This is a genomic window from Calditrichota bacterium, assembly GCA_013151735.1.
GTDB lineage: Bacteria > Zhuqueibacterota > JdFR-76 > JdFR-76 > BMS3Abin05 > BMS3Abin05.
In genome coordinates this window covers 1-57,671 of the sequence record JAADHR010000049.1, presented here as the reverse complement: position 1 = coordinate 57,671, position 57,671 = coordinate 1, and the positions used below count along the sequence as shown (strand labels likewise).

The window sequence follows — 57,671 nt, the reverse complement described above, 5'->3', positions numbered from 1 at the left end:
TGAATTTCAACCCCGATTTGGCCGGCAGCCGAGGTGGAAAAATTCAAATAGAGCTTCCTTCCTTGAAACGTAAAAGGCTTTGTAACCATCTCGCCACCCGCGTACGGGGCATTCACCGAGACAAAGCCGTCCAGGCGCAGGGTGTAGCGGTGGAGATTGGCCGTTGGTTGAGCGTAATTCTGACCCACGTAAATGGACAGCTCCGTGGGGCCCGTTTGCACCACATTCAGCGCCGGGTAATTGGTGCGGGACACCCAGTTTTGCAGGCCGATTCCCGGGCGGATAAACCCCTCCATGAAGGTGCGGTTGTAGCGGTTGCCGCCGCGGGTGGACATGAGGACAGCATCCGAGCAATCCTTAAAATACTTGGGATTAACTCCCAGCGCCCTGGCCTGTTCGGCCGTGAGCACCTGCCGGTGAGGCATGAAACGCGCGGCAACGGAGATGTAAATATGCGGCGCCCGAAAATAGGGAGCGGTTTGATTCGTGTAGATGTTTTCCCGCGGGGTGTTCCCAAAACTCATTTCCACCGGTTTTGACCAGTGAATAAAATCCTCGGATGTGCTGCGGCTGACCGTGCGGAACCCTTTGTACGTGCCCTGAGTCCAGGTTCGAAAATAACACACATACTTCTTTTCCCACTCCGACCAGAATGAGACATTCTGAGAATCGAAAGCGCCCTGTATCAGGACTGGTTTTTCCCGGAGTTTTTTCCAGTGAATGCCGTCGGGCGAGACAAACGCCACCAGACCGCTTTTCTTGGTCCCGCCCAGACCCTTGTAGCGCCGGGCAGGGTTTACATCCGACCGGGTATCCAAAAACGGACAGAAATTGTGGGTGATGGGCGCCACATTGGCCAGAACCACGTTATTGTCCCGTGTACCCATGATTTCATAAAGGCCGAGATCGGGCTTGGTCCAGTGAATGCCGTCGCGGGATTCCGCATAGCAGGTGACCGCCACATTGGATGTTTCCCCTTTGGCGGTCGGAAGTCCACGGTAGTACAGCCGGTAGCGGGGGCCGTCTTTAATGACCGTGATGTATCCGCAAAAGGGGCCTTCCCAGGGTTTGTCAAACCGGAGCACTTCTCCGGCATCGTGCGGGTGATGGAGCTGCAGATGGGTACCGTTCATTTGGGCAATCAGCAGGGAATCCACAAACAGCTCCCGCCGGGAATCCAATTTTATGGCTGTAGGTGAAGATTGTGCCAGTAAAAGAGGGGCAAAAATTATAGAAATCAACCACACAACAATTAATTTTCGGGTGATCATTAAACCTCCAAAATTGTTTTTTATGATTTGTAGGGGCAATTCGTGAATTGCCCCGTAATTGCAACCATTATTTTTCCTGCCAGCCCATTTGCCTGCGCTGCCAGTCCCGCAATGTCCGCCAGCCGATGAGTTTCACGCCCTGTTCCTGAATGAACTGCAGCATGCGCGGATCGGTAAAAATGTCGTGGTCGGCGGTACGGCGATCCCAGGAGGTGGTGACCGCTTTCATCTCATCCGTGGGAAGTCCGCAGTGAATAATAATTTCCGTTACTCCAGGTTTCAGGTTTTTAATGATGGTCTTGTAATACTCAAACCGTTTGGGGACAGGCACGTCGTAGGAATCAGCCTCCAGATAATCCAGAATGGCAAATCCCTGGTCGCGGTAGTGCTGCACCATTTTCCGGTACATTTCATATTTTTTGGGAGATTTTTCAACCTCGACCGCGTGGAGCGGCAGTCGGAACGGAAGCCCGAACTCCCGTGCCAGCTCCATGGTTCCCTGCAGGATGTCCGTGCGGCCGGTTTCCAGACCATAGTGGGCGCCCATGTGGGAATCGATGTGGGTTACATCCACGCCAAAGGCCAGCGCTCGCTCGATTTGTGCCCGGGTCTCTTGCAGGGCTTCCGTCCCCTTGGCATGGGTTTCCACCGAGCGGGTGTCCTGCCAGAAATATCCCTGGGAATCGAGTAGAGAAGGAATAAGTGACTTGGATAAAACGCCCGGCCAGCGGTAGAATTCCCATTCCGAAGTAAGCGTCAGGTGCACCCCGGCATCCACGTTCGGATGCTGCTTGCAGTAATTCGCCGCTTCCGGAAACCAGGGACAGGGCACCATAATGGTGGCTGACGTCACGATTCCCTTTTTTAGGGCGTCAATGGTGGCCACATTTTCCGTGTGACACATGCCGAAATCATCTGCATTAATAATAAGCAGACGTGCGTCGGCCGGATAGCCCATTTGCTGGGCCAAAGTCTGATTGGTTTGAGCGAGGCCCGATTGGGGAACCGTTAAAATCAAAACCAGAACAACACCTGCCATTCCAATAGAAAACCGGTTCATTTTTCCCTCCGCCTAATATTAAATGATTGAAAGTTCTTTCAAAATACGAAATTCAAACCGGAAAAACAACCGGAAAAATGGAAGAACATTCGGGAAAAAGAACTTGATTTTCCGGCTGTTTTTCCGTAAACTGTTTGTGAATCTGCATGCAGAGTAACGTACAGACGCAGGCTTCACGCCTCGAACCGCGCGGGGCTTTTAAAACAATCTCTACTGCATTTGAATAAAATACACAGACCATGAAACTGCATTTTAAAAAATACGGCCGGGGGGGAACACCCCTGCTCATTTTACACGGACTGTTAGGCTCGCTGGATAACTGGCACACCCTCGCTCAAAAGCTGTCAGAGACGGGCACGGTTTTCACACTGGACCTGCGGAATCACGGGCACTCTCCGCACAGCGAGGTTTTTACTTACGAGGCCATGGCGGCGGATGTGCTGGAATTCATGGACGACCAGAAAATCCCTTCCGCCGTTTTGCTTGGGCATTCCATGGGCGGAAAGGTCGCCATGTGGGTTGCAGGCCAACACCCGGAACGGGTAAAAAAACTGATTTCTGCCGATATGGGTGTGAAACGCTACTCCGGTGGACACGACGAAATTCTGGACGCCTTGCGTGAGTTTCCCATCAGCCAAATTACCTCGCGCAAAGAGGCCGACGCGCTCCTGGCACAAAAGATTTCAGACCCTGCCGTTCGGCAGTTCCTGCTGAAAAATCTGTCCAGAAAACGAGAAGGCGGATTTACGTGGCGAATCAATTTGCCGGTTATTCTGCAGAATTACGAGAATCTGCTTCTTCCTTTGCCCGATTCCCTGCGGTTCGAAAAACCGGTTCTTTTCATTCGGGGTGAGCGTTCTCCCTACATCCGGGAGGACGATTTTCCACACATTCGGCGGCATTTTCCACTGGCCGAAATTCGCACCATTCCCCACGCGGGGCACTGGCTTCACGCCGAGGCACCGACGGAATTCCTGAAAATTGTAAAGGAGTTCCTTGTGTCGTAGCCACCTTCCCCATGAGAAGTCCGGGGCACCTTCAAAGGTGCCGGGGACTCTTTTATGATGATTAAAACCGGTACCGGTTGGTAATCGGCATGCGGCGGTCCTTGCCAAAAGCCCGCGGCGTAATTTTGATCCCCGGCGGACTCTGGCGGCGTTTGTACTCGTTGCGATCAACCATCTGGACAATACGAAAAACAACTTCCTTCGGATACCCCTTTGCCACAATCTCAGAGGGACTCATTTCCTGTTCCACAAACATCTCCAAAATCGGATCCAAAATGCTGTAAGGAGGCAGGCTGTCTTCGTCCTTTTGGTTGGGCCGGAGCTCTGCCGAAGGAGGCTTTACCAAAACATTTTTCGGAATCAGCAAACGTCCTGCCTTCCGATTTCGATATTTCGACAGCTCGTACACCAGCAGCTTAGGAACGTCCTTGATCACGGCAAATCCCCCGGCGGTATCTCCGTAAAGCGTGCTGTACCCCACACTGGTTTCACTTTTATTGCCGGTCGTGAGAACCAGCCAGCCGAATTTATTGGAAAGTGCCATCAACAGGTTCCCGCGAATGCGCGCCTGAATGTTTTCCTCTGTAATGTCGGGACGGCTGTCTTTAAACACCTCTTTCAGGGTGTCAAGATAGGTATCAAAGATGGATTTTATCGGAATGATCATGAAGCGGATCCCCAAATTTTGAGCCAGTTGTTCCGCGTCCGTGATGCTGGATTTTGAGGAATAAATGGAGGGCATGCCCACGCCAATCACGTTTTCCGGGCCCAGGGCATCCACGGCAAGGGTGGCCACCAGCGAGGAGTCAATGCCCCCGCTCAGCCCGATGACCACTTTTTTAAATCCGTTTTTTCGAACATAATCACGGGTTCCAAGCGTCAGCGCCTGATAGATTTCCTCCATCTTCCTGACTGACCGAATATTTCGCCGGGGAAGAGGGTTCCGGGGATGCTCGGAAATCTCCGGCAGCCGGACCAGTTCAATCGGGAAAAAGGCCTGTGTTTTGAACTTCTTGTGCATAAAAAGCGGGTCTTCGTGCCTCCGGCGCCGGAGCTGCCCCACATCCAGATCCGTTACGATCAAATCTTCTTCAAACTGTTTTCCCTGCGCCAGAATTTTGCCTTCATCTGAAAACACCACACTCATTCCGTCGAAGATCAATTCGTCCTGCCCCCCAATCAGATTGGTGTATACAATGTAGGAATAGGTATCGATGGCCCGGTGCTTGAGCATTTCCTTTCGCTCATTTCCTTTTCCCACATGATACGGGGAGGCGGAGATATTCAGAATAATCTCCGCATCTCCGGGAAAGGCCTGCGTTTCCGTAACGCCTTCCGGGATCCAGATGTCTTCACAGATGCTCATGCCAAACATCACATCATTTCTTTCAAATACAAGCACATTCCGACCCGGTTGAAAATAGCGCTTTTCATCGAAGACGCCGTAGTTTGGAAGCTGAATTTTGTGGTAAATCGCTTCCACCTTCCCCCGGTGCAAAATACCTGCTGCATTAAAAACCTGCCCGTCTTCCCGATCGGCAAACCCTACGACGGTTGTAATAGAACCGACCCGGGACGCAATCTCATAAAAAACCCGGAGATTATCCTCAATGAATTTTGGGCGCAAAAGTAAATCTTCCGGAGGATAGCCCGTAAGCGCCAATTCCGGGAAAATAACAATATCCGCATCCGCCGCCTCAGCCTTTTTTATCCATTCCAGAATTTTGTCCCGATTTCCGGAAAGATCGCCAACGATTGTATTGAGTTGTGCCTGAGCAATTCGCACCGTTTCTGCCATTTTAAAAGCCCTCATTTCAAATGTATTCGTACTTTGGCGGCTAAAATTCAATCCGATTCAATCCGATTCAATTTCGATTTCAACGCAGTAACAATTGTTTCGGCAACAGAAGAAATCGACATAAATTCCGTATTTAATACCAAATCGTAAAATAGGGGATTATCCGCATCCTTGTGAAAATGCTGGCGAATGTAGGCCAGCCTCTGATTATCCTTTTCTTCAATGTAGCGGCGGGCTTCCTTCCTTGAAAATCCCCGTTCGTGCATGATCTGCACCAATCGCATCTCGTAGGGAGCTGCAATTTTCACCCGAAGGCCCTTCTTTGGATCCAAAATAAAATTGGCCCCCCGGCCCAAAATAATGGCCTGTCCGTGTTCAGCAATTACAAAAAGCACGTTCATAAGGTGATTCAAATAGTGATCGGGATTCAGGGCATCGGAATCAATAATGGTTTGTACCCAAGTTTTGATTTCATGCTGTTTCTTTTCGTCAAAAGACTCAATCACACTCTTGCGAATGTGGGAAGTGGCTGCAATGTAATCCACAATCTCCTTATCGAAAACCTGCCATCCCAGAATCTCGGCCAGCTTTTGTGCAATTTCGTTGCCTTTACTCCCAACCTCACGGGAAATGGTAATGTAAGCCTTTTGCCAGGGTTCGCCTGTTTCCGCTTCCTTGCCGTATTTTTCCTGGATTCTCCGACGCACCTCCCAAAGACCAATTTGTTTTGAAACCAGGTGCTCCAGAGGAACATCGTGCGCAATTCGTTTCATGACGCACCTCCTTCCTCGCTTTTTGGCCGGACTTCAATAAGTAACCCTTCTTCCACGCAAAAGGAAAGGAATGAATGGATAGTTTCATCAGAAAGAAACGTGATTTCGGGCAGGACGCCCGATGCTCAGTTGTTACCCAGGAAATTCAATACAGGTCTGTCGTCAAAAAGATTGGGGATAATCCAGACATCCTTTCCCTTTTTTAGAAAAATTGTCTTTTTGGAATTCATCATGGCCAATACTATTTTTTTATTTGATTTCACAATCATGGTGGCATTGAAAATATTTCCGAAACATTCCACCAGTTGGTAAAATCCGGCTCTTTTACCGGGGTGAATCACAAACAGTTCGAAACGAATGTTTTTGGCTTTGTACCTTGCGGTTACGCCCGTCGTGCCCCGTTCAAAGTGAAAGCAGTGCAGTCTCCCCAGCGGCCATCGAACCCGCATCGAAAGCGGCCCGGCAATCAGCATTTCGGAAACCGGCTGCAACCCCTTTGCAGGAAGGGCAGAAAAGGGATCGGCTCCCGGGGCTTCCGCAGGGATTTTTTTCAGAATCGACACGGCAAATTTCCTCAGCGCCCGGGCGGTTTCAGGACTTCCGTCCATATTCGTGATGGCCACAAAAAAGCGTCCCTTCTGAAAAAGAATATCGTATTTTGAAACCTCATTCGGAATCTCCAGTGTCGAATCCGGCGGGTAATGGCGCCTGAAGGAAAAAATCCCCAATGCCGCTTCCGGCGAAGTCATCCGGAAGATTTCTACCTGGAGTTCACCCTTTTTGTTCGTGTAGGCCTGAACCCCCACAGACGAAAACCCATATTCAAGGTAGATGTCTGCTCCGCCGTCCAGATAATCCTGCAAATGGGCCGCGTCGTAGGTTTGAAAAGAGCCGTCCTTTTGCCATGGGAGAATTTCTTCCTGAAGAGGCAGAAAACGGCTTATCTTTTTCTCGTTTGCCCTCCCCTCCGATTGCAAAAGGAGCAAACACAGGATAATGCCCAAGTAACTCATGGACCGAAATCTTGCAGATTCCATGTCTCTTGTTTTCCTTGCTTAAATGCCCATGTTGCTGAGTGTAACCAAAATTTCCTCCAAAGCCGCCGAGAGGCGTGGATGTTTGGCTTCATATTCGGCAATCAAAGCTTCCACCCGGTCCGCCAACTTGTGAAATTTTTCTGAATCCTCTGGATGATCGAGTTGATCTTCCAGTTCACCCAGCAGGTGTTCCATTTTATCTCTGGTGACGGCATTTCCCGCATCAATCCGATCAATTTCCGCACGAAGGTTTTTTATTGATTTTCGCAGTCTTTCGTCAGACATTTTCTTCTGTCTCCTCCCTTTAGTCTCCCAAAACCAGTTTTCTTCTCCGTTACAACGAAGCGTATTGAAAGCAAAAGAACATCGTGTTTTTTTAGCCCTCTTCCGGAGTTTCAATTATAAATTAACTCATTTAAACGGAAAAAACACATAAATTTTTCGTTTTGTGGTAAAAAACTGCTTTCAGGGTGGGATTTCTACGCCGAAACACATTTTAAAGAAAGAGTTTTTTGCTGACGGCTCGCCGGTAACCGGTCACAAGGATATCGCCGCTTCGTTTGACATCGACTCTTAAATGGGGATTATTATCGAGCCCGGGCCTTTTCGGTCCCGGGCACATTCGGTTCCTTCCAAATTATTCAGCTACAATCGATCCGGCCACGACATTGGAAACCAGGCTTCTCAACTGGACGACGCTTCCCCTGTCTTTCGGGTGCACACGGTTCGTAAGCAAGATGACCACGGTTTGCGTGGGGGGATCAATCACCACAGATGTTCCGGTATAACCGGTATGCCCGAAGGATTCTGCGGAGAACAAATCTCCTTTATTAGACGAATAATCTGACGCCAGATCCCAGCCCAGACCTCTGCCCGAGAATTTGGTTTTGGGGTAAATATGCGTCATTTTTTCCACGGTAAGAGGGCTAAGGATGCGTACACCCTGATATGCGCCCTTATTCAACAGCATTTCCGCAAAAACAAACAAATCTCTGGCGTTGGAAAAAAGTCCGGCATTCCCGGACACGCCGCCCTGCAGCCGTGCCAGAGGATCGTGTACCACACCGTGCAGGGGTTTGCCATCGATCACCTCCGTGGGAACCACATCGTTCAGAAGGGCCTTGGGAGGATTGTACATGGTGTGGGCCATTCCCAACGGGCCGAAAATATATTTGTGTGAAAAATCCGCCACATTCATCCCGGATACTTTCCAGATAATATCTGCCAGCGTAATGTACCCCAAACAGCTGTAGTGAAAGGCTTCGCCGGGAGCACTGATTTTCGGCAAATGAGCAATATACGTCACCAAAGAATCCGTTGGTGTGGGGGTACCGTAAATGCGCCCCACAATCGTCGGGCTGGTATAGGGCGTCAGGCCCGATGTGTGGGTGAGTAAGTGGTAGAGACGGGCATCCGGGGCATATTCATCATTTAAATCCAAATAACGGGAAAAACCGGGGATGTACCGCTTGACCTTATCCAGGAGACGGATTTTCCCCATTTCCACCAGTTTCATAATGGAGGTAGCCGTGGCAATCGGCTTTGTAACCGACGCCATATCAAACATCATATTCGTTTTCATCGGAATTTTTTTCGGCACCACTTCAGCATGGCCGTAGGCCTTCAAGTAAACGACTTTCCCTTTTCGGGCTACTAACAGCACCGCACCGGGAATGGTTTTTCGATCAATTTCCCGCTGAATGACGGCATCCACCTGTTGGAGCTTTTGCGCAGACATCCCCACAAGCGCCGGGTTTGATCTCGGAACGTCCTGGGCGAAGGAGAGTGTTAGCCCTCCCACCAAAAAAATAAGTAGCAGAAAAAGCTTTTTCATCACACACCTCTTTTATTTTTTTCGCTTCGTAAACCGATGCGACTTAAAAACGCCGCCGAATCCAATCGCCAACAAAACAAGCGCCGAGATCAAATTTGTAATTTTCCCGTGCGTCGTGGGTGTGAAAAATATGGCAATTAAAACCGTAAAACCAAAAACAACCAGAAATGCGCCGATCACGAGAAAGGCATCAATTTCTTCCCGTTTGCCTTCTTCAATTCTTTCCTTATCGCTCAGGTCAGACATCTTTTTCTCCCATTAAAATCGAATGTACAAATACCCGTAAAGAATAATAATGGCTGTTGCCCATAATTTTAAATTTCTGTACCATTTTCGGTCGGGGGCGCCCTTAAAAATATAATCATTTGGAAGGATCCAAACCAGAATAAAAATAACCACAAAAAGTGCCAATACGATCACCTTTGCCCAAACCGAAGACACATTCATTAAAAAATTAAAATTTAGCATAGTTCTTTCTCCAAAAATAATTATTTTCAAAGAATGAGAAGCATTACAAACGGTCCCGAATGGATTTTTGAATCGAGTCGTCTTTGGTTACCAGACCGTAAACCAGGCCGTGGAGTTTCTCCAGGGGCTCGGGACGCGAAAAAAGACTGACAACGACCGTTACAATGGCTGCACCCAAAAATGACCACCAGGAAATATACAAAAAGGGATCATCAATTGTGAAAAGGGTCCCTTTGAAAACAAACATGGCCATGGATAAAATGACCCCCACAATCAAACCCCAAAAACCACCCCATTGCGTGGTACGGCTCCAGAGCATTCCCAACAATAAAATGGCCAGAGTCGGACCCTGAAAAAACGAAAGCAGTGTTTGCACGTAAACATACATTCCCGGGAAAAGCTTATTCAAGGGAGCTGTTACCACGCCAATAATCAGAAACACAACGGTAAAGACCCGTCCCATTCGAAGCAGATGCCGGTCGTCGGCATCCTTTTTAATGAATTTCTGATACACATCCTTCGTCCAGAGGGTGGCGGCAGAATTCAGGTAAGAATCTACACTGGACATGAGGGCCGCAAAAAACGCGGCAAAAACCAACCCTGTAAGACCCGGCGGAAGCAGGTGCTTGATCAGCGTCGGAAAGGCTTCATCGCCATCGGCCAGCCCGGGAAAAAGCGGCAGGGCAATCAGTCCGGGCAAAACAATCAGGATGGGAATAAACATCTTGAAAAAGGAGCCCCACAAAACGCCGGCTTTCGCATTCCACTCATCCCTGGCGCCAAGCGTCCGCTGAACAATTGCCTGATTCCCGATAAAATAAGCCGGTGCCAGGACAAAGGTCAGGCCAAACAGAATCCCCGTCCAGGGGTAAGGTGTATTGACATTGGTTGGAAGAAACAGTTTAAAATGATTCGAATACTGGGGACCCATCGCCAGAATTTTTTCGGTCAGCCCGGACCATCCTCCCAGCTGCCAGAGTCCCAGAATAATAACGGCGAATCCCCCCACGAACATAATAATCATTTGAACCACATCCGTCATCACCACGGCAGACAGCCCTCCGGAGACGGTGTAAAACCCGACCACCACGGCGGTCACCACCAGAGACACGCCGATTGACCATCCCATTAACGTATTCAACAGAACAGCCGAGGCCCAGAAAATAATTCCCAGGTCGAATGCCATAAACAGCACCCAAATGAATGCCTCAATGGTGCGTACCGAATCGTTGAAGCGTTTTCCCAGATACTCCGGGATGGTGTACACTCCGGCCCGCCAGTAATAGGGAATAAAAATAAACGCCGCCAGCATCATGGCGGGCATGGAACCGATCCAGTCGAAATTGGCCACGACAATTCCATAACGGTAGGCCTGTCCGGTAGCGCCGACGAAATCGATTGCACCAATATCAGAAACCACTATCGACATGCCAATCGCCCAAAAAGGAAGCATTTTACCCCCGAGAAAATAATCCTGGGAAGAATTCACATATTTCTTGAAAAAAGCGCCCAAAAAGAGCATACCTCCCAGATACAGCAACACAATAAAAAAATCAATTCCGGAAAGATGCATGAAGAGTTCCTTTTCGTTCAGTTCGTTTTCTGTTCTGATTTTTTATTTGCAGAGGATGAAGATGTATTTGATTCCGTGTGATGCGTGCGTTTGGGTGCCCGTATGCGATTTTTTGAGAAGGTCACCGCGTCCCGCTGAAGCAATTTTAGCCGGACAATGGTTGCCCCCCAGCCTCCCCGTTCCGGAGGCGCATCAAAATAATCAATAACGGCCGAATGGGCATCCAACATTCTTCGAACAACCCATTTCAGTTTGCTCCTGCCCTTTCCATGAATGATCTTGACTTCCTCAAGCTTCAGGCCGATGGCATTTTCAATAAAGGCATCGACAATTTCGGGCACCTCTTCCGGGAAAAACCCGTGTAAATCCAAAACATCTGTTACTTCAATCTGATCGGGGAGAACAACGATTTCCTCTTCTTCCGACACTTTTTTTCTTCGTTTCCAGAATTTAAACACCACGTACTCAGCTTCCTTGTTTCGTGCAGAATTTTGTCATTTAATTTAACGGATTTTATCTTAAGAATCAAGTTGAAAATGACCCGCAGCTCCTCTTTACATGTTCTTATTTCATTGACTATGGGGAAAAAACTCAAAAAAGGAAAAATAAAAAAGGGCGATTCAGCGAATCACCCCCGTTTTCTCTCAAATGGCTCTTTCAGAATTAATCCTCAAAATATTCGGCCAAATCCGCCCGGGCCAGGCCGGTGTCCCGTGCAACACGGGCAACGGCCCGTGCAACTTCCCGGTGCACGTTTTTATCCAGAGGACTGGGAACGAGCGTGCCTTCCGGTGCAAGACGAGCGATGGTTTCAGCCGCGGCAACGTACATGTCCGTGGTCAGGCGGGGAATATCTGCATCCACGGCGCCCCTTAAGATCCCCGGAAAGCCCAGAACATTGTTAACCACTTTCCCGTCAGCGGCAAATTTTGCACCGGCTGCCAGGGCATCTTCCGGTTCAATTTCCGGCGTGGGGTTCGAAAGCGCCAGGATAATCTGGCCTTTTCGAATCATTTCCTTCTTGATCAGTCCCGGAACCCCTGTGGTTGAAATGACAATATCAGCCTTTTGCATGATCTCCTCCAGTGTGGAAGGGGTGCCACCCACCCTTTTTAATCGGTCTCGGGCATCTTCGGAAAGATCGGCTCCCAGAACCGGATTTCCGGTGTAGTGCATCAGCATTTTTGCAATGGATAATCCCGCTGCCCCCAATCCAATCTGACCAATTCGGGATTTTTTCAGATCAATTCCGGCTAATTTGGAAGCATTCATCAGTGTCGCGGTCACCACCACACCGGTGCCGTGCTGGTCATCGTGCATCACGGGAATGTCCAGTCGGCGAATCAATTCTTCTTCGATCTCAAAACAGCGGGGTGCTGAAATATCTTCTAACTGAATAGCCCCAAATGTGGGCGCAATATGGGTAATCGTATCAATAATTTGCTGGGTATCTTTGGTATCCAGCAAAATGGGGAACCCGGAAAGTCCCACAAAGGTTTCCATTAGGCTGGCTTTTCCTTCCATGACAGGCATTCCCGCTTTGGGCCCAATGTCACCCAGTCCCAAAATGGCTGTGCCATCGGTTACAATCGCTACCAGATGTTTGATGGCTGTAAAGCGACGGGCCAGGCTTTCGTCCTCTTTGATTTTCAGGCACACGCTGGCCACACCGGGTGTGTACACACGCCGCAGATCACGCAGGGTTTCAATTTTGTACCGGCTTTTAACGGCGATTTTTCCGCCCTGGTGCATTTCCAGAACTTCGTCCCGAACCTCCAGAAGCTCCACATCCGGAACCCTTTGGACAACATCCAAAAGCCGGTTTAAGTGGGCTTCGTCTTCAGCAAAAAGCACGATATCCCGATCGACATGGTAGGTTAAAAAATGAACCGTCGAAATTTCACCCACAAATCCGTCTTCGTCGCCGATTGCCTTCAACAGATTTCCAATGACTCCCGGTTTTTGTGCATTGCGAACCCGAATTGTCCGCATAACCTTGTTTTCCCACCACATGGTGTCATTCTCCTAAAATTTTGTGGCACAAAAAAACCTGTTTTTTGCTTGCCACGTGTTCCACATCTTTGAGAAATCCGATAAATAATACCATTTTTGTTTGAAAGTTTCAAGGGAAAAATCCTTGATTCTTAAGTAATTCATTTGTATTATTTAGTGCTTGAAAAAATTTCTAAAACTGAGGGTTTTGTTTGAAAACACTTAAAAAATAAATGGAGGAAAACATGACGGTAAATCTGCAGGACTTAGAACCCAGACTGCTCTGGAAGCATTTTGACGAGATTCGAAAAATTCCCCGGTGTTCCGGGCATGAAAAAGCAGCAGCTGATTATGTGATTTCCGTGGCCAAAACCCTCGGTTACACATACAAGCAGGATTCGGTGGGCAACGTGGTAATACGGGTTCCCGCCACCCCGGGGCACGAAAAGGCTCCCACAGTGATTTTGCAAGGTCATCTGGACATGGTGTGTGAAAAAAATTCGGACGTGGATTTCGACTTTTCCAAAGACCCCATTCAGCTCCGGATAGACGGTGACTGGCTGACGGCACAGGGCACAACCCTGGGTGCAGACAACGGCGTGGGCGTGGCTGCGGCTCTGGCCGTGCTCGAAGACACCACCCTTGTCCACGGCCCCCTGGAACTCTTGTTTACAATTGATGAAGAAACCGGGCTCACCGGCGCATCGCAGATCGGGGAGGGTATGCTCACCGGAAAAACCCTGCTTAACCTCGACTCCGAGGACGACGGGGTGTTTTTCATCGGCTGTGCCGGCGGCGAAAACACCCATGCCAAATTCAAGAAAGAGCTTCAGGCGGCTGAACCCGCCGGCGAAATCCTGAAAATTACAATAAAAGGGCTGAAAGGCGGACATTCCGGTCTGGACATTAATCTGCACCGCGGCAATGCCATCTTATTCGTGGCCCGCATGCTGTGGACGGCCGCGCGGCAAATCCCCTTTGAATTGATCGCGATGGAAGGCGGGGACAAACGAAATGCCATCCCGCGCGAAGCCTCCGCCGTAGTCTCCGTTCCAAAAGATAAGACCGATACATTTACGCAAATTCTGAGCCGGGTTTTTGATGATCTCAAGGGTGAGTACGGCCTGGTTGAAGAAAACATGACCTGGAACATTGAAACGCAGGAAACGGCTGCGGGGCATGCGGTTACGGCTGATTTACAGAAGCGTCTGCTGAACTTTCTGCTGGCCGTTCCGCATGGGATTCTGGAAATTCATCCCAAAATCCAGGGGCTGGTGGAAACCTCCAACAACCTGGCCACGGTGCATTTTCTGGATGATGAAATTGAAGTGGGCCTGAGCAGCCGCAGTTCCATTAATTCGGCATTGCATTTCGTCAGCCAAAAACTGCGTGCTTTGTGCGAGCTGGCCGAAGCAACTGCTGAACAGCCTCCGGGTTACCCCGGCTGGACGCCCAACCTGGAATCCCCTGTTCTGCAAATCGCCAAAGAAACCTACAAAAAGCTTTTCGGGGAAGAGCCCAAAATGGAAGCCATCCACGCCGGACTGGAATGCGGCATTCTGAGCGAAAAATATCCGGGACTGGACATGGTGTCCTTCGGCCCGGAAATTCAGAATCCTCACTCACCGGATGAGCGGGTAAGCATCCCCACAGTGAAAAAGTTTTACACCTTGCTGGGCGAAATTCTGAAAACCCTGGCTCAATAAAAACAGACTTTTCCCATTCATTAAATAACTGAAAGCCCGTGACTCATTCACGGGCTTTTTTTCATCCCTATTTTTTTCTTTACAAACGGCCATTTTTTTTGTATATTTCAAACGTTAAACACCGGTTCACTTCAAATAATTACCCACAATACAGATAATCATTCACTTAATTAAACGACGGAGGGCCCCATGAATGCAGTCCGATCCTTATTCAAAGGCGATATCGCAAAATTTTTCGGGTTAATCTTGCTGGCTTTCGCCTTTGTGACCGGATTTAGTAATTCCGTAAAAGCAGTCAATTCCAAATGCGAGGAGTGCCACAAAAAAATTACGCCCGGGATTGTGGCCGATTTTAATCGCGGCAAAATGGCAGAATCTCTTACGTGTGCAGATTGTCACGGCTCCGCTCACATGAGCGCAAATGATGTGGATAAAGCAGAATTACCCACCATTAGCACCTGTAAAAAATGCCACACTGAGCAAGTGGAACAGTACATGAGCGGCAAACATGCCCTGGGATTGGTGGCAATTTCTGCCTTTCCGGATTTCGCCAAGAAACAGCCGGAAGCCTTTATCGCCGGGCAAAAGGGCTGCAACGGCTGTCACAATCTGGGAGTAACCGATCAGTCCGTCCGAAAGAATAATCCCTGGCGGAAATACTACAAATATGGCATGGACTGCCAGAATTGCCATACCCGCCACGCGTTTTCCAAAGCCGAGGCCAGAGAACCGGAAGCCTGCATGAGCTGCCACACCGGATTTGACCATGCACAATGGGAATTCTGGTACCACTCTAAACACGGATCGGCCTATTTGACGGATCGCAAGGCCCACCGGGGACCCACCTGTCAGGACTGCCACATGACCAACGGGAATCACCGCGTGATGACGGCCTGGGGATTTTTGGGATTGCGTCTGCCCGAAAGCGACAAAGAGTGGATGGGTTACCGGGTGACCATCCTCAAAGCACTGGGCGTGCTCGATAAAGACGGCAAACCCACCAAGCGTCTGGACATTGTTAAGGCCGGAAAACTGGCCCGTCTGACCAAAGAATCCTGGCAGGCTGAACGGGACAGGATGCTGAAAAACTGTGAAAAATGTCACTCAGCCAATTTCTCGAAGGAAAATCTGAAAAATGCGGATCTGATGCTCAAAGCAGCCGACAGCCTTTTTGCCGAAGCTATCGAGACAGTGGCGGGACTTTACCGCGACGGAATTATTCCGGAAAAAACCAATCAGGCCACCTATCCCTATCCCGATCTGCTGACCTTTTATGAAGTCAACACGCACATCGAGGAAATCCTGTACGAGATGTTTATGGATCACCGGATGAAAACGTTTCAGGCGGCCTACCATTTCAATCCCGATTACACCACCTGGTACGGCTATGCCAAAATGAAAAAGGATCTGGTTGAGATTAAGGAGCTTGCGGCAAACATGCGGAAGATGGCAAAGAAATAGGTACCTTCTTTTTAACGTGCAGGGGCGATTTACAAATCGCCCCTGTATATTAAAAAAGCATCTGGCCAAACATGGCCAAAATAAACACCGAACTGACGATCAATGTCAGCCAGCCGAATATATTGTTAAATCGTGAGTTTTTGTAATCCCCCATAATTTTCGAATTGTTATTCAGGAGCAGGAGAATTCCTACCAGAATGGGCAGCATAATTCCATCCAGAATCTGGCTGTAGTAAAGGGCCTGAACGGCTGAGAACGGAGACATGTAAATCAGATCGCCAATAATCAGGGCACCAAAAAAGACGGTGTAAAAGCCCTTGGCATCGCTGACCTTGTAATCCAGCCCTTCGCGCCACCCAAACGTATCGGCCACGGCGTAGGCTGTGGAACCCGCCAGAACGGGAATGGCCAGAAATCCGGCCGCCAGTATTCCAATGGTAAACAGAATAAAGGCATTTTCCTTGCCAAGAGGCAACAAAGCAAGGGCGGCATCCCTGACCGTATTGAGTGAATGGCCGGAGCCATGCAACATAAGTGCTCCCATTAAAATAATGCAAAAGGCAATCAGATTGGAATAAATCATCCCGATGGCCGTATCCCAGGCCACTTCCTTTGCCTGGGCAACGGACTTGTGCTCTTCCTTTTCCTCGGAGGCCTGCCAGAACAAGAGGTACGGCGAAATGGTGGTTCCCAGTAACCCCAGAGCGGCAAATGCAAAGGCGGTTGAAATCTTGATTTGAGGGATAAATGTATTCAGCAAAACGGTTTTCAGGACGGGTTTGGCCAAAACAGCTGCCACGATATAAGCAATGAGAATAAATGTAAATCCCATAAAAAATCGTTTAACGATTCGATAGGTCTTAAACATTACAAAATAGGCAATCAAAGCCGTAATGGGAATCATAAAATTCAGGGCTTTGATTCCCGTGAGAAGTGAAAGTACCGCAGACACGCCCTGTAAATCTGCTCCGATTGTAATGATATTTGCAATGCTTAACGATAAAACCATCAGCACCGATAGCTTCCGGGAATAAAATGCCCTTACAATTTCCGGGAGGCTTTTTCCGGTTACCACCGCCACGCGGGCGGCCATATCCTGAACGACAATCATCATGGGAGTGGAAAGGAGTAAAAGCCAGAGCAGAGAAAAACCGGTGTTGGCTCCAACAGCCGTGTAGGTAATAATTCCGGCAGGGTCGTCACCCGCGCCCCCTGTAATCAGTCCCGGACCCAGTTCCTTAATCCGTTCCCGATTTTTCTTTACCTCGTCGATAATTCTACCGGATCGCAGATGGGTTGACGGTACGTGCATCCTGTGTTTCAAATCAGACACGTTTCACGTTCACCTTCGGTACGATGTCCTCAATATCCTCCCGCTGTGCCAACGCCGTTCCCGGTTGAAGGGTTGTTGCGGTACCTGCCGCCACGGCATATTTCAGGGATTCCGGAAGCGACAACCCGTTTGCCAGGCCAAAAATAAATCCCGCTACAGCGGAGTCTCCGGCGCCAACCGTGTTCACAACGGTTACCTGTGGAGGAACGGCCAGTATTTTTTCATGGGAGTTGACCAAAAGAATACCCTCTGCCCCCATGGATACCAGCACAATGTCAATCCCGCCGTGCTGGATTTCTTCGGCTGCCGCCAGGATGTCCGGGAATCGCGTCAAATCCCGCTTGACCAGTCGACTCAATTCGTGAATATTGGGTTTAATGAGGGCGGGCTTTGCGGTAATGCCCACACGCAGGTTTTCACCATCCGTATCCAAAAGTACGCGGGCGTTTTTTCGCTTGAGTATTTCAATGCTCCTGGCGTAAATAATCGGACTCAATTTTTCAGGCAAACTCCCGCTGATGGCCACAATTTCGGGTGTCTGGAGTTGTTCCAGTTTCTGAAAAAATGCGGTGAGCTCAGCCGGCCGGATTTCCGGGCCGCTGGCGCTGAACAAAATCTGCTGCTCCGTCTCGGAAACATTCAAGACGATATTCGTTCGGGTGTCATTGGCAATGGGCGTAAAATCACAGTAGATTCCCTCCTGCAGGAGCAGTCCCTCCACCTCCATTCCCGTATATCCGCCCAGAAAACCCAAAGCGTGGTTCACGCAGTCCAATTTCCCCAGAACCCGAGACACATCAATTCCTTTTCCCCCGGCATATTTTTCTTCTTTTTCGATTCGGTTGGAATCATCGTAGTTGATTTTTTTGACCCAGATGGTGCGGTCCAGGGCCGGATTGAGTGTAATGGTGTAAATCACGAATAAGTCCTCCTTAATTCAGGAAAGAGAGCCTAAAGTTTCTCCGCCAAATCATCCACTTCCGACTTTTTGCCCACGCGTACATGAACAAAGGTGGCCACGGCAGCAATCAAAAGCGAGAAAACAACAAATAGAATGGGATTCAGAAATTCACTCATATAGTAATCGAGCCAGGCAAAAACCACCAGAATGACAATAAAATACACGAAGAACAATTTGAAAAGCGATCCAAACGAGCGATGATGACGGCGTTTTCCTGACTTAGCATTTTCTTTTTCTTTGGAACTCATGCGATTCCTTTCTCTTTTCTCAAATTAACTCCAGTTCAAATATTTGCAGGCTCAAATGGCGCGCACGCTTTTTTCGAATCCAAATGCAGACGAGGTTGTTTACCCGTTTTCCGAATCCGAATTACAAATAGTGCCTGGCGCGGGCCAAAAGGCTTCTTTTACTAAATAAAAATTCGGCAAATGCCACGGCAACGTAAAACCCGCCGATCCAGATTAATCCCTTAAAACTTTTTTGCCACATATAAACGATGAGAACAATCCATGCCGCCAGGCTGAACAAAAATCCAAGCAGCGGTGACAAAGAATTGATTTTGATTTTTTTTCGAAGCCGGATGGCCGAAAAATTAATAAAAACAAAAATGAGCAAGAATGTGGAACTGGCAAAAGAAGAAATCAGGGTTAAATCAGCAATATTCACAAAAAAGAGAGTCACGAAAGTAATAATGACCAAACTCAACCACGGGATGTCTTTGGTTCGTTCCCGAAACGAAAAGGCCCGGGGCAGGGCTCTGTCCTGTGCCATCACCATTCCCAACCGGGCGGTGCCAAAAAGAGTCGCGTTAATGGCGGATGCCGTGGAAAGCAAGGCACCCAGTCCGATCAGGATAAACCCGGCCTGTCCTAAAAAAGGTTTGGCCGCCGCAGCCAGGGCATATTCCTTGTACTGGATTAATTTCTCGGGGGTGAGATTTCCAACGGCCACCAGAGAAACCAGTAAATAAATGATTATCGTAATGACAATCGAGAGGATAATACTGCGAGGTAGGTCCCGATCCGGATTTTTCATTTCGTGAACGGCATTTGGAATGAGTTCAAATCCCTCATAGGCCACAAAAATCAAGGCCGATCCCATGAGCAAACCCGCTGCGCCTTGGTTAAATACCGGAAGCAGGTAGTTTCCTTTCACATAAAATAACCCAATTCCGGCAAATAACATCAGAATCGTGACCTTGATCAAAACGATCAGCACCTCCGTATGACCAGCGGCTTTAATTCCGTACAAATTAATTCCGAGAAATAAGAGTAATATAAAGCTTTCAAGAAAGTGTTTAACCGCAAGAGTATGAACCGTTGCCCCCGACATCGCCGCCCCATATACGCCAAAGGTATAGGCATAAAGGGCCAGGGTACCAATGTACCCCACCAGCAGCAACCAGCCGCCAATCGCCGCGAGGTTTTCACTTTTGACACTTTTTTCCATGTAGGTGAAACTTCCCCCGTCAGACTGAAAAGCCAGTCCCAGGCGGGCGTACGAATGTCCGGTGAGAAGGGCAATGATGCCCCCAATAGAAAATGCAATGGGCGCTGCGTGTCCGGCCATCCCCACAGAAAGTCCCAAAACAGAAAAGATTCCCCCGCCAACCATTCCGCCCACACCCATGGCGATCAATTCCTTGATGTCCAATTTCTCTTCGGCTAATTGCTTTTGGGCAACCATAACTTCCTCACTTTGTTAAGGCTTTTACGGACGATTTCATTCCTCTCCCCGTCCAAAAATTCGCAAAAACATCAGGAACAGGTTCACAAAATCCAGATAGAGAGACAACGCTCCAAGTATCGCGATTTTTCCAAATTGTTCGGTATCCGACTGTCGCACGGTTTCCCCCAGACGGCGAATTTTCTGCGTGTCGTATGCCGTTAACCCGACAAATATCAGAATCCCAACATAAGAAATGACCAGATCCAACATTGAATTTCTCATAAAAATATTAACTACCGATGCGATAATGATTCCGATAAGCCCCATAAACAGATAGTTCCCTATCGAAGAAAGATTGGTTTTGGTTACGTATCCATAAAAGCTGGTTGCGCCAAAGGTCAATCCTGTGATGAAAAAAGTGGTGGCAAGGGATGAAGAGGTGTAAATCAGAAAAATAGACGACAGGGTAAGACCGTTGATGAATGAGAACAAGAGAAACAACCCGGAGGCCGTAGAAGCTGACATCCGGCTAATCCCACCTGAAATAGCAAAAACCAATCCCAATTCACCCAGAAGCAAGACCCAGATCATGATGGAATTGCCAAAAATAAGCTGTTGGAGGCCGGCACTATGAGCCGTGACGTAGGCTACCGCACCTGAAATAAACAATCCCAGCAGCATCCAATTGTAAACGGAACGCAACAAGGCATTTTCCTGAACAGCGCTCAAGGGTTGGGGTTGAACATAGGGTATTTCACGCATCGTTAAGATCCTTTTCTATTGTTTTTATTCTTATTTTTTAAAACTCCCACCATAAATTAAGCGAAATGGATGAAATAATCCACTCAAAATTTTCTGGAAATTGGTCGGCTGGCTGCCATTTTTCCAAAAAAATTCCCCCCAAATTGGGGGGAATTGAAAAACAACCAGGCAGGATCATTTTAAGACCCGGATGTTCAATTTTTACCTTTTCACATTTTCTGAAAAATCTGGCACACGTTAAAATTTCTCTTTAAATTTTCTTAACTTCTTGTGGAGATCTTGAAAAACACCTTTTGTTTTTTTACCTTTTTTCAGACTGGACATCAGGGATTTAATTTCTTTGTCCAGCACCTTATAAATTTTATCGTGAGGATGATAGCCCAATTCTTTAGCCAATTCCAACTGCACGCGCGCATTCTTCAGCAATTCCACTGCCTTGTCTTTGGAAGAATCCGCCATCACTGAAGCGGCATCCGTTAGCGCAATGGCACTGATTATGGGAATGGGGATCGATCGTTCCTCAATCACCAGTGTGGTTAAAGCCTCCTCCAACACCGCCTGTGCGTCCTTGGTTTTTCCTTCGTCCAATAATTTCGCGGCTTTCTTAATCGCAGCCGGATACGTTTTTATGGGCAGATAAACCGATGTTATACGAATTTCGCTGACCATATTATCCAGAAGACGGCGGGCATTTTGAAGCTCATCCTGAGCCACCCACTTTTTCACCTGTTCGTGTGCCCATTTGGCGCTTTTTAAATTGGTTGCGAGATTGATGGTTTGCTCATAACTGTCGGCCAAAATCAAGCTGTCACTGGGATACCGGGTAAGCAGTAATTCCAGTTTACCCACCGTTTTGGCCAGCGTATCCATAGCCGCCTGGGTTTTTCCTTTTTTGATCAGATCAATGGCATTCTCCGTTTCCTGAATGCTTTGTAAGGCTTCTTGAACATGTTTTTTCTTCCCGGCCTGTTGTTGTTTTTTCTTCTCTGCATAGATTTTCGCCTTCAGGGTGTCTCGGGAAATACCGGTGACTTTTAGAAGGGCCTCTTGTCTTTTTGATTTAAGCTCAGCTATCCGTTGTTTTGAACCCGGAATGGCTGCCTGTTTGCTTTCTGATGCTTTATGTCCACATCCTGCCACTGCCGCCAGCAGGAACACGGCGACTACACCTGCTGCTATTCCCGATTGATTCCAATGAAAACTGCGCCTTCGTTTCATCGTGCCCTCCTTTCTTGTTTTCGTTTCGGATGAAAAAATCCCCCCGCCTTTTTTGGAGGATTACCATGCACTCGCTTTATTCTTTCATTGTGAATCAAAAAGCCTTCCTGAAAATCTCACGCAAAGCCCTGTTTGGATTTGGGCTCGTAGCTGTAGCAGACAAACTCCGAGTCATCCCGTTCATCGATTCGCGTGAGCGTACACAGGATCTCTTCGGCGGGATCATCGTCTTTTTTACACGTCAAACACAATCCCGGTTTGGGAATTAAATTGGGATCAATTTTTGTTCCGTCATCCAAATAATAGCCGTCGATGTCCTCATCCATTTTTTCTTTCCTTATCTTTTCTTCTTTTTTATTGGATAACAGCCCAACCGATTTTTTAAACTCCGAAATACATTCCAACGTTTCATAGTTATTAAAACAAGAAAATAATTTTGTTTTTTTATTTCCCGATATTCCGGCTTAAAGCTGCAACCCTCGTTAAAAAAGGAACTCCTCTGCACCATTCCGTCAATTCCAACGCCGGTTGATCTTACCCTTCCAGATTCAAGCTCAATGCCACGCGTTGTCGTTCCAGGTCCACTTTCAGGACCCGCACATCGATGACGTCCCCCACGGAAAGAACGTCCATGGGATCTTTAACGCGGCGTCCCATTTCGCTCCGGTGCACCAGGCCATCCTGCTTGACACCGATGTCTACAAAGGCTCCAAAATCCACCACATTTCGCACTGTCCCCTTCAAAATCATTCCTTCCTTTAAATCCTCCATTTTCAGCACGTCACTGCGGAAGATGGGCGGAGGGACTTCCGTTCGCGGATCACGTCCCGGCTTTTCCAGATTCTCCAGAATGTCCATCAGCGTATATTCACCCACACCGATTTTTGCGGCCAACTCCTCGAAGGCCAGATTCTTTTCTTCAATTTTTCGGCGTACAATCTGGCCGTTTGCGCGCACCACTTCCCAATCCAAACCCAGCACATTCAGAAGCTTTTGAGTCGATTCGTAAGACTCCGGGTGAATGGCCGTATTGTCCAGCCAATTGTTTCCCCCCCGGATTCTCAAAAATCCGGCGCTCTGCTCAAAACTCTTGGCCCCCATTCCCTTCACGTCCAACAAGTCCTGGCGATTTTTAAACGCCCCATGTGTATCACGATGGGCGACAATAGTTTCCGCCAGCTTGCCGTTCAGCCCGGAAACATATTTGAGCAGGGCCGGGGAAGCCGTATTCACATCCACCCCCACATAATTCACCACCGATTCCACCACGGTTTGCAGGGAATCGGCCAATTTTTTTTGATTTACATCGTGCTGATACAATCCTACCCCAATGGACTTGGGATCAATTTTCACCAGTTCCGCCAAGGGATCCAAAAGGCGGCGGGCAATGGAAATATTGCCCCGCATGCTGGCTTCCAAATCGGGAAATTCCTTCCGAGCCAGCGGAGAAGCAGAATACACGGACGCTCCGGCTTCGCTCACAATGACGTACCGCACGTCCGGAACCTTTTCTTGAATGAGCTCGGCCACCAGCTGCTCGGTTTCACGGGAAGCGGTGCCGTTGCCGATCGCAATGACGTCCACATAGTGCTTGTTAATTAAGTCCAATAGAATGCCCTTCGCCTTGTCCCATTGATTTTGGGGCGGGTGCGGGAAAATGGTGTTTCCCTCCAGGTATTTACCGGTTTCATCAATCACGGCCACTTTGCAGCCGGTGCGGTAGCCGGGATCAATGCCCATAATGATTTTCCCTGCGATGGGCGGCTGCATGAGCAGATTGCGAAGATTTTTGGCAAACACCTGAATGGCATGGTCCTCCGCCTTTTCGGTGAGAAGACTCCGGACTTCCCGCTCAATTGCCGGAAAAATCAGCCGGTAGTAGGCATCGGTAACGGCCGTACGCAGGTGTTCGACAAAAACAGACTGTGGGTTTCGAACAATCATAAGCTCCAATTTTCGCAAAACGGAGTCGTCCTCCACCTCAATTTTGACCCGGAGTTTTCCTTCTTTTTCCCCGCGGTTCATGGCCAGAATCCGGTGCGGACGGATGCGCTTGAGAAGCTCCTTGTAATCGGCGTACATTTCATACTCGGCGCGCGCGTCGGTTTTCCCTTCGCTCACAAGCAGTCCGGTATCCAAAACGAATTTTCGCACCAACTGACGGAAATCGGCACTGTCCGAAATCATTTCCGCTACAATATCCCGGGCACCCTGCAACGCCTCGTCAACGGAAGGAACATCTTTTTCCTCGCTGACATACGGCTCGGCATACTCTTCCGGTGTACCTTCCTCAATCTTCTGTTCCCAAATAAGTTGGGCAAGCGGTTCCAATCCCTTCGCTCTGGCCATTGTGGCGCGGGTTTTTCGCTTTGGTTTGTAGGGCAGATAAAGGTCTTCCACTTCCTGCAATTTTCGCGAACGGACGATTTTCTCCCGGAGTTCCGGGGTAAGCTTGCCCTGTTCGTCGATCGTTTTTAGAACCGTCTGCTTTCGCTCCTCCAAAATACGAAAATAATTCACCCGCATCTGAATGTCCCGGATTTGCTCTTCATCCAGCTTACCCGTGACCTCTTTTCGGTACCGCGCAATAAACGGCACGGTGTTGCCGTCGTCCAACAATTCCACGGTGTTTTTAACCTGAACCGGGAGAACCCGCAGTTCTTCTGCAATCAATTCAACAATCTGTTCTTCGGTTAACCCTTCGTACACACGACACTCCTGTTTTTTGTGACTGAAATAGTGTTTTAAATAATACAAAAATTTTGGATTTTGGATCATTCGCAAGGTGAAAGAGAGGATTGCCGACGAGTCGGTTCTTTGGATCGGCATTAAATCTCCGGACAAAAGGTGTCGGGGACTTACGACATAAAAATTCCGGTAGAACCGAGTAAACTGCGTTCAGCCGCGGGCAGGATGGTTGGTTATTTTCACAATCTGGATGGTTCCGGCGGTGTTGAGAGTGGAATAGGCACTGGTAAGTCCCACTGATTTCAACAAACCCGGTAATCCCCCGTTTTTGTAGAAGGACAGAAATCCCTTAAAATGGGACAGACCGGCTACGAACTCAACCGGAAACGTGGTGTAACCGGAAAGATTTTTCGGCTGCGGAATGGCATAATCCGCCAGAATAACCTCTTTTGCCACACGTACCATTTCCAGAATAACCGCCCCCCGAAGGCCAGCCGGCATTTCGTGGAGTACCATTGAGGTAACGGCTACGTCAAATTCCTTATCCCTGAACTGAGGCAACCGGGAGGCATTTCCCAGCACAAAATCCACCTGATTTAGCCCCAACTGCTCCTTTTGTTGACTGGCAAATTTCAACATTCGGGGCGAAAGCTCCACGCCCACAAGTCGCCGGCATTTATCCGCCAGAGAGAAGACAAGGGCACCCGTGCCGCAGCCAATGTCAATCGTGGAACAATTTTCGGGCAGTTGCCCGGCAATGATTTGTCTGACTTCTTCAAGATTGGGATCAATGTACTTTCGATAGAACCAACCGTCATAATAATGGTTTTTTGTTCGCGTCATTTTTTATCCTGTTTAAATTAAAGTAGGCCAACAAAATCTGTTGGCCTACGCAGTCGCTTTCATTTCTGTCCGGAGTCGTGCTTATTATTATTTCTTTTCCAGCAAAATCAAACGATTTTGAGGCCTGGAAAAATCGTCAAAAGCCTTTTTGAATTCCGGGTAATCACGAATTGGAACCCGCATCTTTTTCAAAATATACGAGTACGTGTAGTGAATTTTTCCCGATTTCATCGTTGAAAAGTGAATGGCCCAGGAGCCGTAACTGTTTTCTATTGAAAAAGGTTCTGGTACGTATGCCACTTTATAGCCCTGTGGAAGGGTGATGTCGCCCTTCAAAACGATTTTCATGGTCGAGCCAATTTCAAAATCAAACTTTCGCTTTTCAAGGCTGGGGAAAAAGGGATTGTGTACGAATCCGTACGGAACGCGGGGAACGCGGAAAATCATCATATTTCCTTCAACAATCCCCAGGTCGGGCGTTTTAACTACCTGCCGAATCACCGCAGGCTCCACCAGATTTTTCAAATTACTCAGACTGTGGGAAATTTCTTTGGACCCTTCTCCCATGGCATTGGCCATCTTCAGAAAATATTGTTGAATTTCTTTGGGAGTTTGATCCTTTAACGATGATCGGGCCCGCATATCAAAATACCCGTTTAATCGGGATGTAATCTCGGTTTTTGCAGAACCCTCTTTGTCAAGCTGGCAATTTAACTGGCTGTCGGAGAGATTGTACTCCGGTGCGAATTTTTTCACTTTCCATAAAAATGATTTTTGTGGAGCCACCACCAGAGAGGTGTTCCCCTGCCCGCCGATAAAATAGGGGTAACGGGTATCGTCAGCAAAGGGATCAAGCCAGAGTGTTTCCCCGTTTTTCCGGGGAACGGCCACATAGATTTGATCGAACTGTTTGGGTGTGGGAACGGATTTAACCAGCGGAAGGGGTTCGGCATTAACAAATGCCGGATAGGCCGTAATACCGGCGGCCTTTAAAAGGGTCACCAGAAGAACGGATTTATCCCGGGAGTCGCCGTAGCGGTTTGCCAACACCGAATCCGCATCGTGCGGTTCATAGCCGGCCAGACCCAGCTGCAAGTACACGTTTCGGATTTTTTGTGCGACAAAAAGAAAAATATTCCGGATTTTTTCATCTTCCGTCTGATTTCCCTTGATCAGGTCCTTCACCTGTTTCCGGATAGAATCCGTAACAACCACATGCTTAAAGAATTTGGTGCCAAGCCATTTCCCAACAGCAGGCCACTGTTTTTCCGAGGAAAAAACCAGCAACGGAATAAAATCCTCGAAGGGTGGCATATTGGGCTCGGTGATGATTTGAGGGGATTTTTCGACGCGCCAGTTGTAAACATACCGATCATCCCCAAAAGTGGTCTGCTCGGGCTTCACATTTTTGTGCAAAAAGGTGAAATTGGCATCCTGGCTTTTGGGAACGATCAGGACAAATTCCTTTCGCAAAATGGGATCGTTCGTTTGAAACCCAACCATTCCCCAATAATGGCGGTCTGTGGAATCCTTGGGGGCTTTTGAAACTTTCCGGAGTTTTAGCTCCATGACCGCGTTGGGGCTGAGAGCCGGAAACGAAATAACCTTTTCCTGAATGTTTGCATAAACGGACGCACTGGTTAGTTCAAGCGGTGTAATGTCGTTAATGGCCTTGGATTCCACGGCAATCACCTTGCCGCCGGGCTTGTAGGTAACGGCGCGAATCACCTGAATGCTGTCGGATTTGGCATTGTATTTTCGCTTCTGATCTCCGTACTTTTGTTTTCCGCGATGTTTCAAAATTTTGATGAGTAAATGCTCATCCAATGTAGAACTTCCGTCCTTGTGAATGGTGAGTATTTTTTGGCTGAGCAAAATAACGGCACTTGCCTGCGGATAATCCACCGAGCTGGGCGCATTTTCGATCAGACTTTTCACCTCCGCTTCAGAATAGCGATGCTGTGCGCTTGCGAATGTACTGATGCACAATCCCAACAGCAGTGCTCCAAATAGTTTATATAGAAATTTCATTTGTGCCTCCTTAACATCATTCTTTCGAAAGGGATTATTTTGCCATGTAAATAATTTCGCCGCGTCCGGTTTTTTGTTTCGCCTGAAGTGCCTTTTTAAGAACAAGATATTCTTTTGGTGAAAGCACCTTCTTCTCAACCAACAGTTTTTTCTTAAAGTGAACTACATTTTTCCCGGATGCATCCTTGGATACGGTGTAACCTACGCCGTAATAAACAGGTTTCTGATCCAGTTTCTCAGGATTCGGCACTGCCTTCACCCAAACACCCTCCGGAAGGGTCATGTCCTCTTCTTCCAGCGAACCAAATGTCGTCCCAATTCGAAGCGGGTAGGTTCGGCTGGGCAAACTGGCCGACCGAAAAATGCTTCTGGATATCAATTCAAATCCACCGGTTGCAACAGGCGACTTTACCAGGACATATTTTCCGGCCTTCATGGCATACCCGTCAATCGTGTAGGAAAGCTTCATTTGAAACGGTTTGTACAAATCATTTACATCTGACATGCTGAAATCAACCAATTTGGCACCCGGGTACACGCCCTGCAACACCTGCTGCCAGATCATTTTTAACTGCATGGGAGGCATACGTTTCGAGAATCCCCGGAACGCCAGATCGTAAATGCCCTTCGTGTCGAAGATAATCTGTCCCGTAAGTGTTCCGTCTTTTGAAAGGGAGGATATCCCGTGAATAATGCCCATATTATCTTCGGGAGGCGAATAGGGAGTGTACTGCAAATCCTCGCCCTTTTTGGTAGCCACCAATACGGCCTGATCGGCTTCCGTGGAGGGCAATAATGTGGGGCAATCTTCAACCGTCGGATCCGCATAAACAAATTTTCCCGAGGAGTCTTGCAATGCGACGATGGCATGATTAAAATTGATATTCGGAATTTCGGCGTCTGTTTGGATGGACGGATTGGTGAGAACAATATCCGCCTTGATTCCCGCCTCGCGGCACATCGCCACCATCAGAGCTGCCACATCCTTGCAAACACCGTAACGCATCTTGTAGGTTTGGGTCACCGGATGGGGCTGAAAACCGGCTTTCTTGCCAATGGACAATCCCATGTAACGAATCTTCTGCGCAACAAAATGATAAATAGCCAGGGCCTTCTGATTCCAGTCCGTCTTTCCGGCGGTTAATTGTTTGACCTCTGCTCGAATGGAATCATTCAAAGCCAGTCTGGGCTCTGTCAGATTAAAATACCAGCGGGAAATATCCTTCCAGGATGTGGTGGTGGATGCCACTAATTTGGTCACCACATCCGGTAAAGCCGGCATGCCGGGTTCCGGGATGATTCGCGGCACATTCTTTACCTTCCACGTGTAGGTGATTTGCCCGTTCTTTTCCACTTTTGAGAAATCGACCTTTCCGCGTTTCACAATGTAGTGAAGAGGCTTCTCCACGGGACCCGTTATTTGAAACACACGCTCCACAATCGGGGACATCCCCTGAAACAGTTCAACCGCATCAAAGTGATTTTCCATGGGCGCCTGATGGGACACATCCGTAACCCGATATTCAATGGCATCTCCCACCTCCAGGCCCTGAAAAGTGACCACCTTCTCCCGCATATCCGGTTCATAAATATTCATGGCTACCGCCGAGCCGCTGGTAATATCCGTAATTTTATCCTCCGGAACCGGGATAACAGAACCATCGGGTTTGATCACGCGAGCCATTTCAATTGAAATTTTATCATATTTTCGGAAGTATGGAAAATGGGCTTCTCCATTTGCCTTCTTTCCCTGATTGGTCAGGATTTTCACCAGCGCATGCTGATAATTGCTGTACAGTCCATTCGCTTTGTAGTGATACGTGGTGGAATCGAAAACAATGATGGAATTTGCATCCGGATAGGTTTTCAAATCCCCTGCCGCTTTTAGTTTTTGAATCACCTCCGGTGCCGCTTTTTGCTGGGTACCAGCGAATGCCATTCCCCACATTAATACACTGATTCCCACAACTAACAGTATTTTTTTTCGCATGAAATCCTCCCGTGTTTAAGCCTATTCTTTTTCGCCACATTGGACCGTGGCCATGGTTTGGTTTTTTAGGCTCCTCTTTGTAACAAGGGTCCCCAAAATAAATTGTGGTGATTGTTCAATCCTACACAGTTTTTTGTGTCATCTCAGCATAATTCTTTATGGTGAAAGCCCCAAAAGCATTTTCCTCACCCAATCAGCCACAACTCCGTCTGCGGATGACTCAAAAACTCGGCGCCATTTTCCCGCACAACAATGATTTCTTCCATGGTCACGACCCCATGGCCCTCTACCGTCAGGCGGGGCTCAAGGGTGTACACCTGTCCCACTTCAATCGGCTGGAAGGGTAACTCGCCGTACCGATCCCATTGGGGGGCCAATAATCCTCCGCCATCGTGCGCCAGCCGGCCCACCTGGTGGCCAAGTGCATGCGGATATTCTTCAAATCCATTTTGCACGATGTGATCCCGTGCCACTTTGTCGATTTCCCAACCGGCCATTCCCGGTTTAATGGCCTTTGCCGCCAACTGAATGGAATCGCGCAACACATCGAATCCCTTTTGTACATTCTCCGGAGCTTTTGTTTCTCCGTCTCTCAAAAAATACCAGGTCCGCTGCATATCGGAACAGTAGTCGTCCTTTTTCACCCCAAAATCCATGTTAATAATGTGTCCCTTTTCTGTTTTCCGATCTGTCGGCCCAAAATGGGCACCGGCCGTTTCGGGACCTGTAAACACCGAGGGACACATGATCGGATCCCAGGCGGGTTCGACCCCGTAGGCATCAAACTCATTTTTAATAAATGCGGCAATCTCTTTTTCGCTCTGTCCGGGATGCAAAAAACCGGTTACTTTATCGTAAATTTCTTCCGTAATCCGAATGGCTTCCTGAATCCGTTTCAATTCCGTGGGAGATTTCCGTCCCCTCAAAGACGACACAACGGATTCCGAAGATACCAGGCGATTGATAAACGGGGTTCCCTGCAAATAATCCTGCAGCAATAAAAACATTCCATGAGTCAAGCCATCTGACATGTAATCATTTTTCGAATAATTTATGGCGATTTTTTGTGGATTTATTTTATTAAGGGTCTTCAATAAATCGTCCCGAATTGAAGCGGTGTAACCGATTATTTCCCTGTAGGTGCCCGTGCCTTCGATATTCGCCGCATCCAAACTCCCGACAATGGCAATTGTATCACCGGCAGCCGTAATAAAAAATGCCGATTGCCAGGTACAGCCTGTCCCTAAAACCATTTCCAGTGTTGGGTCGGCCATGGCAGCCGATTCCCGCACGAAAACAAGCCACGCGTCAATTCCTTTCTCCTTCAAAATCTCAGAGGCTTGTTGAATCTTCTCATGAACAATTGGATCGGGCATTGGCAAACTCCTTTCGCTAATTCTATTCTTGCAAAATGTAATATTCGGAAAAAATCCAAATCCTATTGAAACACCGATAGTCCCAATAAATATCGTAAAAACAATCCAATAACAAGGGCCAGTGAAAAGCTGAGCATGGTTCCCAAAAGAACGTACTCAATAAATTTTTCCTCTTTACCCAAACGCAAAATACTCTTCGCCGCAAGCACAAACCCGATTCCGGCATAGCTCCCTACCAGCACCAAGGTTAAAATGAAAAAACGCTCCACCCAACCAATATAGCGGCTAACCCCTTTCAGGCGAATTTCAGACATTTTCCGAAACACATTATCCACCTCTCGCCGCAACAGAGCTTTAAGAACAATCAGAATGAAAAAATCCACACCGAACAGTGCAACAAGATACCCTGCTGTTACAAAACCAATTTTTTCATAAAATGTAATCATTGTCTCAGCATTATTACTTATAATTTAAAAACTATAAGCTATTTAACTTATAGTATGCTTATTATAAGTATTATTACTTATAATTCTTCAGGTAATATAGTAAATCTTCTTCCGCTTCAAGATAACCATCGGCCTGAATGGCGGTTAACGTCTGATGAATGTCCGATTGGGAAACACCGATCGCTTCCGCGGTTTTGATCGTATTTCTGAACTTTCTGTACACAGAAAATTTTTTGAATTGTTTTTCCGTCCAGCTTTCTCGCTGAATTTGGAGAAGAAATGTAATCGCATTTAGAAGGACATCTTCATGGGTACGAGAAGTTGCAAACCGGATTCTCCGATTTTTTCGCCGTGCCTCTTCAAGGGCATTTCGCGACCGATGAAAGGCTTCCCCGTCCATTTCAGACGAGCGTTGGCGCCACGCTGTTTCAATCTTTCCTTCTCCAATGCCGATAGCCAACCGGACAGGATGAAACGTTTCAATAAAATAAACCGCAATTTCATATGCCGCAGACAACGTTTGAACAATCCCTTGCCACTCATCACCCAGTGTAATTGTAAAGGGAACGCCAATCGAGGATGCAAAGGTTTGGTTAACGGTTTGAAGAGATGCCTCTATTTGATCTTGAAGCTCTTGGCGGTTGGCCACCAGGCGTGACTGATGAATATCGGCCGTAAGAACACAATAAGACATAGAGAAGACCTGATTTTTGGTTTGACTTATCCAAGAACGACCGTACCCCTAAAGGGTGCGGTTATTTATTACAGTGTAATCGCAGGCTTTGCCCCAGCGGCAATGTCGCCATAATGCCTGGAATCCAAGAACGTATCGGCTTTTATTTCGACACTAAATACAATACGAAAATAATGGATATTAGTTTCGGAATTCTTTGGATGTAAGATCCTAAAAACCCTAAGAATATACTAAATACTGTGAATAGATTCAACTTAGAATGCGGATATTATGAAGATAACAAAACAGGGTGAAACTTATGAAAAAAAATCCTCCTCCGAGTATCTCAGAGGAGGACATGTGAATCGGATTTTAGCCCCATTTCCCTTTGTTGATGTGGGTTTGAATCTCGGCCAGAATCATTTGCCGCAATTCGGTTGCGTGCTTTTTGGCCTTCTGAAAAATATCCAGGCACCCCGGATCAAGGTTATCTTCAATTCCTTCTTCAGCCACATCCAGAGCATTTCCAAGAATTGAAAATAATTCCTGGTGGAGCGAATTCGTGTATCGAGCGCGCTCCACCAAATCCGTTCGACTTTTCTCCAGCTTTTCAAATTTTTCCCGGGGAGCACCACATTTGGGACACACTTCAGGAGCTTCCTCATCTGCAATATAACCGCAAACTGAACATTGCCACAGTTCCATGTTATTACCTCCCTATTTCAATTTTATTCATTGATGCGAATTATCGCTTTCCTTTTTCCATTTTGCGAGTACAAACTCGTGAGCCGCAATTGTCGCAGACAGTTCCAGTTCGAAAACCCTACCGCGGCCAAACTGATCATTTCCTTCCACTTCATATTCGGTCCGCAAGAGGCGTTCCAGATCCTTTATCGAAAACGACGGATCGATTTTCCGGCGCTCTTCGATCATCTTAACAGCCGCTTCAAATATTTTTTGGTATTCCTTTTCCTCCAGCGAATTTAGTACTATCACCTGAATCTCCTTTTATCGAGTGTTTTTATCCTCCTTGCTTTTGAGGATCTATCGGAAACCCGTATTTCCAAACCCAATCGGATGAGAAAACCTTTCGTCTCATTCTCCGGCCGGGGGATGGGACAATCTACTGTTTCTCATTGAAATCCTTCTCACTGAAGATATCCGCTGAAAAAATCAGGATTTCTGTTTCCGGTTCCTTCCAGCAATTTCCGGGCAACCCGGCCTTATGACAGGTTTGGGTCAAAAACGTTTCCCGATCCCAGCCGTAATCCGTTGCAACCTGCGGCAGGAGCAATCCCTGATAAAACCCCTGGCGCACCAAGAGTCCGTGCCGCCCTACCTGAATTTCGTCAATCGACTCAATGGGGCGAAGCGGCGTGAGCACCGAAATCTCAATTTCCAGGTTCGGGACTTCATCAGCCGTTACGGGTGGAAAGCGGGGATCACGGAACGCGGCCGATTCAGCCATTTCAGCAATGGTCAAATAAAGCGGTTTTATGGCTTCAATGTAGCCGATGCAGCCCCGAAGCTGACCCATTTCATTTAACGTCACAAAGGCACCGCGTTTCTCATGCAATCTCTCAGTGGGGGGCTCCGGGATAGTAACATTTATCCCCTTCACCTTTTTCGAAATAACGTCCCGCGCTAATCGGAGCAAATAGAGTTTTTCTTCATCCGTTAATCCGAGATCGACACCCGCTTTTTTTGACATTTCATCACCTCCTTTTTATGGAATCACCTTAAATTCCATAAATCATCGATACGCGAATGGTGTATCCGCTTTTCCCGGGTGGAAGATATCGAGGCGCCTCGCTAATGGGAGTACTTTTTGTCAGATAAAAAATCGGTCCGGCACCCAGGCGCATTTGCATCTTGCTGGAAAAGTGCATCTGCACGGTCGGACCGACCATCAGTTTTGCACCTCCCTCTGCTTCATCCGGTTCAAAAAAGCCTTCCAGATCCTCTCCGACAGCGTCAATCCCTCCCCAGAGCCAGGGGAATATCCGGTAGCCAACGGCGGCCGTTGTAATCACGTCCATTGGATCGCGATTCTTGGCGAAGGGTTTTTCAAAAACAGCATTTCCCCGAAGATTGAACCGTCCAAAATCGCGGCCCAGTGCCAGCCGGGCCATGAGGACATTTGTCCCAAGATATTCCCGTAAAAAGCCCACACTGGCGGCCAGGTTCACAAAGTGATCCTTCTGTGAAAGAATTTTCTGCATGAGTTCCAACTGCACCGATCCGGCATGAACGGCAGAATTTCGATCAATCAAAGCACCGGCCACTCCAAGCAGGCTTAAATTGGAGGTGATTCCATAAACAACTCCGGCCCGTTGTTCCACACCGTCCTCACCAAACGGACGAATAGCCCGAACCCCGTAATTGGTGTCATAATTCAAATAAAGTTTGCCTGATTTCCCCTGATCGGGCGATACCGTGTAAAACGACAATCCCACTGATTGCGCCTGTGCCCCGACTGAAAACAGCGCCAAAAGCACGGGCGTTATCACAAGACGAAGTACTTTTTCACCGAACGCTTTCTTTTTCATATCATCTTTATCCTTATTAGACGCGATACATGACCGCCGACAGATATCCGACAACGGCACTGTCATCTCCGGTTACATGGCCCGAGTGACGGTACAGCAGGACCTCGCTTTTGTTTGCACTCATTTTTTTTGTTGCCACCATAGCCGAAACAATCGGACCCGCACCGCAGGCTTCCGCACGTCTCATTTCGATGTCATCCCACAGACTTTCGTAATCGAAATTGGAGACGTGACGAATGACCCGGGCATCCATTTTTTCGGCAACGGCTGCCGGATAATAATGGGATAAATCAGAGCTGGCAACCACAAGAGCCTTCTCGTGGCGGAGAATTCTGGCAATGGCTTCCCCCACTTCCACCGCGTCATCGTAGTTTTGATCTCCCATCACCAAAGGGATCAGCCGGAACTCCCCTAAAATCCGCTGAAGAAACGGCAATTGAACCTCCAGCGCGTGTTCTTCCCGATGCCCTGTCCAGGAATCAAACAGCAGTTCGGATTGTTCGGTTAGACGCCGGCATAAATCCTCCGCAACGGGGATAAGACCCAGGGGTGTTTCGTATGCCTCGCCGCAAAAGGCAGATACCCCCTTGAAATACTCCCGGTGACTGGGAGAAATGACCAGAACCACATCGTAATCCCGCCCCAGCAGCTGTTTGTATCCCGCAGCGGCTACCTGCCCGGAATACATGTACCCGGCATGGGGTGAAATGATACCGTAAATATCCCCCTCAATTTCACGCTCTTCAAGGTTTTCAAGAAAAAAATCAATCTGTTCCTTTAGAACGGTAGGGTTGTCCGGATAAAATGTCCCTGCCACAGCAGGTTTCCGAATCCGCCTTCCTTCCATTGCTGACATCGGGTTTTCACTCCTTTCTTCAAAAGAGTTTTTTATTTTTATGTCTGCTCCCAAAAGCCTCCTCCCCCGAATTTCACAAAATGAACCCCCATGAAGTTCAATTCATACCGGCTGGGCCGTGCGCAGCTTTTGGAGTGACCTCACTTCCTGGGAATCAAAATTTTGCTTTTGGGATCTGCCGTAAAATAGGTGTCGGCCCCCATGTACATCGCCGGACGAATGGTATCCAGTTTAAGCAGCCCGCCTTCATCGTAGACGTCTTCTTCATAGTGAATGCCCAGGATTTTTCCAACAAACCAATCATGATCTCCGTAAGCCTCGACCCGTTCCAAAATGCACTCCAACGAACAATAGGCTTCTTTTACGATGGGCGACTTCACCAGTTGAGAGTCTTCTTTTGTGAGTCCGAATTTTTCATATTTGTCAATTTCCCGCCCCGACACACTGCCACACTCCGCAATTTTGTGACTATAGGCATAATCAAAAAAATTGGCTGTGAATTCTCCGGCTAATTTTACTAATTCATGTGTAAAGCGTTTCGGAGAAATTGAAACGCCAAACAGAGGAGGATCAAACGAAAGGGGAGAATTCCAAACAGCCGGCATCAGATTGTCCTTATTTTTGTACCGCACGGAAATTACCGTTACGGACATGGGAAAAAAGCGATAAAAACGACCCGGGGTTGTCGTAAACGTTTTCATTTGATCGACCCTTTTATTACACGTTGTTTAAAGACTTCGTAACACACAATTCCTGCAGCGACAGATGCATTTAATGAGGGGGTTTTCCCCCGAAGAGGAATTTGAACCCGCTCGTCGCATTTCTCTCGAACAAGGCGGCGCATTCCCTTTCCTTCATTGCCGATCACAATGGCGACCGAATTCGTAAGAGCGGCCTGCCACACGGGCATTTCGCCCTTTTCGTCTGTTCCGATGACCCGGATCCCGTTGGCCTGAAGCATCTCAATCGCCCGGTTCAGATTTTTCACCCGCGCGATCGGCAAAATCTCAAGCGCACCGGCGGCTGCCTTTGAGGCCGTCCCCGACAGCGGAGCCGACCGGCGCTGAGGTACAATCAATCCGTGAGCCCCGAAGGCTTCGGCTGAACGGGCAATGGCACCCAGATTGTGGGGATCTTCAATTTGATCCAGAATCAGCAAGAATAAGGGGGCTGACTCCGATTGCAATTTATCCAGTAAATCTTCCAGAGAATACCAGCGTACCTCCGCCACCCAGGCCAAAATTCCCTGGCTGGCCTTGGATTCAGCCTTTTTTTTAATCACATCCGGAGCAACATATTGAACCGGAATCTCCTTTTTCCGGGCCCGCGAAATGAGTTGTCCCACCCGGGGACCCCGGGCCGATTTTGAAACCATGATCTTTTCGATTGGCTCTTCGGCATCGATGGCCATTTGAATCGGATGAATTCCGTAAAGTATCCGGCTCACGGACTGATGACTCCTTTAGGAGGTTAGATTTCCGGAAAAATTCCGGAGGGCAAAAACGGCCCATTTCAGATACAAGACCCTCTGCCCGGGCTGTCCCGGTTGTTCCCCCCTGAGTTTGAGGAGACAACCACCTGTGCTTCTTATAACGATGATTTTACAAAACCCCCGTCCACTTGCAGGGTGACACCTGTGATGTACCCCGCGCGCTCCGAAGCCAAAAAGGCAAAAATATCGCCAATCTCTTCTGGCTTACCTAACCGGCCCATGGGAATCTGCTTTGTGATCTCCCGGGTTACGTCTTCAAGCGACCGCTTTTCCTGCTGTGCTTTTGCCTCAAATAATTGGCGGACCCGATCCGTCAGAACATATCCGGGGGCCACATTGTTGATTGTAATATTGTTTTTGGCGTATTGATTCGCAAGTGTACGAGCCAGTCCAACAATACCCAGCCGCGCCGTGTTGGATAAAATCAGATTATCAATGGGCTGTTTTACCGAAACAGAGGTCAAATTAAGAATTCGCCCCCAATTCTGTTTGACCATGTGGGGCAGTACCAGGCGAATCAACCGGATAGCGCTCATCAGGCTTACCTGCAAATACGCTTCCCACTGCTCATCGGAAATTTCCATAAAAAACAGAGGCGGCGGCCCTCCGGCATTGGTTACCAAAATATCGACCCTCGAAAAGGTCTCCAGTGTCTTTTCTACAACGACGGAAACCTCTTCTTTCTTCGAAAGATCGGCCTGAACAGCCAGAATGTCTTGCCCTGTTTTTTTCTGGATTTCGTCCTGGGTCTTCAACAAAGCGTCTTCTCCCCGGGCACAAATCGTTACCGAGGCCCCTTCTTCGGCCAGCCGCAAGGCAATGGCCTTTCCCAATCCCTTACTGGATCCCCCGACAATGGCGACTTTGTTCTCAAGCTCCAGATTCATGCGGTCTCCCTATTTGATCACGTGAAGCAACAAAATTCCTGAGGATGCCAATCTTTTCGATTTCCGCCTCTACAATATCACCCGGGTGAAGCTCACTGATACCTTCAGGCGTTCCTGTGGAGATCAGATCGCCGGGTTCCAGCGTAATCCACTGCGAAATGTACTCGATGAGCGTGGGAATATCAAAAATCATATTTCTTGTATTTGAGTGCTGCCGAATCTCTCCATTCACACGGAGGGTCAAATCCAGTTCAATTGGACGGCCAATTTCCTTTGAAGTAACCAGACAGGGCCCCATGGGGCCAAATGTGTCAAAATTTTTTGAGCGGTACCAGGGTTTTCGCGCGTCAATATCCTGTTTCTGCATGGCACGCGCCGTCACGTCATTCAAAATAGTAAATCCGGCAATAAACTCAAAAGCGGCGGCCCTGGATACCTGTGCGGCCCTTTTGCCGATTACAACGGCCAATTCAATTTCGTGATCGACACGCCCCACGTCTTTCGGCAGCAGGATTTTTTCCTCCTGCCCGATAACCGTGGATTTTGTTTTTACAAAAAGAATCGGCTCCGTGGGCACTTCACTTCCGCTCTCTTTGGCGTGGGCCGCGTAGTTCCGTCCGAGACAAATGATTTTTCCGGTTTGAGGAACCGGGGGAAGAATTTTATAGGTATCTGTTATGATAAACGGATTCCACAAATCATGAGATTCCAGATAGTCAAAAATCCGGAGCATAAAATCTTCATCCAAAAGTCCGGCCTGAATCAGATCGAAGGGAGAATCGAGGCGGTACATTAACCGGTTGTGTTTCATGAAAAAATAGGTTTGAAGAGCGGCGGAAAAATCCACCATACCTTTTTCCAGTTCAACGCCGATTGTGTGCTTCTGATCCCGCAAAAGATAAAATAGCCGCATATCGTTTCTCCGTGAGGTACAGGTTCAACGCAAGAATTTTACTATTTTAAATTAGCAAACTCGCCGTAATTTTGCAAGGGAAATTTGTTTGGGTGTGTGAAAGATAACATATTATTTTTGAATTAAGTTAATTACGCCAGGAATTTATTTTGGAGGATGGGTGCCGTTCTGGCGGGAAAAAGGTGCGGGAATGGTGACTGCCAGACCTCAGCGGTCACTTCGGGAAAAAACAAAGGGATTTTCGACCGTTACAACACCTTCAGGAATGGGCTTAAATTTGATGTGCCGGACCACTTGCAGCAATTCATTTTCAAAAGCCGGACTGTTCATTGAGGATGAAACAATTCGGGCATCCAACACTTCGCCGGATGCGGCAATTTTGATCTCAATCACAATCTTTCCCCCAAGATCAGGATTGGTTTTCAGATACTTGTTGTAGACGTAGGTAATGCGCCCCATATACGAAACAATCACGTCCCGTATGGACTGCTGACTTCTGTGCCCGACTGCCTCCGTGTCTCCGGAGAGGGCGCTCATTTCCTCCAGATTAACGCCACCCTTTTCCTTCAGATTGAAGCTTTCCTGCACCTGATCGTTTGTAATCAAATTATCCACAGATGGGGTATCGGATGACAAAATATCGCTCAGATCCCCCCCATTGTCCTCCAACGAGGGCAATTCGACCTGCAAATCTTTTCCCGACTGCAGCTCGTTGTCCAATTCCCGTACCAGGCCCTTATCAATGAGCGCATCAACAACGGTTCCTCCCTTACCGGATTTTCCTTTACCTGCAATCAGGCCCAGCAGTCCCTTTTTCACAACGGCCTTTTTTGCCGCCTCAAATGCAGCCTGCTTCTTGGCCTCCGGTGAAGAGGATTTTGAGGATTTTGTTTTTTTTGACGGCGTTTCTTTTGAACTGGCAACCCCTATTTTGCTTTTCGGCCGAATCGCTTTAGGCTTTTTGGGAGCAATAATAAATCGGGCCACGCGCCGTGTAACCCTTTCAAGACTAAATTTTTTCTCAACAATGGGTTTGGCATGGTAAACCTTTACCGACCAGAAGGTTCCCAAAACAATGAAAAGCAAGACAATAATTTTGTAGGGAAGATCATTCGTTATCCCATGCAAATAGCGCCTGGAAAAATTCCAGTAGTGGACCGAATCATCCACTTCATTTGCGGCGCTGTTAAAATCAAATTCAAAACGCGTGGGGCCAACTTTAACCCAACCCCTCTTATCAAACTTAATGGGGATTTCGTAGATGTTTCTTTTTTGAGGAAGAAGATCGTGGTCAATCAGGTCCTGGATGTTTAATGACGAATGATCGTTGGAGATTTGCCCGTCCATGAAAGCATCCACATTCAAGACAAAATGATCCCCCTTTCCCTCAAAAAGAGCAAGTCTTTTGGGAACGTGGTCGCCGTAGATGGTCAGATCGTTTGAGGTATCGTGTCCGACGCGGTACTTTTTATTCGATCTCAAATAAAATTCGCGTGGGCCATCCTGGTCTTCAACCTTTATGTGTAGAACACCTGATTTATGCTTCATCCGTTCGGTAAATTTCTTCTGCCTTTTTATTCTTTTTTAATAACAGCCAGCTGCATATTATTGTAACCCACCTGGCCACACGTATACATCACTTTCTTCAACAATTGAAAAGGAAGGTCTTTATCTCCCTGGATCGTAATCTCCCCCCGGAATTTCATCTTGGAGTCGTAAGAAGCCAGCCGCTCGGAGATTAAGCGTTTTGCCCGTAATTCCAGAAAAAGATTCTTAATGAGCAAATTATCCGACTTGAGCACATCGCTCACACGGGCCATCTTTTTCCCGTCAAGCAAAACCCACTGCCGGGTAAGGCCTACCACAGACGCTGTTTCAGGAATCTTCTGGGCCGTGGACGATGGCAGCCGCAGATCATTTGCCATGACCGGCACCTGATTTTCGGTGGTGTAATTTTTCAGCAAAAAAACAAGCAAGATTGTGAACATGTCAATCATGGACGTCAAGCGAAGCGTAAAAATTCCGTTTTTTCTCCGCTTTCGACTGAGAATACTTTTTTTGGAAAAGGCCTGATTCATTGTTACCCTGAAATCGAAAAGTTCGGAAAACCTGTTTCACGACATGTATCCATTACCTTTACGATGGTGTCGTATTTGATTGTTGCGTCCGGCGAAATGATCACATCTTCCAGTTTTGGGTATTTCTTTTTCACCCAGTTTAGCCGATTTTTAAGTCCTGCGTAGTCGAATTTGCCGTTTATTTTTTTCACAAACGGCAGTTTTTTTTCAGATGTCTTAACCTGAAAGCCCTTTTTGTCAATAGACACCACCAGAACCGTCAGCTCTTTTAGGTCATTAGCATTAATGGTGTTGGCTGAGGATTGTTCGGCTGAGGGCAGTGAAAAATCGATAATGGCAATTTTAACAAAGGAGGCCGTTAGCAGCAAAAACGGGATCAAAATCACAAACACATTCATGATCGGTGTAATATTGACATCGGCATCTTCCGACCGGCGTTCTTTGCCAATTGTTCGTCTGAGATTCATAACAAAATCACCCTACTTGCCGTTTCGAGTCCGCCGCGCCAACGCCTGAAAAATAATTCCAACATTTTCATTGATTTCATCAATTACTTCGTTTGTTTTTTCCAACAAAATCGAGTAAAAGAACATGATGGGGATGGCGACAATCAAACCAAAAGCCGTCGTGTTGAGTGCCAGTGCAATACCGCCTGTTAACAGGGCCGCTTTCTGGGAAGCATCTGCATGCGCAACGGCCTGAAACGATTCAATCAATCCCCAAATTGTTCCCAAAAGGCCTAACAGTGTAGCCACATTGGCCGCCATCGACAAATAGCCTGTGCGTTTTTCCAGTTTTGGAAAAACGGTCAGGGCACGCAATTCTATGGCATTCTGGATATCTTCCTGGGCCGAATCGGCCTCCTCCAAACCGGCTCTCACAATCCGTGGCAGAGCCGCTTTTGAGCGATCGCAGAGCGAGAGGGCCTTATCAATTTTATTTTCACGAATAAGATGCACAATCTGGTTGGTAAATCCTTTGCTGTCGATCCGGTTCACAAAATAGATCACAATAAACCGTTCCACAATAATGGCAATTCCCCAGAGGCCAATTGCCAGGATAATGTACATGAATGTACCGCCGTTTTTGAAGAAAGCAATAACTGCGTCCAAAATTTATCCTCCTATTCTTACAGAACCTACCACGGGATGAGCATTTCCTGTTTTTTATTGTATTTTCTTTCGAATGTATCTTTGTCGAGTGGTTTCATTATCTCATCGATGAACGATCGGTCAATCACGATATCGTCCACTTTGGGATCCGTTCCGGGAATAATATAGACCATCTGGGGTTTGGCAATCCACCCCTTAATTTCAATTTTATCCAGGAAGAGTTTTTTTGCTTCCTGCGAAATTCCCGCTGTTTTGCTCTTGGTTGTTTTCCCCTGTTTTTGTTTGGTCTTTTGCTGGGCCATCGAAACAGCCGACATCAAAACGAGTAAGAGAACAGCAATGCCCACACGTCGGATTATCTTTTTCATTCGGCCTTCACTCCCTTTTGCGTTAAACTGGCAAAGCGGTTCTGGCTTTTTTTGATCCAAATATTATCAATATGATTCTTTTTGGCTTGTTTCAAATTGGCCTGAAAATATTTTGCCGCTTTTTTAAGAAGCGGAGCCGCCGCCTCGTTCAGTTTTAACTGGTACGCTGCCACTTCCTCCGTGGAAAGGTTTGCCGGAAGGGGAGAATTGATCATGGCATTGGCAAATTCTTCCCACGCACGCCCAATTTCATAGTAAGAAGCTGTAACCCATTCCGCCACCCGAAAATCAATGGTTCGTTTGTAATCCTGCAGGCAGATTTTCAGATATTTCTTCTTGGCTCCCAAGCTTTTGGCAAAATCGGACGTAATTTCAATGGCTGCATATTGCTGAAAATGGATTTCGCCAATCAGAAACGAGGCATTGGCTACATAATACGGGTTAATATTCTCGGTCTTGTGATCGTTGTACACCGTGAGGGCTTTATTCAAAAACGTCAAAGCCATCTTCGGCTGGGACAGGTCATAATACCCCTCTCCCATCCTTAAAAGGGCCTCTACATAGTGGTTGTAATTATCAAAGATGGTAATATATTTTGAAAAAAGATCAATGGCCTTGTTCCAGTTTTTCTGTTTGTAGTAGCAATTCGCCGCGAAATACAGGGCCTTTGCTTTCAGGGGCGAATTGACTTCGACCAATTTCAGATAATCGGAGGCGGCTTTATCCCACTGCTTCATTTTTTCCCGATAAGCTGCTGCCGTGACGGCTACTTTATCCAATAATCTGGAATCGGGATATTTTTCAAGAAATTTTTCGTAGATTTGTGCGGCACTCACCGTGTCTCCAATAGCCTCGAATTGTTTCCCCGCCTGGACAAGGGCCATTTCGGCAATTGTGGAGTTTGGATATTTGAGCGCTGCGGTAGCGTATTCTTTAGCTGCCTGCATGGGCTTACCCGATTCCCGCAATTTCTCCGCCAATTTGTAATGCGAGGAAGCCACCATGCCCTTTGCTTTGGCCACCAGTTTCGAGGAATCGGGAAGAGCGGTCAAAACCGATTGGTACCATTTTTCGGCACGGCTGTAATCTTCCTCTTTAAAATAGGACTGCGCCACCAGCATCATGGTTGTGCCGTAGTAGTCGCTCTCCGGATAATTATTGATAATGGTTAAGTAGGCCGCCCGGGCAAGGTCATAGCGCTGAATTTTGCTGAGTTCATCGGCCAGTTTCAGCAAGACTTCAACCGTTCGCGGGCCGTCCTTCACCAGATGAGGGAATTCCAGAGATGCCAAAATGAATTGTTTCATCGGAAGATTCTTCACCTCAATGCGCACGGTATCCTTTTTGGTCAAAAACCCGGGAACCTCAAAAACAACCGGGTTACCATCCGAGTAATTTTCAGCCGCCTTAAGATAACTCAGAATGGTATTATAGGCGGCATCTTCCAGATACTCGGTATTGGAGGTATCGTGGGCAATCTGGCTGTAATTTTCTGCGGCACTTTCGTAATCGCCAATCTGGTATTCACATTCGGCCATAAAATATAAAACCTTGTACGCACCCGGGTCGTCCTTAAAATCTTCCAGAAAACGATTGTACCATTCAATCGCTTTGCGATATTCCTCTTTATCCCCGCCGGCTTCTCTGGCTTGAAGTTGATGAAAAATACCCACATTATAAAGGGCATCCCGTACCACCTGACGGGCATGATTTCGAACGGAATCATTTTTCGTTTCCTGGTACCACTTGCTTTCCAGGCCATAATTTTTTACGAGATTTTCCTGCTCCTCATTGGCCTTTTGGGGATCCCAAAGCTGCTTGTAACAGGCCACAATATTCAATTGAATATCAGGCGCATACGGAACATCCGGAAAGGTCTTTAGGAGAATGCGATACGTTGCAATAGCCTGTTCCAACCGGTCCTGCTTTTTATAAATATTTCCCAATCGCTTCAGGATCTCATCGTCATATCGATTGTCCCCCAGAGAGAGAAGAAAATTTTTGGCCTTTTCCGGCCCCCCGAATTCACTGAAACTGATGGCAATATACTGCAACGCTTCATCAATCAAATCGGCCGATGAGCGATCCAAATATTGTGATTGCAATCGCTGTTGCGTTTCAATGTCCTTTAACAAATACATAAAATTACTAATGGCTTCAGGATACTTGTTCAGTTTGTAATAGGTCCACCCCAATTTATACAGGGACATGTCGAAAAAGGTATTATTCCACATGTTTTTTTTGACTAATTTTGAGTAGTACCGAATGGCATTTTCATATTTTCCGTCATCAAAATAGTGTTCGGCCAAACGGAAATAGGATTCGGCAACCAGAGGACTGTTGGGGGTTTGTGAAACCAGTTTATCGAAATACTCCTGACTCTTAACCAGATTATTCTCTTCCTGATAGCAAAGCGCCATCCGATAGAGAATCTTGTCAATAAAACTGATATAAGGATACTGGTTTTCCAGTTCCTGCAAATAATGAAGGGCGTCATTAAAATTGATCCGTGGTATGGTAGGTTCGATGGCCGTTTTCCCCGCGTCAAAATCCTTTAACTGCTTTTCGTATTCCGACATCTTTCGGCCAAAATCTAACCGTGATTTTTTAATATAAAGTTCTGAAAGCTGGAAAAGAATGTTGGGGGTAAATTCGCTATTGGGGTATTTGAGAAGCAGCTCCTCATTTTTCTTGATAGCCTTTTCCAATTCTGTAAGGCTCAAATCATTAACGGATAAATGCATTCTCTGGATGGCCTGGTCTACAGACTGCAGCTTGTTTTTCTCTTGAGCATTCCCCCTGGATAGTAAAAACAGGCTAAGAAATAGGCCAATGATCAGATATGAAATCCGTTTCATGATTATTGCTCCCGTTCTTTCAAATAGAGGGCTCTAGAAATACCATATTCTGCATAACTGCGCCAGTCCTTATCTCTCTTTTCATAGACCAACTTCAATTGCTGAATTTGATCTTGTAGGTTTCTGTATTCATTTCTCTCTAAAATAATCTCCCGCAATAACAGGCGGCGCTTTTTCTCCAACTTCTTTTTTTCTTCAAACATAAATTTTGGAATATACTTTTTGGGCGTCGTCAATTGTATGGTATTTAACAGACGCGTCTCCAAAAGCAACAAATTGACCTGAATATTTTTTATCTGTTTCTGTTCTTTATCAATATTTTCGGCTATTGACCGGATTTCCTGCTCATTTTTTTTGTTATTCGGAAATCGTTCCAATATTTTATTAAAATAGAAGATAGACTTGTCATAAAGGTGAAGTTTTAAATTGGCCTGTCCCAATAACAGATAAACTTCTGGTATATATTCACTATGGGGATATCTCTTTAAAAAGATCTCAAGAGGCGGAACTGCATTTTGGTATTCTTTGGATTTTATATATCCCCAAGCCAACCCCAACAAAGCCTTTCCATATTCTGCACTTCTCGGTGAAACTTTTTTCAAAAAACGAATGGACCGCGAATAGTCTTTCAATTCAAAATAGGTTAGACCAATAACCAACCGGACTCGTTCCCGTAAAGCATTTATATCCGTATAAATTTTGGGTAAATTCAGGATATATTCGAATGACTCAATGGCCTTATCGATATTTTTTTTTTTAGATAGCCAAGCCCCATGGTATAAAGGGCATACCCCCTGAATGAGCTTTTGGAAGAGACCCGTTTTAGCGTAAGAATGGATTGCGTATAATCATTCAGATAAAAATAGCTTTGTCCAGCATAGTAATACGCCCCATCCATTTCATTCATGGTGGGAAATTTTTCCGTAATGACTTGAAAATAGGTCAACGCTTTGTTATACATCCGATCTGTATAGTAGACCCGTTCCAGGCCATAGACGGCATTTGCCACATAAGGGGAATCCAAATAATTTTTAATCAAATAGACATAAATTTTTTCAGCAGCATTGTAAAGTTCAAGATGGAAAAGGCAGGTTCCCAGATTGTACAAAACCGCATCAAGATTTTTATAATCGCTGTAGTAATCGGTAATGACAATCAGGTTCTGGGCGGCCTTCCAGTAATTGCCCGTTTTCATTTGATCCAGAGCCGTTTTGTAAACCTTGGTTGCCGCCCGGTCAAGCTCCTTTTGCGAAAGGGTACTACTCCGAACGGTTCCCATTGCCATTTGAGACATCACAAAAATAAAACCAATCGCTATAATTACTTTTTTCATAAGTACCAATTTATTTGTTTGGATTTTCTTTTTTCTTCGGTCTTTTCAACATTTCCTGCATGCGTGAAATCTCTTCACTCGCTTTACTGCGTTGTTTTTGCAATTCCTCTTGCTGCTTCATCAGGGCCATTTTCTCTTTTTGTCTCCGCCGCCGATCCAAAGCCTGAGTCGCATATTTTTTCAGAGAAATATACCGTGTCACACCCAGCCACAATTTCCAGCGGGCGTATTCTTTGGGGTGATAGGCCGTTGCCGGGTCATCTTTCGTCAAATTCCAATCCAATGACACATTCATAATCAGATTGTACGGCCCCACAAAGACCAAACCCTGATTGGAATAGATCCAGTTTTCTCCAAAGGCGATCTCATCCATTCGATGAATAAACTGGCGAGAATCCAGTTCCCAGTAAAATATGGTATTTTTAATGGGGAATTTCAAACCCGCATTCAGATAGGTTTCATCTATTTTATTGGAAAACATGCCATCAAACAACTTGTGATCCATATAGCCACCATTTGCATAAAATTTCAACGGATAATCAATGATATCCGTTAAATCAAACGTGGCGTATGCCTCAGGTGTCCACGCCACCCCATCGGCTGAAAAGGCTTCATAAGGAACATCCTGATTGGGTGCCGTCGGGAAGATGACCTTGCTTCCCACCCCCAAAGCAATATAACGGCTTTCGATTGGAATTTGCAGTTTCAGACCAACCTGCGTGTTGCCTATCGGCCCCCAAATGTGTGATTGATCATCTTGATAAGCCACAAAACGGGTATCCAGCTCCAAATGCGAATAAATACCGTATGTAAAAACCACGCTCATGTGGTAGTCTTTGGCCAGCGATCCATCCGATTTTTTCAAATAGGCGCTTCCAAAAGAGCTAATGTACAAATTTCCCGGGCTAACCGTTTCTGCCGATGTAATTCGGAAAAGACCGCGCCCTCCATTAATCGAAATTTGTCCATAGGATGGGTTTACATTTCCCCAAAAAAACAACATGGAAAAAAACAGCACAAAAAAACACATCTTTTTCAAGGAAACGTTCATCACCTTAAACCAGAATTTTTGCATTTTGGGCACCTAAAAATTATTTTTAGAATATAACTGATTCATCAAGTAAATTCAATAAATTTTTCTTTTAATTACAATTTTAGTATTGATTTGTCTTCAAATGTGAACGATAGTGTTCCAGAATTGTGGCCAAAACTTCATCCCGCCATTCGACATTTTCAACAAAATCTTTTTGATCCGTTTCTACAATTAGAACAGGTATTTCCGATTCAATTTTTCGGATCCAGTATTCATATCTTAGATTAAGTTGAAATAAATATTCCTTATCGATATTGCGTTCGACATCTCTCCACCGTTTTCGAATTCGGGTAAGTAACGTCCATGGAGAAGCCTTCAGATAAAGGATAAGATCCGGGGACCGGATGGATTGAATAATAGCTTCGTAAAGATCGCGATACGTGGCATAATCCTGTTTTTGCATGAGGCCCTGTTGATAGAGGTTTTCAGCAAAAACCTCTGCATCCTCAAAAATACTTCTGTCCTGTACAATGGGTGAGCGTGCATTTTGAAATTCCAGATGGGCCTTAAACCGATGGGTCAGGAAAAATATTTGAGAATGAAATCCCCATCGCTCCATATTTTGATAAAAAAGGGCCAGGTAGGGGTTTTCGACAACCTTTTCGTAATAGGGCGTCCAGCCTAACTTTTCCTCAATAATATGTGTCAGTGTCGTTTTACCGACGCCAATATTTCCTGCAATAACCAGATAGAACGGATTTTCTTGCATATTTCCCAAGAATGACATTAGGGCTATCCCCTCAAAGAGGACAGCCCGTGAATGAGAGTGGATTTTTAATAATCCAATTTTTCAGAAACAGATTTTGCCTGCAAAAATAATAGCAAATAATCGCGGCCGCCGGCCTTTGAATCTGTACCAGACATATTAAAACCGCCAAATGGATGGCCGCCCACCAATGCGCCGGTGCATTTCCGATTAATGTACAGATTACCTACGTGAAATTCATTTTTTGCTTTTAAAATGTGATCCCGGTTTACACTCCACACAGCCCCGGTTAGGCCATATTCCGTACTATTGGCAATGTCGATGGCATCATCAAAATCATTCGCCTTAATAACCGCCAAAACGGGACCGAATATTTCCTCCTGCGCCACGCGAGAGTCTCTGGAAACATCTTTGATGATAGTAGGTTCGACAAAAAAACCATTTCCATCAATCTTCTTGCCTCCGTAAACAAGTGTCCCCTCTTTTTTCCCAATGTCCACATAATATAACACCTTTTCCAGAGCAGCCTGATTGATCACAGGTCCCATATAATTTTTGACATCCTTAACGGGGCCAACCGTAATTTTCGAGGCCTTTTGAACCAGTAAATCCACGAAGCGATCGTAAACATCCCGGTGAACAATAACCCGCGAAGCGGCCGAACATTTTTGACCCTGGAATCCATAAGCCGACGCGATGGTTGCCGCGGCCGCCTTTTCCAGATCCGTTTCGGCGTCCACAACAATGGCATCCTTTCCGCCCATTTCCGCCACGACGCGCTTAATCCAGAGCTGTCCCTCCTGATGTTTGGCAGCCAGTTCATTGATCCGCAAGCCCACATCCCGGGAACCGGTAAAGGAAATGAATCGAATTTTGGGATGCTTCACAATATAATCGCCAATAGAGGCGCCGCCGCCTGTAACATAATTCAGAACACCTGCCGGTAATCCCGCTTCAATCATAATTTCCGTAAAAATATGTCCCATCTTGGGGGCATCGCTGGCCGGTTTTAAAAGTACCGTATTCCCGGTTACAATGGCTGCACTGGTCATCCCTGCAAGAATGGCCATGGGGAAATTCCAGGGAGGAATAACCGCCCCCATTCCCAGCGGAATATAAAATAATTCAGGAAACTCTCCCGGAACCGGGGTAACCGGTTGAGGGGATCCGTAGCGCAGCATTTCGCGGGCATAAAATTCCAAAAAATCGATGGCTTCTGCAACATCCGCATCGGCTTCCAGCCAATTCTTACCCTCTTCCAAAACCATCCAGGCATCGATTTCAATCCGCCTTCTCTGCATAATTTGAGAGGCTCGCAGAAGGACGGCCGCGCGTTCCTTCGCAGGAACCCATTTCCACGATTCAAACGCCTTTAACCCGGCCGCAATCGCCTGATCGACCTCCTTTGATGAGGCTTTTTGAAAAACACCGATTATCTGATCTTTGTCGCTTGGATTTCGCGACTCAAATCTCTCCGGAGCTTTCATCCAACGACCGCCGATGTAAAGATCATATTCTTTCCCGAAATTGGCCTCTGCTTTTTCCAGTTCCTCCTCCATTCTTCTTCTATTTTCGGGAATGGAAAAGTCCAGGTAGGCCTGATTTTTAAATTCCGGTAACATACGCCCTCCTTCATTTATTTTGAAATGAACTCAGAACTCCAGAGTCTTAACTGAGATAGGATTATCTTTAAAGTTATTGAATATTAATTAAAATTTCCAGACAAAAAAGCCCCTTTTTGTAAAAAGGGGCTTTTTCTTTGGGTAATTATTTTGATTCTCTACTATTTCTCAGATTCGCGTTCCAGATGTTCTTTCGTAACTTTGAGAATGCTCTTTTCAGATGCACCCAGAACATCGGGCTTCCCATCTTTATCCAGATCAACCGGTTTTACATAACTGATTTCCGGATCGATCTTAATCAATCCTTCTTTCACCCCCTGATTGAATCCTTGTATACTATTGGGAGTGAATGTAATAATCCGATCTTCAACCCGTCCATTCTTGCCATGGCAGGCGGTACAGGTACCGTTCGCCCCCAGTGCCTGATCGGCCGGCAATACATTGTGAGACACCTTAAAATAGTGCGCCGCAATATACAGCACCGGATTCGGGTTCTTTTCGCCCTCCTTCTTCAAAACAACAATAAGGGCTTTTCTTACCTTCCGGATATCATCCAGCGTACTCACCTCCGGTCTCATATCCGGATGTCCCATAAAACCGGTTTTGTCATAAATGCGGTCATTCGTAATAAGTTGCGCGTAACTGCGGCCACTTTTATCCCGGAAAATACCTCGCACCGCAGCATTCATTTCACGCGGATAAAGGATTTTCTCCATCGTCTTATCAAACCAGGTTGTAACCGTAATGGGATTACCGATCATGATTTGGTTGCCATGGGTTCCTTTCCAATAATAAAGCACCGGTTCCCAATCAAAACCCTTTTGTCCCGTCATTTTCTGATACATCATTCCATAGAGATCATTCGGCTGCCCGGGAATCATATATGCGACAGGAGCCAATTTGTCCGTTGCAAACGCATCCGTATCCCGATGCCCGACCAACCAATTGATATTGCCCATTCCATAAAAGGGAATCGGCCCATAATAGGGTGGAAGCATAACGTTCATCATTCCGCCATCCGGTTTTGGAAAATGGCGGTTATCGTAATCGAATTGAAATCCGAGGCTGTAATCAAAGGACCGAAACGTCCAATAGCGCACATGAGGTATATGACAGGTTTCACAGGCAATCTTATTCATATGCACCCAGGCCGAACTCCCGAAAACTTTGGCATGCGCTTCATGAGGATTGGGACCGACTTCTTCCTGAATGTGACAATAGGTACAATTTTTCGGGGACGGGTGGTTATCCAGATCATTGCGAACGGCATTACCGGAATCATTGCCTTTAAGAAAGTTGTGATCAGGATTGACCACATAATCATCCCATTCTACCGAGTCTGGCTTCGTTCGGGCATGGCAGCTGGTGCATTCCAGTCCGGCAGCGCCATGAACGTCGTATCCGGGATCCTTTTCCGATTGAGGATTTAGATTCCAGATTTCTCCGCGCTTCACAATATCGGCTTTCATGCCCATACCCCAGGTTCGCACCTGAAAACTTCCATTAATCGGGTCTTTCACACCCACATGACACTGGGCACACACGCGCGTCCATTTATTTTGGCCGTTTTCTGTCTCTTTTGAACTCAGCATCGGAACCGATATTTCATTGTCATTATCAAATTCACTGGCCTCATAATAGACTTCCGGAACAAATTTACCCTTGTGTTTGACCAATTTCAGATAGGTAATCGGGTAACCATCCTGATTATTATCCCAGCCCATCAGACCTGCAGAGGGCGCCCACCGGAAATAATGGCCCAAGAACTGGCGTTTTGCCCTTAACCCAACGTAATTAAACCCCTGACCTTCCACATAGGGCGCGCGCATATAATTTCGGGCATCCGCCATGGGATTGTCCAAATCGACATAATATTTGTCCTTTTCAAATGTGATTTTACTGCGCGACAGGGGATCGGAGTACGTGAAAGCTGATTGCCAGCCCGGGCCAGGGTAAATTCCCAGAGAAACAGCCGTAACTTTTCCCAGTTTTCGTTTGGCAAAGATTCGGATCCGAGGATTGTATGCCATCGGTTTTACGCCAGTCGCATCCGAGATACGTTTGGCATCCGGATCCAAATGGCAAATCATACAATCCACTTCAAGAGAACCCGTTTTTCGCCAGTCAAATTTGTGGGGCTTTCCCCAGGTTCCCTGAGACGTCTCTTTTGTGGTGTAGCTGTAATAATCTCCGTCTAATGGGGGCACTTTGTTCGGATTCGTTTGATCCAGACGCTTGCCATTGCGATCGTATTCATAGGGGCCACCCCCCGGATGACACGAGGCGCAGGTAAAAACCTCTTCAGGTGTGCCAATATCGAAGGTTAATTGAGAAGTATTGTGTTTTCTCGCCAACTGGCGATAGGAGGGCGGTCACCAGAAGCCATACTGACCGGGGGAGGTCAAGTATTTGTCGTGATATTGAGGATGCTTTTCACCCCAGTCATCACTGACCTCAGTTGCCCCTATTTGAAAATGGTACGCCTTTGTAATGGCCTTTACATCGTGGCAGGCGCCGCAGGTTTGCTCGGAGCTGTATGGAGCCCCTTTGTAATAGGTAACTCCGTTAAGCACCAACTTCTGTCCCTGCTTTTTGGCCATTTCAATCACATTATTCCCCTGCTCATCCAGAAGAGGAATTTTGGGATGTTCGGATGCCAATACGCCATAACTAAAAATGAGCATGACAAACACGGCCATGCCCCAAATTTTGATTGTTTTCATAGGATCCTCCATGATTTATTTTAATTTAATCTGCCGCTGCGAGTTCTGGGAATGTTCCCGCTGTGTTTTGGCGGGGAATGAGGCACCCTTTAATATATTTGCATAACAAAAGCCTGTTAGGCAGACCCGTACCAGCAGAAATTAATTGAATCGTGCTGTGCTTTTTTGAAAAACTATATTATATACTATATAAAATGAAATCTAATCTTATTATTTTTTTCTTTAGAATAAAATAAGGATTCAAACCCTTTCTGTCAATAGAAAAACACTTACTTAAGCCCATTGGCAAATTTTTTTTGTCATAAAAAAACCCTTCGATTATCCAAAAGGGCTCTTAAAAAGGGAATGTGTATTTTTTGATTCGAATCTTTTTTGCTGTTAAGAAAAACTAAAGCCTGCCCGCATCGGTGAATTTCAGCAGCTTCACAAAAACAGAAACCACAAACAGATTGAGCAAAATGCCGGGAAAGCCCTGCACGACCATGTAAATGGACGAAAGTCGAGAAGGCAAATGAAAAACCGGCGCCAGTAAAAGGACCATCATTCCCAACAAAATCCGGTCAAAGATCAGGGCTGCTAAAAGAACGAGCCAGAAATTCCACTTTAATTTTCCATAAAAAACGGCCGGGATGCCTCCCAGAAAAAGTCCCTCAATGATCATGAGCGGAAGGATAATTACAGGCGGCATGTGCGTGATGAGAAAAGACAGGATGGGTGTGCTGACCCCAATAAAAATGGCACTGGCCGGAGGCATCAAAAAACCAGCCGTCAGAATGGGGATGAACATCGGCAAAAAAACGGGACCCAAGCCAAAAAGATGAAAAAGAATCGGCAGAAGGATTCCCAATGTAATAAAAAGCGCCCCCCAGGTCAAAATTCGTAAATTATGATTCGCCAAACTTGTTGCCCTTTATCTGCCGGATAATTAACTTGAAATTTCCTTTTCCGCCATTTGAATGACACGGATCACATCCTCCGGAGAGGATGCTTCCAATAACATACGCCGCACCTTCTCCTGCCGGACAATGCGTGAGATTTTGGCTAACGTGGTCAGGTACGATTTCAATCCCCTGACCGGAACGGCGATCATAAAAAGCAGCCGTACCGGACGCTTGTCATCGGAATTAAAATCAATGGCGTCTCTTGTTCGGGCAAAAACAACAATCATCTTCCCCACATTGTCTGTTCTGGCATGCGGAATAGCCACTCCCTCTCCGATTCCGGTACTTCCTAATCGTTCGCGCTCCAACACTTCTTCATAAAACTGATCGGGATTTTTTAAGACTGCTTTTTTTTCTGTAATCCGGTTAACCAGTTCACGGATCACCTCTTCTTTGGTTTTTCCGGGAATATCCAGAAAAATCATATCCGGGGAAAGCATTCCTGAGATTTCCACCGCTTAATCCTCCACCTGATAAACACGAACACCCTTATTATCAATCCAGATGGTTTCCCTTTTTCCCCGAAACCATCGGTAACCAAACTGGAATTTCTTTTGCATTTTTTGGCGAATAACGGGAACGGCTTTGCGGGCCACCTCCTCCCCCTTCTCGATCAACTCATTGAACCGGGAAAAATTCGACCAGTGGACATCCCCCACATCAGGCCGAATAATAAGATCCGCCTCTTTCATTTGCATCCGACTGTAGCGATACGATGTAATTGAATTTGATCGAAAAAGAATATCAATGACGTTATCCAGCTCCGGTTCATTGTCTAAAGATTGGCTTACGTTGACGGCAATAATAAAATCAGCCCCCAATTTTTTGGCCGGAATAACCGGAACCGTGTGAAGAACCGCGCCATCTACCAGAACATGGGAATTTTGTTTGAGGGGAGGCAAAAATCCCGGCAGCGAGGAACTCGCCTCAACAGCCGTTTGGAGGTTTCCCTCTGTAAATATGAGTTCTTTTGCCGAAATAAGGTCGACCGCAACGGCGGCATAAGGAATTTTGGTTTCGCGGATACTCACCGGATCGACCAAAAAATCAACCGCTTCCCGAAGGCGGCGCCGTTCAAGCAAACCCGTCCGGCTGTAAGCCAGATTAATGACAATTCGTTCCTCCAGGTAGGTGGCAACCTGACCAAAAAAATTTTCAGCGGGTTTTTTTTGAAGGAATTTTGGCATGCCCGTATGATTGTACGTTTTACTCTGTAAGAATTCTTCGAAGCGGCGAATAAGCGTCACAACATTTTGGGATGTTGCGTACATGGCTCCCACCAGTGAACCGGCACTCGTTCCCACAATCAGATCAATTGGAATCTGAGCCTCTTCAAGAATCTTTAACACGCCGATGTGCGCCATGCCGCGGGCTCCGCCACCGCCGAGTACCAACGCGACAACCGGTTTTTTTGCCATAAAAATGCCTTATTTTATTTTCTCAGTAACAAAATTCGTTGGGTTGCATGGGCACGATTGGTTTTCAAAACCAGAAAATACACTCCGGAAGGAGCCGGCTCACCCGTCTCTGATCGTCCATTCCACGATACAATGTGATTCCCTCCGGCAAATTGATCCCCGTGAAATAGCGTCTTGACCCGCTGCCCAAGGATGTTGTACACGGAGATCGTAACATCCGTCTCTTGGGGCAGACCATAACGAACAGACACAAAACCGGGCGAGGGATTGGGATAGGCATCAGACAGCTCCAGTTTTTTGGGAATAACGGACCCATTAACCCCCTCCACCTCTGTTTTGGCATACTGAAGCGCCTTGTACGCATCAATCAACCCCCAGCCGTACAAATTGTTTGGATATTTTGCGTTGTTTGCCGTGTTTCGCAAAGCATCCCGAACCTGCATGGGTTTCAACTCCGGGTAAGCCGATAAAATCAACGCAGAAACACCTGCCGTTAACGGACATGAAAATGACGTCCCGCTGGAACGCGTGAAGCCATCCGTTGTGTAGGGGGAGACCACATAAACCCCCACACCCGGTGCCACCACGTCCGGTTTGATGCGACCGTCGGATGTGGGTCCATCGGAGCTGAACGAGGCAATTTCTCCATCCATTCGAACCGCTCCCACCGCAATAACGCTGTCCCCGTCGGCCGGAGTAATGAGTGTCGTAGGCCGAGAATGTCCCTCGTTTCCGGCCGAATTCACCACAACAATCCCCTTTTTGGCTGCCAGATCAGCCGCAATTGTGGTGACGGCTGTATTGCCGTCCAATTGTGTTTTGGGATCGTAGGAAAAACCGTTATCAAAATCCAGATATCCCAATGAGCTGGACACGACATCGGCCCCAAGACTGTCTTCCCATTCGATTCCCGCAACCCAATTGTCCTCTTCGATTCGGGTTTCTGTGGGAACATATTCCGTTTTCGCCAGAGCAAAACTGGCACCATAAGCCGGGCCAATCAATTCACCGGGCGCAAATCCCCCAATGCACGAAAGGGTTTCCGTTCCGTGCGCATCTTGACCCGGTTTGTCGGGAAAATAGAGACTGTCCTTGGCTTCGTTGGCGGTAATGGAATCGTGGTGAATGAAATCATATTCAGCAACCACTTTCAAATTCTGGAAAGCCTTGTGGTGCCTCCAGTTGAACCCGGTGTCCAGCATGCCAATTAAAACACCGGAGCCGTTGTAACCAAGGTCGTGTACCTCGGGAACATGAATCACAGAATCCTGTTCGAATGACGGACCGTAATGCAGGGAATGCGAACGAACCGCCTTTTCAAATACCGGTGCTTTTATCTTTTCAATGGGTTTTTGTCGGACAGGCGGCCGAATAAACACGTTCACGGGTTTAATCGTTTTCACAAAAGGAAACGAACGCAGTCTCTCAAGCGACGACGGAGATGCAAAAACACTCACGGCATTCAGCCATTTTGAAACCGTCCACACCCGAAACCCCGCGGCCCGAATCTGCTGAATATAATCCGGATAAACCGGCACATCTGTAAAATCAAACAGAGAGGTCCCGCTCCCGCGTTTGAGACGGCGCTGGACAGCCCGTTCCGAAAGATGTGCGCGCGCCAGGGCCTCCACCTGCTGTCCCTTGAGCAGCCCCCCGTGTCCCTTGTCCCGAAAAAACACCCAATATTTTGACTGCCCTGTTTTGCCCTTTGAAAAGCCGTTGCCCGAAAACAGAAAAAGACTTCCTGTCAACGCCAGGAACAGCGCCATTCGCATGAGGCATTTACCCTTTTTGACGTTCATTTGAGCTCACTTTTTTTAACAACCCGAACCTTTGTCATGATAATTTTTTCCTGTGGATGTTGATTTTTAACAGGTACCGCTGCTATTTTATCGACAACATCCATGCCTTTAATGACCTTCCCAAAAATCGTGTATTGATAATCCAGGTTCGGGCAATCGGCAAGGCAGATGAAAAACTGGCTGCCTGCCGAATTCACATCGTTGGCCTTTCTGGCCATGGAAACGGTCCCCCGAACATGGTGTTTGTCGCTGAATTCTGCCGGAAGCGTATACCCGGGACCACCGGTGCCGTCATTGGAGGGATCTGCATCGCGGGTGAGGATATCCCCTCCCTGAATCACAAAACCCGGCACAACGCGGTGAAATAAAACCCCATCAAAGTATCCGTGGTTCGCTAATTTTTTAAAACTGGCACAGGTGTGCGGGGCCACATCAGGATAAAGTTCAATGACAATTGTCCCGAAGTTGGTTTCGATAACACCCACTTCATCCTTTGCCACAGGCTCATCCGGCAGGCTTTTCATTTTTTCCTGAATTTGTTTAATTTGCGCGGATGTAAGCACCGGAAAGGTCTTTGCTTTTTCTTTTTTGCCACAAGAGGCCAGAATCACACCCATGGTTAACACCAGGAGAATTGCATACGTCGTTTTCATTTGATACCCTCGTATTTTTGGTTGCGTATTTATTCATTTTTTGCCTTTTGGAAGTAACCGCACCCTTTACGGGTGCGATCCTCTGTCCCAAAAATCCGCAGGCGTAAAGCCTGCGCCTACATCACACAAACCCTCTGGGTAAATGTACCTTGTTTCCCAATCAACCTGTAACCGCACCCTTTACGGGTGCGATCCCCCATCCCCAATAATCCGCAGGCGTAAAGCCTGCGGCTACATCATTCATGGAAACCTTTGCCCAAACGCCTGTCACCGCGCCCTAAAGAGAAATCTTTTTTCG

At 47.0% G+C, this 57,671-nt stretch carries 56 protein-coding genes (1 of these 56 running past the window's edge); 3 read left to right on the top strand and 53 right to left on the bottom strand.

Features of this window, described 5'->3' with window-relative positions; genetic code table 11:
- Window positions 1–1,232, bottom strand: partial view of a hypothetical protein gene (locus tag GXO76_03150; GenBank protein ID NOY76850.1) — the 5' portion only. Its footprint begins 184 nt before the window's first position; 1,232 of the gene's 1,416 nt are visible here — the first part of the coding sequence; its start codon is at window positions 1,230–1,232; its stop codon lies off the left edge, out of view.
- 106 nt (window positions 1,233–1,338) lie between these two features.
- Window positions 1,339–2,331: a ChbG/HpnK family deacetylase gene (locus tag GXO76_03145; GenBank protein ID NOY76849.1), complete on the bottom strand. Its 993-nt coding sequence runs from the start codon at window positions 2,329–2,331 to the stop codon at window positions 1,339–1,341.
- 239 nt (window positions 2,332–2,570) lie between these two features.
- Between GXO76_03145 and GXO76_03140 the strand changes: the two genes are divergently transcribed.
- The gene (locus GXO76_03140; protein NOY76848.1) at window positions 2,571–3,338 is read left to right on the top strand and encodes an alpha/beta fold hydrolase; all 768 of its coding nucleotides are present in this window, start codon (window positions 2,571–2,573) and stop codon (window positions 3,336–3,338) included.
- 61 nt (window positions 3,339–3,399) lie between these two features.
- On the opposite strand, the gene GXO76_03135 is transcribed toward GXO76_03140, so the two are convergent.
- The 10 genes from GXO76_03135 to GXO76_03090 all read right to left on the bottom strand — a co-directional run bounded on the left by GXO76_03135 (window position 3,400) and on the right by GXO76_03090 (window position 12,834).
- Window positions 3,400–5,136: an NAD+ synthase gene (locus GXO76_03135; GenBank protein NOY76847.1), complete on the bottom strand. Its 1,737-nt coding sequence runs from the start codon at window positions 5,134–5,136 to the stop codon at window positions 3,400–3,402.
- A gap of 47 nt (window positions 5,137–5,183) precedes the next feature.
- The gene (locus GXO76_03130) at window positions 5,184–5,909 is read right to left on the bottom strand and encodes a cytidylate kinase-like family protein (GenBank protein ID NOY76846.1); all 726 of its coding nucleotides are present in this window, start codon (window positions 5,907–5,909) and stop codon (window positions 5,184–5,186) included.
- A 125-nt stretch (window positions 5,910–6,034) separates the two neighbouring features.
- Window positions 6,035–6,946, bottom strand: a complete 912-nt coding sequence (locus tag GXO76_03125; GenBank protein ID NOY76845.1) for a hypothetical protein — start codon at window positions 6,944–6,946, stop codon at window positions 6,035–6,037.
- Between the two features lie 18 nt (window positions 6,947–6,964).
- The gene (locus GXO76_03120; GenBank protein ID NOY76844.1) at window positions 6,965–7,231 is read right to left on the bottom strand and encodes a DUF4404 family protein; all 267 of its coding nucleotides are present in this window, start codon (window positions 7,229–7,231) and stop codon (window positions 6,965–6,967) included.
- A gap of 352 nt (window positions 7,232–7,583) precedes the next feature.
- A complete protein-coding gene (locus tag GXO76_03115) occupies window positions 7,584–8,780 on the bottom strand; it encodes a beta-lactamase family protein (GenBank protein NOY76843.1) in 1,197 nt (398 codons plus the stop codon).
- A gap of 12 nt (window positions 8,781–8,792) precedes the next feature.
- Complete coding sequence (locus GXO76_03110) at window positions 8,793–9,026, bottom strand: hypothetical protein (GenBank protein NOY76842.1); 234 nt, start codon at window positions 9,024–9,026, stop codon at window positions 8,793–8,795.
- 12 nt (window positions 9,027–9,038) lie between these two features.
- A complete protein-coding gene (locus GXO76_03105; protein NOY76841.1) occupies window positions 9,039–9,248 on the bottom strand; it encodes a hypothetical protein in 210 nt (69 codons plus the stop codon).
- Window positions 9,249–9,291: 43 nt separating this feature from the next.
- The gene (locus tag GXO76_03100) at window positions 9,292–10,821 is read right to left on the bottom strand and encodes a sodium/solute symporter (protein NOY76840.1); all 1,530 of its coding nucleotides are present in this window, start codon (window positions 10,819–10,821) and stop codon (window positions 9,292–9,294) included.
- Window positions 10,822–10,838: 17 nt separating this feature from the next.
- Window positions 10,839–11,249 (bottom strand): Smr/MutS family protein, encoded by a 411-nt coding sequence (locus GXO76_03095; GenBank protein ID NOY76839.1) that lies wholly within the window; start codon window positions 11,247–11,249, stop codon window positions 10,839–10,841.
- 235 nt (window positions 11,250–11,484) lie between these two features.
- A complete protein-coding gene (locus GXO76_03090) occupies window positions 11,485–12,834 on the bottom strand; it encodes an NAD-dependent malic enzyme (GenBank protein NOY76838.1) in 1,350 nt (449 codons plus the stop codon).
- Between the two features lie 224 nt (window positions 12,835–13,058).
- Here GXO76_03090 and GXO76_03085 point away from each other — a divergent pair, with 224 nt between their 5' ends.
- Together GXO76_03085 and GXO76_03080 are read left to right on the top strand one after the other, a co-directional pair.
- Window positions 13,059–14,519: an aminoacyl-histidine dipeptidase gene (locus GXO76_03085; GenBank protein NOY76837.1), complete on the top strand. Its 1,461-nt coding sequence runs from the start codon at window positions 13,059–13,061 to the stop codon at window positions 14,517–14,519.
- 189 nt (window positions 14,520–14,708) lie between these two features.
- Window positions 14,709–15,980, top strand: coding sequence for a cytochrome C (locus GXO76_03080; protein NOY76836.1), 1,272 nt, complete (start codon window positions 14,709–14,711; stop codon window positions 15,978–15,980).
- A gap of 49 nt (window positions 15,981–16,029) precedes the next feature.
- Here the strand turns inward: GXO76_03080 and GXO76_03075 are convergent, their stop codons facing one another.
- From GXO76_03075 to GXO76_02875, 41 genes are all read right to left on the bottom strand, one after another.
- Window positions 16,030–17,292: a divalent metal cation transporter gene (locus GXO76_03075; protein ID NOY76835.1), complete on the bottom strand. Its 1,263-nt coding sequence runs from the start codon at window positions 17,290–17,292 to the stop codon at window positions 16,030–16,032.
- 13 nt (window positions 17,293–17,305) lie between these two features.
- Window positions 17,306–18,232, bottom strand: coding sequence for a 1-phosphofructokinase (pfkB, locus tag GXO76_03070; GenBank protein NOY76834.1), 927 nt, complete (start codon window positions 18,230–18,232; stop codon window positions 17,306–17,308).
- A 32-nt stretch (window positions 18,233–18,264) separates the two neighbouring features.
- Window positions 18,265–18,522, bottom strand: a complete 258-nt coding sequence (locus GXO76_03065; GenBank protein NOY76833.1) for a hypothetical protein — start codon at window positions 18,520–18,522, stop codon at window positions 18,265–18,267.
- Between the two features lie 121 nt (window positions 18,523–18,643).
- Window positions 18,644–19,960 (bottom strand): amino acid permease, encoded by a 1,317-nt coding sequence (locus GXO76_03060; protein ID NOY76832.1) that lies wholly within the window; start codon window positions 19,958–19,960, stop codon window positions 18,644–18,646.
- A gap of 36 nt (window positions 19,961–19,996) precedes the next feature.
- Window positions 19,997–20,704, bottom strand: coding sequence for a Bax inhibitor-1/YccA family protein (locus GXO76_03055; protein ID NOY76831.1), 708 nt, complete (start codon window positions 20,702–20,704; stop codon window positions 19,997–19,999).
- A 237-nt stretch (window positions 20,705–20,941) separates the two neighbouring features.
- Window positions 20,942–21,922 carry a YfdX family protein gene (locus tag GXO76_03050; protein NOY76830.1) on the bottom strand — a complete coding sequence of 327 codons (981 nt, stop codon included), beginning with the start codon at window positions 21,920–21,922 and terminating at the stop codon, window positions 20,942–20,944.
- Between the two features lie 116 nt (window positions 21,923–22,038).
- On the bottom strand, window positions 22,039–22,248 hold the full coding sequence (locus tag GXO76_03045; protein NOY76829.1) for a hypothetical protein: 210 nt from the start codon (window positions 22,246–22,248) through the stop codon (window positions 22,039–22,041).
- Window positions 22,249–22,456: 208 nt separating this feature from the next.
- Window positions 22,457–24,700, bottom strand: a complete 2,244-nt coding sequence (locus GXO76_03040) for an RNA-binding transcriptional accessory protein (protein ID NOY76828.1) — start codon at window positions 24,698–24,700, stop codon at window positions 22,457–22,459.
- Window positions 24,701–24,820: 120 nt separating this feature from the next.
- Window positions 24,821–25,453 (bottom strand): class I SAM-dependent methyltransferase, encoded by a 633-nt coding sequence (locus GXO76_03035; GenBank protein NOY76827.1) that lies wholly within the window; start codon window positions 25,451–25,453, stop codon window positions 24,821–24,823.
- Window positions 25,454–25,540: 87 nt separating this feature from the next.
- Window positions 25,541–27,484, bottom strand: a complete 1,944-nt coding sequence (locus GXO76_03030; protein NOY76826.1) for a DUF3857 and transglutaminase domain-containing protein — start codon at window positions 27,482–27,484, stop codon at window positions 25,541–25,543.
- A 34-nt stretch (window positions 27,485–27,518) separates the two neighbouring features.
- Window positions 27,519–29,474 (bottom strand): DUF3857 and transglutaminase domain-containing protein, encoded by a 1,956-nt coding sequence (locus GXO76_03025; GenBank protein ID NOY76825.1) that lies wholly within the window; start codon window positions 29,472–29,474, stop codon window positions 27,519–27,521.
- Between the two features lie 185 nt (window positions 29,475–29,659).
- The gene (locus GXO76_03020; protein NOY76824.1) at window positions 29,660–30,850 is read right to left on the bottom strand and encodes an aminopeptidase P family protein; all 1,191 of its coding nucleotides are present in this window, start codon (window positions 30,848–30,850) and stop codon (window positions 29,660–29,662) included.
- A 62-nt stretch (window positions 30,851–30,912) separates the two neighbouring features.
- Entirely contained in the window at window positions 30,913–31,296 is a 384-nt protein-coding gene (locus GXO76_03015) for a hypothetical protein (GenBank protein NOY76823.1), read from the bottom strand.
- A gap of 73 nt (window positions 31,297–31,369) precedes the next feature.
- Window positions 31,370–31,990 (bottom strand): hypothetical protein, encoded by a 621-nt coding sequence (locus GXO76_03010; GenBank protein ID NOY76822.1) that lies wholly within the window; start codon window positions 31,988–31,990, stop codon window positions 31,370–31,372.
- 351 nt (window positions 31,991–32,341) lie between these two features.
- Window positions 32,342–32,674 (bottom strand): rubredoxin, encoded by a 333-nt coding sequence (locus GXO76_03005; GenBank protein ID NOY76821.1) that lies wholly within the window; start codon window positions 32,672–32,674, stop codon window positions 32,342–32,344.
- A gap of 27 nt (window positions 32,675–32,701) precedes the next feature.
- On the bottom strand, window positions 32,702–32,965 hold the full coding sequence (locus GXO76_03000) for a hypothetical protein (protein ID NOY76820.1): 264 nt from the start codon (window positions 32,963–32,965) through the stop codon (window positions 32,702–32,704).
- Between the two features lie 127 nt (window positions 32,966–33,092).
- On the bottom strand, window positions 33,093–33,680 hold the full coding sequence (amrA, locus tag GXO76_02995; GenBank protein NOY76819.1) for an AmmeMemoRadiSam system protein A: 588 nt from the start codon (window positions 33,678–33,680) through the stop codon (window positions 33,093–33,095).
- 28 nt (window positions 33,681–33,708) lie between these two features.
- Window positions 33,709–34,518, bottom strand: a complete 810-nt coding sequence (locus GXO76_02990) for a hypothetical protein (GenBank protein NOY76818.1) — start codon at window positions 34,516–34,518, stop codon at window positions 33,709–33,711.
- A gap of 16 nt (window positions 34,519–34,534) precedes the next feature.
- Window positions 34,535–35,374: an AmmeMemoRadiSam system protein B gene (amrB, locus tag GXO76_02985; GenBank protein ID NOY76817.1), complete on the bottom strand. Its 840-nt coding sequence runs from the start codon at window positions 35,372–35,374 to the stop codon at window positions 34,535–34,537.
- A gap of 140 nt (window positions 35,375–35,514) precedes the next feature.
- The gene (locus GXO76_02980; protein NOY76816.1) at window positions 35,515–36,075 is read right to left on the bottom strand and encodes a flavin reductase family protein; all 561 of its coding nucleotides are present in this window, start codon (window positions 36,073–36,075) and stop codon (window positions 35,515–35,517) included.
- Window positions 36,072–36,821 (bottom strand): 23S rRNA (guanosine(2251)-2'-O)-methyltransferase RlmB, encoded by a 750-nt coding sequence (rlmB, locus tag GXO76_02975; GenBank protein NOY76815.1) that lies wholly within the window; start codon window positions 36,819–36,821, stop codon window positions 36,072–36,074. The genes GXO76_02980 and rlmB overlap by 4 nt, the downstream gene beginning before the upstream one ends.
- A 140-nt stretch (window positions 36,822–36,961) precedes the next feature.
- The gene (locus GXO76_02970) at window positions 36,962–37,753 is read right to left on the bottom strand and encodes an SDR family oxidoreductase (GenBank protein NOY76814.1); all 792 of its coding nucleotides are present in this window, start codon (window positions 37,751–37,753) and stop codon (window positions 36,962–36,964) included.
- Window positions 37,737–38,486, bottom strand: a complete 750-nt coding sequence (locus tag GXO76_02965; GenBank protein ID NOY76813.1) for a fumarylacetoacetate hydrolase family protein — start codon at window positions 38,484–38,486, stop codon at window positions 37,737–37,739. The genes GXO76_02970 and GXO76_02965 overlap by 17 nt, the downstream gene beginning before the upstream one ends.
- Before the next feature lie 387 nt (window positions 38,487–38,873).
- A complete protein-coding gene (locus tag GXO76_02960) occupies window positions 38,874–40,214 on the bottom strand; it encodes an energy transducer TonB (protein NOY76812.1) in 1,341 nt (446 codons plus the stop codon).
- Between the two features lie 26 nt (window positions 40,215–40,240).
- Window positions 40,241–40,744, bottom strand: a complete 504-nt coding sequence (locus tag GXO76_02955; GenBank protein ID NOY76811.1) for a biopolymer transporter ExbD — start codon at window positions 40,742–40,744, stop codon at window positions 40,241–40,243.
- A gap of 2 nt (window positions 40,745–40,746) precedes the next feature.
- Window positions 40,747–41,211: a biopolymer transporter ExbD gene (locus GXO76_02950; GenBank protein NOY76810.1), complete on the bottom strand. Its 465-nt coding sequence runs from the start codon at window positions 41,209–41,211 to the stop codon at window positions 40,747–40,749.
- Window positions 41,212–41,223: 12 nt separating this feature from the next.
- Entirely contained in the window at window positions 41,224–41,856 is a 633-nt protein-coding gene (locus GXO76_02945; protein ID NOY76809.1) for a MotA/TolQ/ExbB proton channel family protein, read from the bottom strand.
- A gap of 26 nt (window positions 41,857–41,882) precedes the next feature.
- Window positions 41,883–42,224 (bottom strand): hypothetical protein, encoded by a 342-nt coding sequence (locus tag GXO76_02940; protein ID NOY76808.1) that lies wholly within the window; start codon window positions 42,222–42,224, stop codon window positions 41,883–41,885.
- Window positions 42,221–45,082: a tetratricopeptide repeat protein gene (locus GXO76_02935; protein NOY76807.1), complete on the bottom strand. Its 2,862-nt coding sequence runs from the start codon at window positions 45,080–45,082 to the stop codon at window positions 42,221–42,223. The genes GXO76_02940 and GXO76_02935 overlap by 4 nt, the downstream gene beginning before the upstream one ends.
- 2 nt (window positions 45,083–45,084) lie before the next feature.
- Entirely contained in the window at window positions 45,085–45,684 is a 600-nt protein-coding gene (locus GXO76_02930; GenBank protein ID NOY76806.1) for a tetratricopeptide repeat protein, read from the bottom strand.
- Window positions 45,685–45,791: 107 nt separating this feature from the next.
- On the bottom strand, window positions 45,792–46,415 hold the full coding sequence (locus GXO76_02925) for a tetratricopeptide repeat protein (GenBank protein NOY76805.1): 624 nt from the start codon (window positions 46,413–46,415) through the stop codon (window positions 45,792–45,794).
- A 10-nt stretch (window positions 46,416–46,425) separates the two neighbouring features.
- Window positions 46,426–47,418, bottom strand: a complete 993-nt coding sequence (locus GXO76_02920) for a hypothetical protein (GenBank protein NOY76804.1) — start codon at window positions 47,416–47,418, stop codon at window positions 46,426–46,428.
- Between the two features lie 151 nt (window positions 47,419–47,569).
- The gene (locus tag GXO76_02915) at window positions 47,570–48,217 is read right to left on the bottom strand and encodes a deoxynucleoside kinase (GenBank protein ID NOY76803.1); all 648 of its coding nucleotides are present in this window, start codon (window positions 48,215–48,217) and stop codon (window positions 47,570–47,572) included.
- 65 nt (window positions 48,218–48,282) lie between these two features.
- Window positions 48,283–49,836, bottom strand: a complete 1,554-nt coding sequence (gene pruA / locus GXO76_02910; protein ID NOY76802.1) for an L-glutamate gamma-semialdehyde dehydrogenase — start codon at window positions 49,834–49,836, stop codon at window positions 48,283–48,285.
- A 161-nt stretch (window positions 49,837–49,997) separates the two neighbouring features.
- Window positions 49,998–52,043 carry a hypothetical protein gene (locus GXO76_02905; GenBank protein NOY76801.1) on the bottom strand — a complete coding sequence of 682 codons (2,046 nt, stop codon included), beginning with the start codon at window positions 52,041–52,043 and terminating at the stop codon, window positions 49,998–50,000.
- Between the two features lie 165 nt (window positions 52,044–52,208).
- A complete protein-coding gene (locus GXO76_02900; GenBank protein ID NOY76800.1) occupies window positions 52,209–52,559 on the bottom strand; it encodes a hypothetical protein in 351 nt (116 codons plus the stop codon).
- 388 nt (window positions 52,560–52,947) lie between these two features.
- Window positions 52,948–53,433, bottom strand: a complete 486-nt coding sequence (locus GXO76_02895; GenBank protein NOY76799.1) for an ECF transporter S component — start codon at window positions 53,431–53,433, stop codon at window positions 52,948–52,950.
- 51 nt (window positions 53,434–53,484) lie between these two features.
- Window positions 53,485–53,955 (bottom strand): PTS sugar transporter subunit IIA, encoded by a 471-nt coding sequence (locus GXO76_02890; GenBank protein NOY76798.1) that lies wholly within the window; start codon window positions 53,953–53,955, stop codon window positions 53,485–53,487.
- Between the two features lie 3 nt (window positions 53,956–53,958).
- Window positions 53,959–54,918, bottom strand: coding sequence for a patatin-like phospholipase family protein (locus GXO76_02885; GenBank protein ID NOY76797.1), 960 nt, complete (start codon window positions 54,916–54,918; stop codon window positions 53,959–53,961).
- 14 nt (window positions 54,919–54,932) lie between these two features.
- Window positions 54,933–56,720 carry a S8 family serine peptidase gene (locus GXO76_02880; protein ID NOY76796.1) on the bottom strand — a complete coding sequence of 596 codons (1,788 nt, stop codon included), beginning with the start codon at window positions 56,718–56,720 and terminating at the stop codon, window positions 54,933–54,935.
- Window positions 56,717–57,244, bottom strand: a complete 528-nt coding sequence (locus GXO76_02875; protein NOY76795.1) for a peptidylprolyl isomerase — start codon at window positions 57,242–57,244, stop codon at window positions 56,717–56,719. Before GXO76_02875 ends, GXO76_02880 begins: the two co-directional genes overlap by 4 nt.
- Window positions 57,245–57,671: the final 427 nt, after the last annotated feature.

What these genes read in the sequence shown, in the direction of transcription:
- GXO76_02965 (NOY76813.1), bottom strand. Translation starts at nt 38,486, where the DNA reads ATGCTCCGGATTTTTGACTATCTGGAATCTCATGATTTGTGGAATCCG.
- GXO76_03030 (NOY76826.1), bottom strand. Translation starts at nt 27,484, where the DNA reads ATGAAATTTCTATATAAACTATTTGGAGCACTGCTGTTGGGATTGTGC.
- GXO76_02885 (NOY76797.1), bottom strand. Translation starts at nt 54,918, where the DNA reads ATGGCAAAAAAACCGGTTGTCGCGTTGGTACTCGGCGGTGGCGGAGCC.
- GXO76_02880 (NOY76796.1), bottom strand. Translation starts at nt 56,720, where the DNA reads ATGAACGTCAAAAAGGGTAAATGCCTCATGCGAATGGCGCTGTTCCTG.
- GXO76_02935 (NOY76807.1), bottom strand. Translation starts at nt 45,082, where the DNA reads ATGAAACGGATTTCATATCTGATCATTGGCCTATTTCTTAGCCTGTTT.
- GXO76_03100 (NOY76840.1), bottom strand. Translation starts at nt 10,821, where the DNA reads ATGCATCTTTCCGGAATTGATTTTTTTATTGTGTTGCTGTATCTGGGA.
- GXO76_03085 (NOY76837.1), top strand. Translation starts at nt 13,059, where the DNA reads ATGACGGTAAATCTGCAGGACTTAGAACCCAGACTGCTCTGGAAGCAT.
- GXO76_03035 (NOY76827.1), bottom strand. Translation starts at nt 25,453, where the DNA reads ATGACGCGAACAAAAAACCATTATTATGACGGTTGGTTCTATCGAAAG.
- GXO76_02980 (NOY76816.1), bottom strand. Translation starts at nt 36,075, where the DNA reads ATGAAAACGTTTACGACAACCCCGGGTCGTTTTTATCGCTTTTTTCCC.
- GXO76_02915 (NOY76803.1), bottom strand. Translation starts at nt 48,217, where the DNA reads ATGCAAGAAAATCCGTTCTATCTGGTTATTGCAGGAAATATTGGCGTC.
- GXO76_03105 (NOY76841.1), bottom strand. Translation starts at nt 9,248, where the DNA reads ATGCTAAATTTTAATTTTTTAATGAATGTGTCTTCGGTTTGGGCAAAG.
- GXO76_03015 (NOY76823.1), bottom strand. Translation starts at nt 31,296, where the DNA reads ATGATTACATTTTATGAAAAAATTGGTTTTGTAACAGCAGGGTATCTT.
- GXO76_03005 (NOY76821.1), bottom strand. Translation starts at nt 32,674, where the DNA reads ATGGAACTGTGGCAATGTTCAGTTTGCGGTTATATTGCAGATGAGGAA.
- GXO76_02950 (NOY76810.1), bottom strand. Translation starts at nt 41,211, where the DNA reads ATGAATCTCAGACGAACAATTGGCAAAGAACGCCGGTCGGAAGATGCC.
- GXO76_03075 (NOY76835.1), bottom strand. Translation starts at nt 17,292, where the DNA reads ATGCACGTACCGTCAACCCATCTGCGATCCGGTAGAATTATCGACGAG.
- GXO76_03080 (NOY76836.1), top strand. Translation starts at nt 14,709, where the DNA reads ATGAATGCAGTCCGATCCTTATTCAAAGGCGATATCGCAAAATTTTTC.
- GXO76_02875 (NOY76795.1), bottom strand. Translation starts at nt 57,244, where the DNA reads ATGAAAAGCCTGCCGGATGAGCCTGTGGCAAAGGATGAAGTGGGTGTT.
- GXO76_03060 (NOY76832.1), bottom strand. Translation starts at nt 19,960, where the DNA reads ATGGTTGCCCAAAAGCAATTAGCCGAAGAGAAATTGGACATCAAGGAA.
- GXO76_03025 (NOY76825.1), bottom strand. Translation starts at nt 29,474, where the DNA reads ATGCGAAAAAAAATACTGTTAGTTGTGGGAATCAGTGTATTAATGTGG.
- GXO76_02960 (NOY76812.1), bottom strand. Translation starts at nt 40,214, where the DNA reads ATGAAGCATAAATCAGGTGTTCTACACATAAAGGTTGAAGACCAGGAT.
- GXO76_03040 (NOY76828.1), bottom strand. Translation starts at nt 24,700, where the DNA reads ATGATCCAAAATCCAAAATTTTTGTATTATTTAAAACACTATTTCAGT.
- GXO76_02900 (NOY76800.1), bottom strand. Translation starts at nt 52,559, where the DNA reads ATGAAAACAATCAAAATTTGGGGCATGGCCGTGTTTGTCATGCTCATT.
- amrB (NOY76817.1), bottom strand. Translation starts at nt 35,374, where the DNA reads ATGTCAGCAATGGAAGGAAGGCGGATTCGGAAACCTGCTGTGGCAGGG.
- GXO76_03020 (NOY76824.1), bottom strand. Translation starts at nt 30,850, where the DNA reads ATGCCCGATCCAATTGTTCATGAGAAGATTCAACAAGCCTCTGAGATT.
- GXO76_03010 (NOY76822.1), bottom strand. Translation starts at nt 31,990, where the DNA reads ATGTCTTATTGTGTTCTTACGGCCGATATTCATCAGTCACGCCTGGTG.
- GXO76_02920 (NOY76804.1), bottom strand. Translation starts at nt 47,418, where the DNA reads ATGTTGTTTTTTTGGGGAAATGTAAACCCATCCTATGGACAAATTTCG.
- GXO76_03050 (NOY76830.1), bottom strand. Translation starts at nt 21,922, where the DNA reads ATGAAACGAAGGCGCAGTTTTCATTGGAATCAATCGGGAATAGCAGCA.
- GXO76_03090 (NOY76838.1), bottom strand. Translation starts at nt 12,834, where the DNA reads ATGTGGTGGGAAAACAAGGTTATGCGGACAATTCGGGTTCGCAATGCA.
- GXO76_02925 (NOY76805.1), bottom strand. Translation starts at nt 46,415, where the DNA reads ATGAAAAAAGTAATTATAGCGATTGGTTTTATTTTTGTGATGTCTCAA.
- GXO76_03140 (NOY76848.1), top strand. Translation starts at nt 2,571, where the DNA reads ATGAAACTGCATTTTAAAAAATACGGCCGGGGGGGAACACCCCTGCTC.
- GXO76_03120 (NOY76844.1), bottom strand. Translation starts at nt 7,231, where the DNA reads ATGTCTGACGAAAGACTGCGAAAATCAATAAAAAACCTTCGTGCGGAA.
- GXO76_03135 (NOY76847.1), bottom strand. Translation starts at nt 5,136, where the DNA reads ATGGCAGAAACGGTGCGAATTGCTCAGGCACAACTCAATACAATCGTT.
- GXO76_03145 (NOY76849.1), bottom strand. Translation starts at nt 2,331, where the DNA reads ATGAACCGGTTTTCTATTGGAATGGCAGGTGTTGTTCTGGTTTTGATT.
- GXO76_03065 (NOY76833.1), bottom strand. Translation starts at nt 18,522, where the DNA reads ATGAGTTCCAAAGAAAAAGAAAATGCTAAGTCAGGAAAACGCCGTCAT.
- GXO76_03125 (NOY76845.1), bottom strand. Translation starts at nt 6,946, where the DNA reads ATGGAATCTGCAAGATTTCGGTCCATGAGTTACTTGGGCATTATCCTG.
- GXO76_03045 (NOY76829.1), bottom strand. Translation starts at nt 22,248, where the DNA reads ATGGATGAGGACATCGACGGCTATTATTTGGATGACGGAACAAAAATT.
- pruA (NOY76802.1), bottom strand. Translation starts at nt 49,836, where the DNA reads ATGTTACCGGAATTTAAAAATCAGGCCTACCTGGACTTTTCCATTCCC.
- GXO76_02955 (NOY76811.1), bottom strand. Translation starts at nt 40,744, where the DNA reads ATGAATCAGGCCTTTTCCAAAAAAAGTATTCTCAGTCGAAAGCGGAGA.
- amrA (NOY76819.1), bottom strand. Translation starts at nt 33,680, where the DNA reads ATGTCAAAAAAAGCGGGTGTCGATCTCGGATTAACGGATGAAGAAAAA.
- GXO76_02990 (NOY76818.1), bottom strand. Translation starts at nt 34,518, where the DNA reads ATGAAAAAGAAAGCGTTCGGTGAAAAAGTACTTCGTCTTGTGATAACG.
- GXO76_03130 (NOY76846.1), bottom strand. Translation starts at nt 5,909, where the DNA reads ATGAAACGAATTGCGCACGATGTTCCTCTGGAGCACCTGGTTTCAAAA.
- GXO76_02940 (NOY76808.1), bottom strand. Translation starts at nt 42,224, where the DNA reads ATGAAAAAGATAATCCGACGTGTGGGCATTGCTGTTCTCTTACTCGTT.
- GXO76_03055 (NOY76831.1), bottom strand. Translation starts at nt 20,704, where the DNA reads ATGCGTGAAATACCCTATGTTCAACCCCAACCCTTGAGCGCTGTTCAG.
- GXO76_02970 (NOY76814.1), bottom strand. Translation starts at nt 37,753, where the DNA reads ATGAATCTGGAGCTTGAGAACAAAGTCGCCATTGTCGGGGGATCCAGT.
- GXO76_03115 (NOY76843.1), bottom strand. Translation starts at nt 8,780, where the DNA reads ATGAAAAAGCTTTTTCTGCTACTTATTTTTTTGGTGGGAGGGCTAACA.
- GXO76_03110 (NOY76842.1), bottom strand. Translation starts at nt 9,026, where the DNA reads ATGTCTGACCTGAGCGATAAGGAAAGAATTGAAGAAGGCAAACGGGAA.